Below are 56620 nucleotides of genomic sequence, written 5' to 3' on the forward strand. Positions count from 1 at the left end.
CGCGGCACGTCGTCGCGACGTCGCTCGGCGACCTGGCCGACGGACTGGCCGACGGACTGGAGTCGGCGGTCACGGACGCGGGGCGCGACGTCCAGCGTCACGGCGACCTCGGCGTCGCCGTCACCGGCATCTCGCTCAGCACCGCGCGCACGCAGCCCGGTGACCTGTACGCCGCCCTGCCCGGCGCCCGCGCCCACGGGGCCGACTTCGTGGCAGAGGCGCTGGCGGCGGGTGCCGTCGGTGTGCTGACCGACCCCGCCGGCCTCGACCGGCTGCCCGCCGGCACCCCGGCCCTCGTCGTGCCCGAGCCGCGCCGCGTCCTCGGCCGCCTCGCCGCCACGATCTACGGCGACGCCGCCGAGCGGCTGCGGGTGATCGGGGTGACCGGCACCCAGGGCAAGACGACGACCACCCAGGTCCTCGAGCAGGGCCTCGCGGCGTCGGGCGTGACCGCGGCGGTCATCGGCACCGTCGGCACCCGGATCGCCGGCCAGGACGTCGCGACCGAGCTCACCACCCCGGAGGCGCCGGACCTCCACGGCCTGTTCGCCGTCATGGCGGAGCGCGGCGTGGACACCTGCGCGATGGAGGTCTCCAGCCACGCGCTGGTCCTCGGTCGCGTCGACGGGGTCGTCTTCGACGTGGCGACCTTCCTCAACCTCGGTCGCGACCACCTCGACTTCCACGAGGACGTCGACGACTACTTCGCCGCCAAGGCCAGCCTCTTCACGCCCGAGCGCGCCGCGGCCGGGCTGACCAACGTCGACGACGAGTTCGGCCGCCGGCTGCTCGACGTCGCGACCATCCCGATGTCGACGTACTCCTCACGGGGGGCCGACGCCGACTGGCGGGCCACCGACGTCGACCTGACCCCGACCGGAGCCACGTTCCGGGTGCTGGGGCCGGGGGTCGACGTACGCGCCGGGGTGCGGCTCCCGGGCGAGTTCAACGTGTCCAACGCGCTGGCCGCGATCGCGTCCGCGGCGCTCGCCGGGCTGGACCCGCAGCTCGTCGCCGACGGGATCGCCGGTGTGGGCGGCGTCCCCGGGCGCCTCGAGCCGGTGTCGTGCGGCCAGGACTTCACCGTCGTCGTCGACTACGCCCACAAGCCCGATGCCCTCGAGGCCGTGCTCGCGGCCCTCCGTCCGCTCACGTCCGGCCGGGTGATCGCGGTGATCGGCGCCGGAGGCGACCGCGACACCCTGAAGCGCCCGGTGATGGGCGAGATCGCCGCCCACGCGGCCGACGTGGTCGTGGTGACCGACGACAACCCGCGGTCCGAGGACCCCGCCGCCATCCGCGCAGCGGTGCTCGAGGGGGCCCGCCGCGGGCACGCGGAGGTGGTCGAGGTGGGCGACCGGCGGCTCGCGATCCGTGAGGCCGTACGGCGAGCACGCACCGGCGACGTCGTGCTGGTCGCCGGCAAGGGTCACGAGACCGGCCAGAAGGTCGGCTCGGTCGTGCACCCCTTCGACGACCGCGTGGTCGCCGCTGAGGAGATCCGTGCCGTGATGGGGGCGGCCCGATGATCGAGATGACGCTCGACGAGATCGCCGACGTCGTCGGTGGTGAGGCGCACGGCGAGGCGACGGTCACCGGCGGCGCCTTCCTCGACACCCGCACGCCCGAGGCCGGGGGCCTGTTCGTGGCGCTGGCGGGGGAGCGGGTCGACGGCCACGACTTCGCCGGCGCAGCCGGAGCCGCTGGCGCGGTCGCCGCGCTCGGCACCCGGCCCACCGACCTGCCGACCGTCGTCGTGCCCGACGTGACGGCAGCACTCGGCCGGCTCGCACGGCACGTCCTCGACCGACTGCCCGACACCGTCGTGCTCGCCATGACGGGCTCCCAGGGCAAGACCGGCACCAAGGACTACCTCGCCCACCTGCTCGCCGAGTCGGGCCCCACCGTCGCCACGCGCGGCAACTTCAACAACGAGCTCGGCGTGCCGCTCACCGTCCTGCGCGCCACGCCCGACACCCGCTACCTCGTCGTGGAGATGGGCGCCCGCGGCGTCGGGCACATCGCGCAGCTCTGCCAGATCGCGCCGCCGCACGTCGCGGCCGTCCTCAACGTCGGCACCGCCCACATCGGGGAGTTCGGCAGCCGTGAGGCGATCGCGCAGGCCAAGGGCGAGATCGTCGAGGCGCTCGGCCCCGACGGCACCGCCGTCCTCAACGCCGACGACGACCTGGTGGCCGCGATGGCGTCGCGCACGCGTGGGAGCGTGACGACGTTCGGCGCCCCGCCGGCCGACGTCGCCGTCAGCGACGTGACGGTCGACGAGCTCGGCCGGCAGTCGTTCGACGTCGTGCACCGGGGGTCCGGGGCCACCGTGCACCTCGCGCAGGTCGGCGCCTTCCAGTGGCGCAACGCCGCTGCGGCCGCAGCGATGGCCCTGGCCGCGGGCCTCGACCTCGACACGATCGCCGACTCCCTGGCCGACGCCGGCCCGGCCAGCCGCTGGCGGATGGAGCTCTCCGAGCGCGCCGACGGCCTCGTCGTGATCAACGACGCCTACAACGCCAACCCCGAGTCGGTCCGCGCCGCGCTCGAGACGCTGTCCGGCATCGGAGCCCGCAGCGGGCGTCGTACGGTCGCGGTGCTGGGCGAGATGCTCGAGCTGGGGGAGGGGGGCGCCGCCGCGCACACCGGCGTCGGCGAGTACGCCGTCGAGGTCGGCGTCGACGTCCTCGTGGCTGTCGGGCCCGTCGCCGCGGCGATCGCCCAGGGGTACGAGGCGTCAGGCGCGGAGAAGCCCGGTGTGGCCATCACCACGGCGGGGCGTGCCGAGGCGGCCGACTGGCTGCGGCACAATGTCTCGGCTGCAGATGTCGTCCTGGTGAAGGCATCACGGGGGGCCGCGCTGGAAGCGATCGCCGAAGAGCTCCTCGTCATCGAGGGGGAAGGGAGCAGCACCACATGAGAGCCATCCTGTTCGGAGGCGGACTCTCGTTGCTGATCTCCCTGCTCGGCACCCGCTACGCGATCCGCTTCTTCACCCGGCAGGGCTTCGGCCAGCCGATCCGTGACGACGGACCCACCACGCACCACGTGAAGCGCGGGACCCCGACGATGGGCGGCGCGGTCGTCGTCCTCGCGACCGTGGTGGGCTACTTCGCCGCCAAGCTGATCACCGGCCAGGCCCCCACGGCCTCCGCGCTGCTCCTGATCTTCCTGCTGGTGGGCCTGGGGGTCGTCGGGTTCCTCGACGACTTCCTCAAGGTGAGCCGCCAGCACAGCACCGGCCTGCGCAGCCGCGCCAAGATGATCGGCCAGACCGTCGTCGCCGTGGTCTTCGGCGTGCTGGCGCTGTCGCCGTGGCTGGAGGACGAGCGCGGCTGGCGTCCCGCCTCGGACCACATCTCGTTCATCCGCGACTACGACCGCTTCGCCCTGCCCGCCGTGCTGGCGCTGCTGCTGATCTGGTTCGTCGTCACCGGTTTCAGCAACGCGGTCAACCTCGCCGACGGGCTCGACGGCCTCGCGGCCGGCTCGTCGCTGTTCATCTTCGGCGCCTACACGCTCGTGAACATCTGGCAGAACAGCCAGTCCTGCGCCCTCGAGGCCGGGCCGAAGTGCTACGAGGTCCGCGACCCGCTCGACCTCGCCGTCGTCGCCGCCGCGCTCACCGGCGCGTGCTTCGGCTTCCTGTGGTGGAACGCCTCGCCGGCCCAGATCATCATGGGCGACACCGGCTCGCTCGCCCTGGGCGGCGCGATGGCGGGCCTGGCGATCATGACCCGCACCGAGCTGCTGCTCGTCGTCATCGGCGGCCTGTTCGTGGCGATCACGCTGTCGGTGATGATCCAGGTGTCCGTCTTCAAGCTCAGCCGGGCGAGCGGGCTGTTCCGGAGCATCTTCCGCGTCCAGCCCGGGCACCGCGTCTTCCGGATGACCCCCCTGCACCACCACTTCGAGATGCTCGGCTGGGAGCAGGTCACCATCGTGATCCGGTTCTGGATCGTGACCGGCCTCGCCGTGGCCACCGGCCTGGGCATCTTCTATGCCGAGTGGGTCGCCGGCGTTGGATAGGGATCGCATCGACGACCTCGGTCGCACGAGCGACTGGTCCGGCGTCCGCGTCGTCGTGGCGGGCTTCGGGGTCTCCGGCTACGCCGCCGCCGACAACCTGCTCTTCCTCGGGGCCGAGGTGACCGCGCTCGACGACGCCACCAGCGAGGCGAAGGTGGAGAAGGCCGAGCTGCTCCGGACGCTCGGTGCGACCGTGCGCCTCGAGCCGGGTGCCACCGCCGTGCTCCCGGACGACGTCGACCTCGTGGTCACCTCGCCGGGCTGGAAGCCGACCTCGCCGCTGCTCGCGCAGGCCGTCGAGCGAGGGGTCCCCGTGTGGGGGGAGGTCGAGCTCGCCTGGCGGCTGCGCGACCCGGACAGCCCGGCGCCCTGGCTGTGCGTCACCGGCACCAACGGCAAGACCACGACCGTCCAGATGCTGCAGTCGATCCTCTTGGCGGCCGGCCTGCGTGCCGCCGCGGTCGGCAACGTCGGGCTGCCGATCGTCGAGGCCGTGATGGACCCCGAGCCCTACGACGTCCTGGCCGTGGAGCTGTCCAGCTTCCAGCTCCACTACACCCACTCGATGTCGGCCGAGGCGGCCGCCGTGCTCAACATCGCCGAGGACCACCTCGACTGGTACGACGGACCCGACGGGATGCGCGACTACGCCGCCGACAAGGCCCGCATCTACGAGCGGGTGCAGCGCGCGTGCGTCTACAACCTCGCCGACGCGGCCACCGAGGAGATGGTCCGCGAGGCCGACGTCGTCGAGGGGGCGCGCGCGGTCGGCTTCACCCTCGGCACGCCCGCCAGCGGCGACGTGGGCATCGTCGAGGACCTGCTCGTGGACCGCGCCTTCATCGAGGGCCGCGCGACGAGCGCCGCCGAGCTCTGCACCCTCGACGAGCTCGCCTCGCAGGCCCCCCACTTCGTCGCCAACGCCCTGGCCGCCGCCGCGCTGGCACGCGCCCACGGCGTGAGCCAGCAGGCGGTCCGCGACGGGTTGCGCAGCTTCCGTCCCGACGGGCACCGCATCGCGCTCGTCGCGGAGCACGACGGGATCACGTGGGTCGACGACTCCAAGGCCACGAACCCCCACGCGGCGCAGTCCTCCCTGACGGCGTACGACGACGTGGTGTGGGTCGCCGGCGGGCTGGCGAAGGGCGCGCGCTTCGACGACCTCGTCGCGGCGACCCGCGAGCGGCTCCGCGGGGTCGTGCTGCTCGGCCGCGACCGCCAGGTCATCGCGGACGCTCTTTCGCGACACGCGCCCGATGTGCCCGTCATCGATGTGGGCGCCGACGAGACTGGTGACCCGATGGAGCGGGTGGTCGACGCTGCCGCCGGGCTCGCCAGGTCCGGTGACACGGTGCTGCTGGCACCGGGCTGCGCCTCCATGGACATGTTCGCCAGCTACGCCCACCGCGGCGAGGAGTTCGCGGACGCCGTACGCCGCAGGATCGCCCGCAGCACAGACACCTGAGCCCGACAGCCACCGACGTCCCGAGGGGAGCGCGACCCGTGACCACCGCGAACCCCGAGGACGTCGCGACCGGAGCAGCGGCCGGACCGAGCTGGTGGCGCTCACGGCGTGAGGCGGTGGCCCGGCTCCTGGACCCCTACCTGTCCGGCTGGCGCTCGCTGCGCGGTGCGCTCGACAAGCCGCTCGCCTCCTACTACCTGCTGCTCGGTGCGTCGGCCCTGCTGCTCACCATCGGCGTCATCATGGTGCTGAGCGCGTCGAGCGTGCGGGCCTACCTGACCTACGACGACTCCTACGCCGTGGTGAAGAAGCAGCTGCTGTGGGTGGCCATCGGCCTGCCGTGCGCCTGGGTCGCCTCGCGCCTCCCGATCCGGCACATCCGGCGGCTCGCCTACCCCGGGTTCATCTTCGCGCTGGCGCTGCTCGCCCTCGTCGCGAGGTTCGGCGTCTACGTCAACGGCAACAAGAACTGGCTGGCCGTCGGCCCGTTCACGATGCAGCCGGCCGAGGTCGCCAAGCTCGCGATCATCATCTGGGCCGCCAACATCTACGCCCACAAGGAGCGCCGCCTCCGCGAGCTCCACCACCTGCTGGTGCCCGTGGTGCCCGGCCTGATGGCCGTGATCGGGCTCGTCCTCGTCGGGCGCGACCTCGGTACGGCGATGGTCCTGGGCCTGATCATGCTCGGCATGCTCTGGGTGGTCGGTGCCCCCATGCGACTCTTCGCGCTGAGCCTGTCGGTCCTCGGTGCCGCCGCCGTCGCGCTGGCGGCGATGGACCCCGAGCGGCTCAACCGCATCACGCACTTCTCCGACCCGTTCAAGGACTACACCGACGCGGGCTGGCAGCCGGCCCACGGACTCTTCGCGCTGTCGAGCGGCGGCTGGTTCGGACAGGGGATCGGCGCCTCCCAGCAGAAGTGGGGCGACCTGCCCGAGGCGCACACCGACTTCATCTTCGCGGTGCTGGGCGAGGAGCTCGGCCTGGTCGGCACGTTGCTCGTGATCGGCCTGTTCTTCACGATCGCCTACGCCGCCATCCGCGTCGCGCTGAGCACGAAGGACCCCTTCGTCCGCTACGCCACCTTCGGGGTCATCGTCTGGCTGCTCGGCCAGATGATGATCAACGTCGGGATGGTGCTCGCCGTCCTGCCCGTCATCGGCATCCCGCTGCCCATCGTCTCCTACGGCGGATCGGCGCTGCTGCCGTCGCTCGTGGCCCTCGGGATGATCATCGGTTTCGCGCGCCGCGAGCCGGAGGCCGCGGCCGCACTGGCGGCTCGCCGTCGCAACCGCTCCGCCGGTCTCGCTGCGCACACCCACCACTAACATCGAGCCGATGCGCGTCCTTCTCGCCGGCGGCGGTTCTGCCGGCCACACCTCGCCCCTGCTCGCCACGGCCGACGCCCTGCGCCGGCTCGACCCCACGACCGGGATCACCTGCCTCGGCACGCGCGAGGGCCTCGAGGCGCGGCTCGTCCCGGAGGCCGGCCTTCCCCTCGAGTACATCCCCCGCGTCCCCCTCCCGCGTCGCCCCGGATCCGACCTGCTCCGGGTGCCGACCCGGTTGCGCGCCGCCCGCGCGGCCGCCCTCGAGGTGGTCGACCGTGTGCGTCCCGACGTCGTCGTCGGCTTCGGCGGCTACGTCTCGGTCCCGGCCTACCTCGCCGCCCGCACGCGCAGGGTCCCGATCGTGGTGCACGAGGGCAACGCCATCCCCGGCATCGCCAACAAGCTCGGGGCCCGCATGACGCGCCACGTCGCGACGAGCTTCCCCGACACCGACCTGCCCCACGCCGTCTGGACCGGTCTTCCGATCCGGCGGCTCGTCTCGACCCTCGACCGGGCAGCGCTGCGCGCCGAGGCACTCGCGACGTTCGGCCTGCGCGACGACCGGCCGGTCCTCATGGTGACCGGCGGCTCCCAGGGGGCTGCCCGGATCAACGCGGCCGTCTCGGGTGCCGCCGCCGACCTCGCCACCGCCGGTGTCCAGGTCCTCCACATCGTCGGGCCGAAGCACGAGCTCGTCGTGGACCAGGGCGACACCCCCTACGTGGTCCTGCCCTACGTCGACCGCATGGACCTCGCCTACGCCGCCGCCGACGCCGTGCTCTGCCGCGCCGGCAGCAACACCGTCACCGAGGTCTCCGGTGTCGGCCTGCCGGCGATCTACGTGCCGCTGCCGATCGGCAACGGCGAGCAGGCCCTCAACGCGCGCCCGGTCGTCGACGCCGGCGGCGGGCTGCTCGTGGCCGACGCCGCGCTCACGCCCGAGTGGGTGGCGGCCAGCGTCCCGGGGCTCCTGACCGACGAGGCGCGGCTCGCCGCGATGGGCGCTGCCGCACGGGGCGTGATCGCGCTGGACGCCGACGACAAGCTCGCCCGCATCGTCGTCGACGCCGCGAGGACCGCGTCGTGAAGATCCCCGTCCCCGACGAGGTCCTGCCCGCCGCCGACCTGGGCCGGGTCCACTGCGTCGGCATCGGTGGCGCCGGGATCTCGGCCATCGCCCGCATCATGGCCCGCCGCGGCATCCCCGTGACCGGCAGCGACGACCACGACACCCCGTTCCTGCCCGCGCTCCGCGAGCTCGGCGTGACCTGCCACCTCGGCTACGACGCCGACCACGTCGGCGACGCCGACACCCTGGTCGTCACCACCGCTGCCCGCGACGACAACCCCGAGGTGCTCGAGGCCCGCCGCCGCGGCCTGCGGGTGCTGCCCCGGTCGGCTGGGCTGGCCTCGGTGATGGTGGGGTCGCGGGTGCTGGCCGTCGCCGGGACCCACGGCAAGACGACGACCACCGGGCTGCTGACCTCCGCCCTGCTCGCCGCCGGCACCGATCCGTCGTACGCCGTCGGGGGCGTGCTGACCGCGACCGGTCGCAACGCCGATGCCGGCAGCGACGACCTCTTCGTCGCCGAGGCCGACGAGAGCGACGGCGCCTTCCTGCACTACCGCCCCCACGCGGCGATCGTCACCAACGTCGAGGCCGACCACCTCGACACGTGGGGGACCGAGGAGGCCTACCGGCAGGCCTTCGCCGACTTTGTCGCCACGATCGACCCGGACGGCTTCGTCGTCTGCGTCCTCGACGACCCCGGTGCCGCCGACCTCGCCGAGACGGCGCGGGCGCGAGGGCTCGACGTCGTCACCGTGGGGGAGTCGGACGGAGCCGACCTCCGCATCCACGACCTCGTGCTCGACGGCTCGACGTCGACCTGCCGGATCAGCCGGGCGGGCAGCGACCTCGGCGAGCTGCGGCTGCGGATCCCCGGACGCCACTACGTCCTCGACGCCGTCGCCGCCCTCGCGATGGGCCTGCGGCTCGGGCTCTCCTTCGACGCGCTGGCCGACGGCCTCGCCGGCTTCACCGGCACGGGTCGCCGGATGGAGCTCAAGGGCGAGGCGGCCGGCGTGCGCGTCTACGACTCCTACGCCCACCACCCCGTCGAGATCCGCGGGGACCTCGAGGCCGCGCGCGCGCTCGCCGCTGACGGACGCGTCGTCGCGGCGTTCCAGCCGCACCTGGTCTCGCGCACCCGGATCTTCGGCGAGGCGATGGGCGTCGCGCTCGGTGGCGCCGACGAGGTCGTCGTGCTCGACGTCTACGTCGCCCGCGAGGACCCCGACCCCGAGGTCACCGGCCACCTCGTCGCACGCGCCGTGCCGCTGCCGGCCGAGCACGTGACGTACGTCGACGGGCTCGGCGCCGCGGCCCAGGTGCTGGCCGAGCGCGCCCGCCCGGGCGACCTGGTGATCACCCTCGGCGCGGGCGACATCACGACGGTCGGTCCGCGGGTGCTCGACCTGCTCGAGCCGGGCGGTGCCTGAGTGGATCCGGAGGACCGCGCCGGGCGGCGCACCCGTCGCCGCTTCGCGCGCCGGCAGTGGGCCCGCCGGTGGCTCTCGCTGCGCTACGTGCTCGCGGCGGTGGTGCTCGTCGGACTCGTGGGCACCGCGGTCTGGCTGGTGTTCTTCTCCACCACCCTGCAGGTGAAGCGGGTCGAGGTGGTCGGCAACCAGCTGCTCAGCGACGGCCGGATCCGCGAGGTCGCCGAGGTGCCGCTGGGGGAGCCCCTCGCCCTCGTCGACCTCAGTCGCGCCGACGCGCGCGTGGGGGCGCTCGCCGAGGTGAGGTCGGTCGACGTGACCCGCACCTGGCCCGACGGCGTACGGATCGAGGTCGTCGAGCGCACCCCGGTCGCCGTGGTCGAGCTCGGTGGCCGGCTGCGCGGGCTCGACGCCGACGGCGTGGTGTTCCGCGAGTACCGGAAGGCGCCGCCCGGCATGCCGCGGGTGCGCCCCGGCAGCGCGGCCGGCACCGACGCGCTCAAGGAGGCCGCCACCGTCGTCGCGGCGCTCCCCGAGGACCTGGCCGCCCGCGTCGACCACGTCGAGGTCGAGACCGTCGACCAGATCACCCTCGCGCTGCGCGACGGACGCCAGGTGCTGTGGGGGAGTGCGGAGGAGTCCGCCCTCAAGGCCGAGGTCGTCGACAAGCTGCTCGCTGCGCAGAAGGCGCCGTTCTACGACGTCAGCGTCCCCGGCAACCCGACGTACCGCACCACGCCCTGACCTCGCGCTGCGTCGCCGGCGCACGCGAGCGGTGCGTGAGGCGGCTCTCGAGCCCGGGAAACCCGCCTCACCCACCGCCGGTCCGGCGTGTCGCCGAGAACGGCGACGGTCCGCTGCCTACTGTCGTGACCACGACGAGGTTGACATAACTATAACCCTCAGGCTGACGGTTAAGGTTTCGGCGGCACGGAGGGTGGCACCGGATCTCGTTCCTTCCCCGAACTCCCAGCATTCCTCCACATCTCTTCATCTCTTCACCTCTTCAGACCTGTAGTCCTCTCAAGGAAGGCCCCGTGCCGTGGCAGCAGCGCAGAACTACCTGGCGATCATCAAGGTCGTGGGCATCGGTGGTGGTGGCGTCAACGCCGTCAACCGGATGATCGAGGTCGGCCTCAAGGGCGTCGAGTTCATCGCGATCAACACCGACGCCCAGGCACTCCTCATGAGCGACGCCGACGTCAAGCTCGACATCGGCCGCGAGCTCACCCGCGGCCTCGGTGCCGGCGCCAACCCCGAGGTGGGTGCCAAGGCGGCCGAGGACCACGCGGACGAGATCGAGGAGGTCCTCAAGGGCGCCGACATGGTGTTCGTGACGGCCGGCGAGGGTGGCGGCACCGGCACCGGCGGCGCGCCCGTCGTGGCGCGCATCGCCCGCTCGCTGGGCGCGCTCACCATCGGTGTCGTGACGCGGCCCTTCGCCTTCGAGGGCCGTCGCCGGGCCAACTCCGCGGAGGAGGGCATCAGCCAGCTCCGCGAGGAGGTCGACACCCTCATCGTGATCCCCAACGACCGGCTGCTGTCGATCACCGACCGCAGCGTGTCGATCCTCGACGCCTTCAAGCAGGCCGACCAGGTGCTGCTGCAGGGTGTCTCCGGCATCACGGACCTGATCACCACCCCGGGCCTGATCAACCTCGACTTCGCCGACGTGAAGTCGGTGATGGCCAACGCCGGCTCCGCCCTGATGGGCATCGGCTCGGCGCGGGGCGAGGACCGCGCGGTGGCCGCCGCCGAGATGGCCGTCTCGAGCCCGCTGCTCGAGGCGAGCATCGAGGGCGCGCACGGCGTCCTGCTCTCCATCGCCGGTGGCTCGGACCTCGGCCTGTTCGAGATCAACGAGGCGGCCGCGCTCGTGTCGCAGGCCGCGCACGCCGAGGCCAACATCATCTTCGGCGCGACGATCGACGACGCGCTGGGCGACGAGGTGCGCGTGACGGTGATCGCCGCGGGCTTCGACGGCGGGATGCCCAAGCGCCGCTCCGACGGCAACGTGCTCCGGCAGAGCCAGCCGGCGCAGACCCAGGAGCAGACGCGCGCGGCTGCCCAGCAGATCGCGTCCAAGGCAGCCGCCCCGGCGGCTCCCGCCAAGGCGGCCGACCAGGCACCGGCTCCGACCTTCGCGCCGTCGTCCTCGGACTCCCCGGCCCCGGCGGCCCAGCCGCGGCAGGCCCGGCAGGTGCAGTTCGACGACGACGACCTGGACGTGCCCGACTTCCTGAAGTGATTGCCCCTGACGCGGCGGGCGTCCTGCGCCACCGCGACCGGATCGAAGGCGGCCTCGTGATCGAGGTCGCCTTCACCGACGTCTCGCTCAGCCTCGGCGACGCCGCTGCGGCGGACGAACGCGCCGATGCCCTGGGCCGGGTCAGGCAGGCGACCGGTGCCGTCCCCGTCCTGATGCACCAGGTGCACGGAGCGCACGTCGAAAGGATCGACGATCGGCGCACGAGCGGCCCCGTCGCGGCCGACGCCATGGTCACCGACCAGTCGGGCGTCGCCCTGCTGGCCCGCGCGGCCGACTGCGTGCCCGTCCTGCTGGCCGATCCCACGACGGGGTGGATCGCTGCCGTGCACAGCGGACGACCCGGGCTCGCTGCCGGAGTCGTCCCGGCGGCGGTCGCCGCCGTGCGCGAGCACGGGGGAGACCCGACCGTGGCCTGGATCGGGCCCCACGTCTGCGGTGCCTGCTACGAGGTGCCCGCCGACTTGCAGGACGAGGTCGCCGCCGGCGTGCCGGAGGCGCGCTCGACGACGTCGTGGGGCACGCCCGCCCTCGACCTCGGCGCGGGGGTGCGCGCCCAGCTGGCCTCCGCCGGCGTCACCGACGTCCGGGAGGTCGGTGCGTGCACGCGCGAGGACGAGAGCTGGCCCTCCTACCGCCGCGACGGCGCCGCCGCCACGCGCTTCGCCGGAGTCATCTGGAGCCACCGTGGGTGACGACCGCCGCCGCGACGAGCTCGCCGCCAACCTCGACGCCGTACGACGTCGCATCGCCGACGCCTGCGACGACGCGGGGCGACCGGACGACGTGCACCTGGTCGTCGTCACCAAGTTCTTCCCCGCCTCCGACGTCCGGCTGCTCGCGGACCTCGGCGTGACCGACGTCGGCGAGAACCGTCACCAGGAGGCCGAGGCCAAGGCGGCCGAGTGCGCCGACCTCGGGCTGCGGTGGCACTTCATCGGCGGCCTCCAGTCCAACAAGGCGTCCGCCGTGGCGTCCTACGCCGACGTGGTGGAGTCGGTCGACCGAGCCAAGCTCGTCGGCCCACTCTCGCGCGGCGCGCACGGTCGCGGTCACGAGGTCGACGTCCTGGTCCAGGTCAGCCTGGACCGGCCCGGGGCCGACGGGCGCGCAGGCGCGGACCCCGCCGACCTCGACGACCTCGCGCGACGGGTGCGGGATGCGGGCATGCTGCGGCTGCGCGGCCTGATGGCCGTCGCGCCGCTGGGGGAGGACGCCGACGAGGCCTTCGCCCGGCTCGCGTCCGTGCACGCGGACCTGCTGTCGCAGCACCCCGAGGCGACCGTGCTGTCTGCGGGGATGAGTGGCGACCTGGAGGCGGCCATCAGGCACGGCGCGACACACGTGCGTGTCGGGTCCGCGGTCCTCGGTCCGAGGCCTCAGGTCAAGTAATGTCGACAACGTCTCACCCGGCGCCCGAACACCCGGACGCCCTGTCTAGCGGAGGACAACAGTCATGAGCGGCGCGATGAGGAAGATCGGCGAGTACCTCGGCCTGCTCGAGGACACCGGCCACTACGACGACTACGACGGCGACATGGAGACCTCGACCCACGACGCCGTCGACCAGCGTCCGGTCGCGCGCGACCGACGCCCTGCCCCTGTGTCCGACCTCGCCGAGCGTCGCCGTCCGGCGGCGGTCCAGACAGGAGTCGTGGCCGAGTTGAGCCGCATCACCACCCTGCACCCCCGCAACTACAACGAGGCCCGTCTCGTCGGTGAGAACTACCGCGACGGCACGCCCGTGATCATGAACCTCAGCGAGATGGACGACAACGACGCCAAGCGCCTCGTCGACTTCGCCGCCGGCCTGATCTTCGCGACCCGTGGCTCGATCGAGCGGGTGACCAACAAGGTCTTCCTGCTCTCCCCGCCCCACGTCACGGTGTCGGCCGAGGACAAGGAGCGGATCGCCGAGGACGGGTTCTTCAACCAGAGCTGAGGCAGTCTTTCCCTGTGTACGCCTTCGGCCTGACGCTCTACTACATCCTCTTCTTCTTCATCGCGCTGCTCTGGATCCGCTTCATCGTGGACTGGGTCCAGGTCTTCGCGCGGCGCTGGGAGCCGCACGGCCCGTTGCTCGTCGCGCTCGAAGGGGTCTACACCGCGACCGATCCGCCGATCGTGGCGCTGCGGCGGGTCATCCCGCCGCTGCGCATCGGCTCGGTCGCCCTCGACCTGAGCTTCCTGCTGGTGATGGTGACAGCATGGTTGCTGCTCAACGTCGTCGCCACCGTGTTCCTGTGAACTGACGGGCGGGCGTCGTACGACGTCCCGCCCGAGCACTGCCCGAACCACCCGCCACACGGGTCACTGTGCTGGTCGAGTCGACGGGCGCTATTGTCTCTGAGAGCCAGAGCCACGTGAGATTCGAAGAAAGATTGGTGAGGTCATGCCGCTGACGCCTGAGGACGTGAGCAACAAGCGCTTTACGCCTGTCCGGCTCCGTGAGGGCTACGACATGGGCGAGGTGGACCAGTTCCTCGACGAGGTCGAGGCCGAGCTCGCGCGGCTCACCAAGGACAACGAGGACCTGCGCGCGAAGCTCTCCGCGGCCCAGTCCGGCGGTGGATCGTCCGCACCCGCGCCGGTGTCGTTCGCCGCCCCGGAGCGCGAGCCCGAGCCCGAGCCCGAGCCGGAGCCCGAGCCCGAGCCCGTCGCCGTGGCCCCCGTCGCCGCGGAGCAGCCGCCGGTCCGTACAGTCGCCGACGCGTCCAACGCCGCCGCGCGCCTGCTCGAGATCGCCACCCGCAACGCCGACGAGCTCGTCGAGGACGCCAAGAACGAGGCCGACCGCATCGTCGGCGCCGCGCGCACCAAGGCCGAGCGCCTCGAGGCCGAGTCCAAGTCCAAGGCCGACCGCATGGAGGCGGACGCCCGCCAGCGCTCGCAGATGCTCGACTCGGAGACGGCCGAGCGTCGCCAGCAGATGTTCGGTGACCTGGAGAAGGAGCGCGACAAGCTCAACGGCGACGTGGAGACGCTGCGCCAGTTCGAGCGCGAGTACCGCTCGCGCCTCAAGACCTACTTCACCCAGCAGCTGGAGGCGCTGTCCAACGGCAGCGACAGCCAGGCGCCGGCGGAGACCGGACCGGGCCCCAAGCGCCTGCGCTCGGTGCTCGGCGACGACGAGGGCTGAGGCCTCCCGCACCACCCGCACGTACGCTCGGCACGAGACGGTCACCCATCCGGGTGGCCGTTCTCGCATTTCGGCGAGCCGAGGTTGGCCTGCCCAAGAGCAGCGGATACCCTCCCTGCGACCGTGTGGCTCGAGCCACACCCAGAGTGTGCGGAGGCCCTCGGACATGGCAGGCACCACGCGTAAGTCCCTCGCCGGCTCTGCTGCTGCGGTCGCGAAGCGGGTCATCGGTCGACGCTCGGCTTCGTCGTCCACCTCCACCGACGAGCCCGCTCCCGCGAAGAAGGCTCCTGCGAAGAAGGCTCCTGCGAAGAAGGCTCCTGCGAAGAAGACCCCGGCCACGAAGGCCGCGCCGGCCAAGAAGGCCCCCGCGACGAAGGCCGCGCCGGCCAAGAAGGCGCCGGCGAAGAAGACCCCGGCCACGAAGGCTGCGCCGGCGAAGAAGGCCCCCGCGACTAAGGCCGCGCCGGCCAAGAAGGCGCCGGCGAAGAAGGCCACCGCCACGAAGAAATCCACCCAGACCTCGGCCACGAAGACGTCGGCCACCACCACCGCTCCTGCGAAGAAGGCAACCTCCGTGAACAGCTCGGCACCCGCGAAGAAGGCAGCACCCAAGAAGGCCACGCCGGCCAAGCTCGTCGTGCTCGACGGCGAGGACGCCTGGACCCGCAGCGAGCTCAACGAGGTCGTCAAGGAGCTCAACGAGCACCGCGACCGCCTCACCGCCTCGATCGACCAGGCGGAGGAGGAGCTCTCCCGCCTCATGCGCGACGCCGGCGACGGCGCGGGCCACGACCAGGCCGACGTCGGTGCGACCAGCTTCGAGCGCGACCACGAGCTCACCGTGCTGGCCAAGGAGAAGGAGACGCTCGGCCAGCTCGACACGGCTCTCGCCCACATCGACGACGGCACCTACGGCGTCTGCGACTCCTGCGGCAACCCCATCGGCAAGAATCGGTTGATGGCGGTGCCCCATGCCACACTGTGCATGTCATGCAAGCAGCGCGAGGAGCGTCGCTGAACCCCAGCGACACGGAGGGCCACGGCCCGTCCCGGCGGCGCCTCGACGCACGTCTGGTGTTCGCGGCGGTCGCCGTGCTGGCCTATGTCGCCGACCTCGGGTCGAAGCAGTGGGCCCTGTCGGCGCTGGTCGACGGAGACAAGCCGTTGGTCGGTGACTGGTTCACGCTGCACCTGACCTTCAACCCGGGCGCTGCGTTCAGCACCGGCACCGACTTCACCGTCGTCTTCACCGCACTGGCGATGGTCGCTGTGGTGGTCGTCCTCTGGCTGGGCCGGCGGGTCCGCAGCACCGGTTGGGCGCTGGCGTTCGGTCTGCTGCTCGGAGGCGTGTCGGGCAACCTCACCGACCGCCTCGTGCGCGACCCCGAGCCGTTCCACGGCCACGTCGTGGACTTCCTGATGCTGCCCAACTGGCCGGTGTTCAACATCGCCGACGTCTGCATCAACGTCGCGGCGGGCCTGATCATCCTCCAGACCTTCCGCGGTGTGCGCCTCGACGGCAGCCGCGACTCCGACCACAGCACCGATGCCTCGGGTGCGACACGGGCTTGAGCCGATGACGACGCACACCGAGCAGCGCACGGTCTTCGTGCCCGACGGCCTGGCCGGCGAGCGCGTGGACGCCGCGATGGCGCGGATGTTCGGGTTCTCTCGCACCAAGGCGGCCGACCTGATCTCGCGCGGCCTGGTCCAGGTCGACGGCGCCGACGTCGGCAAGAGCGACCGCGTCCACGGCGGCGCGATGCTCGACGTGACCATCCCCGCCGAGCGCGACCCGCTCGAGGTGAGGGCCGAGGTCGTCGAGGGGATCCGCATCATCCACGACGACGACGCCATCGTCGTGATCGACAAGCCCGTCGGCGTCGCCGTACATCCCTCCCCGGGGTGGCGCGGCCCGACCGTCGTCGGCCACCTCGCCGGCGCGGGCTACCGCATCTCCACGTCCGGTGCGAAGGAGCGCGAGGGGATCGTCCAGCGCCTCGACGTCGGCACGTCCGGCGTGATGGTCATCGCCAAGTCCGAGCACGCCTACTCGGTGCTCAAGAACGCCTTCCGCCACCGCACGGTCGACAAGACCTACCACGCGCTCGTGCAGGGCCACCCCGATCCGCTCTCCGGGACCGTCGACGCACCCATCGGCCGGCACCCCGCGCACGACTACAAGTTCGCGGTGATGGCGGACGGCCGCCACAGCGTCACCCACTACGAGACGCTCGAGGCCCACCGCTTCGCGAGCCTGCTCGAGATCCACCTCGAGACCGGCCGCACGCACCAGATCCGGGTGCACATGAGTGCCCTCAAGCACCCGTGCGTCGGCGACCTCACCTACGGCGCCGACCCCACCCTGGCCAAGCGGGTCGGGCTCGAGCGCCAGTGGCTGCACGCGATGCGCCTCGGCTTCGAGCACCCCGAGTCGGGGGACCACGTGACCTACGAGTCGAGCTACCCCGACGACCTCGCCCACGCGCTCGAGGTGGTCCGGGATGCCCACTGACGGTCCTGCTGTGGCGCTGCGGACAGCCACCAGCGCGGACCTCCCCGTCCTCGCCGAGGTGCACCTCGCCTCACGCGCAGGAGCAGGTGCGGCCTTCCCGCCCGACGTCCACACCGCGGACGAGTGCCGTGCCTGGGTCGCGGGATGGGACCTCACGCAGTACGACGTCAGGGTGGCCGAGCTCGATGGCCGGGTCGTCGGCTACACCCGCACGACCCCGACCTGGCTCGACGACCTCTACGTCGTCCCGGACGCCCAGCGGAGCGGCGTCGGCGCCCGGCTCCTCCGAGCGGTCCTCGCCGACCACCCGGACGGCATCGGCCTCTGGGTCTTCGAGTCCAACCGGCCCGCGCGGGACTTCTACGCCCGCCACGGCTTCGTCGACCTCGAGCGCACCGACGGCTCGGCCAACGAGGAGAAGGCCCCCGACATCAAGATGGTGTGGCCGGGCCGGGACCCCTTGGCGTTCTTCCGCTCGATGATCGACGAGGTCGACCTGGTCCTGGGCGACGTCCTCGCGCGGCGCACGGCGCTCACCCGCGCGGTGCAGTCGGTGAAGCTGTCGGCCGACCGCGACCCGGAGCGCGAGGCGGAGATCACCCGCCGCGTCGCAGCGGTCGTGCCCGAGCTCGGGCACGACCGGGTCTCGCGCATCGTCGACGTGATCATCCGCGAGTCGCTCGACGCCTCCCGCTAGGCGCACGACCGGCCACGTCCTGGTGGACGTGGCCGGTCGCTCAGGGGGACGGGTCAGAACCCGATGAGTCCTCGCTGCCACTCCAGGAGGTCGTTGACCTTCGTGACGAGGGTCCGGTCCTGCAGGCCGTGGGCCTTGCCCCGTGCCTGCTCGAGGATGCTCGCGGCCTTGGCGTGGTCACCAGCATCGGCTGCCGCCTTCGCGGCAGCGAGGTAGTCGGCCACGTCGCCGCTGAGCTTCACCTGGCGGTTGCCACCGGCGCCGGCCGCGGCGTTGATCTTCGCGACCTCGGGCCAGGTGACGCAGTTGCCGCCGCCCTCGACGACGCCCGCGGTCCACTCGATCCCGCCGAGCAGGTGCGCGAGGAACAGCGGGTCGGTGTAGGAGGACTCGACGTGCCCGGCGCCCTCGTACCAGGAGCGACCGCCCTCGAAGTTGTGGCACCACGCGATCGGGTGGTCCGCGCCCATCCGGCCGCTGCCGGGGTTGTACGTCGACTCGTCGAGGGTGAGCAGGACGTGCACGTCCGGGCGCGGGTTGGCGGTGAAGTTGTACCACTCGTCGAAGCGCGACCACGCCTTCGGCAGCATGACCGTGGACGGGTGCGTCGGGCTCTCGACCCGCATCGTGGCCTGCTGCTGGGCGGGGTGGTTGCGGAAGCGGGCCGAGCCGCCGGTGAGCTTGCTGAACCACGGCACGGCGTGCATCTCGTCGGTCGCCGCGTGCAGGCCGACGAAGCCGCCGCCCTGCCGGATGTAGCCCTGGAACGCCGCGAGCTCGGCGTCGTCGAGGGTGCGGGGGAGGGCCGCGTTGCCGCTGTTCGTGCCGTCGACGGGCGAGGCGAACATGATCGTGGCGTACTGCGAGAGCGACTCGGTGCTGGTGAACGGCGTCGAGGTCAGCGACAGCTCCGGCTGGCCGGCTGACTTGCCCGGGATGGGCGGGTCCCACACGTCGACGGTGAAGCCGTGCTCCTGGCCGAGCTCGATCACGGCGTTGGTGGTCTCGTCGATGTGCGAGTGGCGGAAGCCGTAGGTCTTCGCGACGACGAGCACCTTGTAGGGCGCGGCGGCGGACGTGGCCGTGGCACCGGCCGCGGGGTCGGTCTCAGCGCCGGCGGGGGCGAAGGTCGCACCGCCGAGCATGAGGGCACCGGCGCTGAGGCCGGAGGCGAGGAGGGTGAGTGGTCTGTTCACGAGAGCCCTTCCGAGGAATTGTTTGGGACAAGAACAAATTGCGGTGTCACGCACGCTAGGTGACGTACGTCACTGCGGTCAACGGTCTGCGAGGATCGCGGGGTGAGCTCCTCTGCCGGGTCGGGTGACCGCGCGACGCCTGCCGTCCGGCTGGGGAGGACCACGTCGGCGGTGCGCCAGCACAACCTGGCGGCCCTCCTCGAGCGGCTGCACCGCGGTGGACCGGCATCGCGGTCCGAGCTGGGTGCCCGCACCGGGATCAGCCGCTCGACGGTCGCGGACCTCGTCCAGGAGCTGGTGGCCCGAGGACTGGCCACGGAGGCCGGCAGCTCCACCCGCAGCGGTCCGGGTCGCCCGTCACCGGTCGTCTCGGTCCGGCCCGAGGGCGCCGTGGTCCTCGCGGTCGAGCTCGGCGTGGACTCGGCCACCGTCGCCGCGGTCGGGCTCGGTGGGGTCGTGATCGGAGAGTCCCAGGAGGACCTGGCCCCGGTGCGGCCCACGCCTGCGGCGACCCTCGACCTGGTGGCACGGTCTGTGCAGTCGCTTGCCGGCGACCTGCCCGAGGGTGCCGTCGCCGGCGTCGGCGTGGCGGTCCCCGGGCTGGTCCGGAGGTCGGACGGCTTCGTGCACCTCGCTCCCAACCTGGGGTGGCGCGACGTGCCGGTCGGGGCACTGCTGGCTGAGCGGCTGGCCCACCTCGGCCACCCCGGGCTCGACGTCCTCGTCGCCAACGAGGCGGACCTGGGCGCGCTCGGTGAGCACCGGCGTGGAGCGGGCCAGGGGCACGACAACCTGGTCTTCGTCTCCGGCGGCATCGGCATCGGTGCCGGGCTCATCCTGGACGGTCGCCCGATGCTCGGAGCCGCAGGCTACGCCGGGGAGGCCGGCCACATGCTGGTCAACCAGGCGGGTCGGGCCTGTTCGTGCGGCAAGGTCGGCTGCTGGGAGACCGAGGCGGGGGAGGACGCCCTCCTCGGGGGCGCGGGCGGTACGACGGTCGACCCCGCCGCCGCGGTCTGGCTCGGGGTCGGCGTGGGCAACCTCGTCAACCTGCTCAACCCCGACGTCGTCGTGCTGGGTGGCTGCTACGCGCCGGTGTTCGACGAGATCGCCCCCCACGTCGCCGAGGGCATGGCGTCCCGGGCACTCACCCAGAACGGCGCTGCCGCCCACGTCGTACCCAGCGCCCTGGGGCGTGCAGCGCAGCTGCACGGGGCTGCCGAGCTGTGCCTGGCGGACACGCTCGCGAACCCGACGCTGCGGCGCCGGTCGTGATCGCACTCCCGGCGCCCGGCGAGCTGCTGCACTTCAGCGAGGACCCGTCGATCGTGGCTTTCGTGCCGCACGTGGCCGCCACCGCCCAGCAGCCCGAGGCCTACGTCTGGGCGGTCGACGCCCTCAACAGCCCCTGCTACTGGTTCCCCCGACAGTGCCCGCGCGTGTGCTCCTGGGACCCCGCCGGGAGCGGGCCGCGCGTGCACGCCGTCGAGCAGCGGTGGCTGCCCACGATCCGCTCGACCACGCTGTGGTCCTACCGCTTCGCCGCGGACGACTTCGAGCCGTTCGGCGAGCGTCCGCATGCGTACGTCGCCACGCACCCGGTCGAGCCGCTCGGGCCTCCGGACCGGGTCGGCGACCTCGTGGCGCCGCACGAGCAGCACGGCATCGAGCTGCGGGTGCTGGCCGAGCTGGAGCCGTCGTTCACGCAGGTGCGCGAGCGCGGGCTCGAGTTCTCCGGCATCCGGATCGGCAACGCTGGCATCGGGCCCGACGGCCCCTTCCCGACCCGGCGGTGACCGGCAGGCAGGATGGTCGTGTGCTGCTCCATGACGACGTGATCGAGGAGTACCGCGACTTCGCCGCCTACGCGGCCGGCGACTCGCCGTGCTTCGAGGCGTGGGCGCTCGGCGTGACCGAGGACCCGGAGGTGCTCGCCTGGCTGGGCACGCTGCCGCCGATCAAGCGCCAGCCCAACCTGGTCTTCGCCGCCGCCCGCTGGCACGGTGCTCCCGCGCCCGGGTCGTACGACGACCTGCGCCGGGTGCTGCTCGGGCGCGAGGCCGAGGTGCGCGCCACCGTGATGGCGCGGGCGACGCAGACCAACGAGGCGGGCCGGCTCGCCACGCTCGTGCCGGTCCTCGCGCTCGTCGACGGACCGCTCGCCCTGGTCGAGGTGGGGGCCAGCGCCGGGCTGTGCCTCTTCCCGGACCGCTACGACTACGACTGGCCGCCGGCGGGCGAGCTGAGGGCCAGCGGTGGCCCGGTGCTCACCGCCACCGCGACCGGGCCCCTGCCGGTGCCCGCCCGGCACCCCGAGGTCGCGTGGCGCGGAGGTGTCGACCTCAACCCCCTCGACGTCGCGGACCCCGAGGCGATGGCATGGCTGGAGAACCTGGTGTGGCCCGAGCAGGACGAACGGCGCGAGCGCCTGCGCGCCGCGACGGAGGTCGCCCGGCGCGAGCCGCCCCTGCTCCGGCGCGGGGACCTGTTCGAGCACCTCCCGGCCCTGCTGGAGCAGGCCGCCCCCCACGGCACCCCGGTCGTCCTCCACTCGGCCGTCATCGCCTACCTCGACGAGCCCGCCCGCCGCCGGTTCCACACGCTGATGGCGGACCTCGTGGCGGCCGGACGCTGCCGCTGGGTGAGCAACGAGGGGCCGCGGGTGCTGCCCGACGTGACCGGTACCCTCTCCGTCCCGGCCGGCCGGTTCGTGACCGCGCTGGACGGCTCACCGGTGGCGCTCAGCCACGGTCACGGCCACGCGATCGACTGGCTCTGACGGCGTCGTGGACGGGTTGTCGTCGGGCCGGAGGACGCGTCGAGTGTCTTGTCGGTGGGGCCGTGCAGACTGACGTAGGCTGACTGCTCTTCCCCCTCTGTGATCGACCACCGACTGACGAGTCGAGCAGTCAGCAGTCCCCGTCAGCGACCCTTCCTGAAAGGTGCGGAAGTCTCCTCCATGTCGGCCGTTGCCCCTGACAGCTTCGTGCACCTGCACGTCCACACCGAGTACTCCATGCTCGACGGGGCCTCGCTGCTCGACGGCCTGTTCACCCGCACCAGCGACCTGGGCATGCCGGCCATCGCGATGACCGACCACGGCAACCTCCACGGCGCCTACGACTTCTACAGCAAGGCCAGGCGCCACGGCGTCAAGCCGATCATCGGCATCGAGGCCTACATCACCCCCGGCACGCAGCGCGGCGAGCGCCGCCGTGTGCGGTGGGGCCAGGGCGACCTCGCCGAGGAGGGCGGCAACGACGTCGCCGGCGGCGGCGCCTACACCCACATGACGATGTGGGCCGAGACGACCGAGGGCATGCACAACCTGTTCCGGCTCTCGTCGCGCTCCAGCATGGAGGGCTACTTCTACAAGCCCCGCATGGACAAGGAGATCCTCGCCGAGCACAGCACCGGGCTGATCGTCAGCACCGGCTGCCCGAGCGGGGCGATCCAGACCCGGCTGCGCCTCGGCCAGTACGAGGAGGCGGTCCGCGAGGCCGGCGAGCTGCAGGACATCTTCGGCCGCGACAACGTGTTCCTCGAGCTGATGGACCACGGCATCGACATCGAGAAGCGGGTGCGCGACGACCTGCTGCGGCTCGGCCGGGAGATGGGGATCCCGCCCATCGCCACCAACGACTCCCACTACAACAACCCCGAGGACGCGGCCGCGCACGACGCCCTCATCTGCGTCGCGTCCGGCAAGCGGCTCTCCGACACCAACCGCCTCAAGTTCGACGGCGGCGGCTACTACATCAAGTCCGCCGCCGAGATGCGCGCGCTGTGGGCCGACCGCTTCGGCATGCCCGAGGCGTGCGACAACACCCTCGCGATCGCCGAGCGCTGCGACGTGGAGTTCACCGAGTCCACCGGTGGCTACATGGCGCGTGCCGACGTGCCGGCGGGTGAGACCGAGGAGAGCTGGTTCCGCAAGGAGGTCTGGCGCGGCATCGAGGCGCGCTACCCCGGTGAGAAGACGACCGACGAGGTCCGCGAGCGCGTCGAGATGGAGCTCGCGGTCATCTCCCAGAAGGGCTACTGCGGCTACTACCTCGTGGTCGCCGACTTCATCAACTGGTCCAAGGACCACGGGATCCGGGTCGGCCCGGGTCGCGGCTCGGGCGCCGGCTCCATCGCGGCCTACGCCCTGCGGATCACCGACCTGTGCCCCCTCGAGCACGGCCTGTTCTTCGAGCGCTTCCTCAACCCCGAGCGTCCGTCCATGCCCGACTTCGACATCGACTTCGACGACGCCCGCCGCGGCGAGGTCATCGCCTACGTCAGCGAGAAGTACGGCGCCGAGCGCGTCGCCCAGATCGCGACGTTCGGGCGGCTCAAGGCGAAGGCCGCGATCAAGGACGCCGCCCGGGTCCTCGACCACGGCTTCGCGATCGGCGACCGGATCACCAAGGCCTACCCGGCCGACGTGATGGGCAAGGGCGTCGCGCTCAAGGACATCTTCAACACCGAGCACAAGCGCTACAACGACGGCGGCGAGTTCCGCGCGCTGCACAGCCAGGACCCCGACGTCCGCACGATCTACGAGACGGCGGTCGGCCTCGAGGGCCAGATCCGCAACTGGGGCGTGCACGCCGCGGGCGTGATCATGTCCAGCGAGCCGCTGATCGACATCGTCCCCATCATGTCCCGCCCGCAGGACGGGGCGGTGATCACCCAGTTCGACTACCCGATGTGCGAGTCGCTGGGGCTGGTCAAGATGGACTTCCTCGGCCTGTCCAACCTCCGCATCCTCGACGACGCGATCGCCAACATCCAGGTCAACCGTGGCGAGACGGTCGTCCTGGAGGAGCTCGGCTTCGAGGACCGCGCGACCTACGAGCTCATGGGACGCGGCGACACCCTCGGTGTCTTCCAGCTCGATGGTTCGGGCATGCGCTCGCTGCTGCGCTCGCTGCAACCCGACGCCTTCGCCGACATCACCGCCGTCAGCGCGCTCTACCGGCCGGGCCCGATGGGCGCCGACTCGCACAACAAGTACGCCCGCCGCAAGAACGGCCGCGAGCCGATCGAGCCGATCCACCCGGCGCTCGCGGAGGCGCTGGAACCCGTCCTGGGGGAGACCTACGGCCTGATCGTCTACCAGGAGCAGGTCATGGCGATCGCGCAGGTGCTCGCCGGCTTCACGCTCGGCGCCGCCGACAACCTGCGCCGCGCGATGGGCAAGAAGAAGAAGGAGGAGCTCGACAAGCAGTACGCCGGCTTCCAGGCCGGCATGCTCGAGCGCGGGTTCCCCCAGGTCGCCATCGACAAGCTGTGGGAGATCCTGCTCCCGTTCTCCGACTACGCCTTCAACAAGTCGCACTCCGCCGCCTACGGCGTCATCACCTACTGGACCGCCTACCTCAAGGCCAACTACCCGACCGAGTACATGGCGGCGCTCCTCACCTCGGTGAAGGACGACAAGGACAAGATGGCGATCTACCTCAACGAGTGCCGCCGCATGAAGATCCAGGTCCTGCCGCCCGACGTCAACGAGTCCCACGCCGACTTCACGCCGGTCGGCAACGACGTACGGTTCGGGCTCACGGCGGTCCGCAACGTCGGCCACAACGTCGTCGCCGGCATCGTCGCCGCGCGCGAGGAGAAGGGCCGCTACGCCGACTTCAACGACTTCATGGAGAAGGTCCCCGCGCTGGTGTGCAACAAGCGCGTCGTGGAGTCGCTGATCAAGGCGGGCGCCTTCGACGACATGAAGCACAAGAGGCGCGCGCTGGCGGCGGTGCACGAGACCGCGGTCGACCAGTTCGTCGACCTCAAGAAGAACGAGGCCATCGGCCAGGACTCGCTCTTCGGCGGGCTCGGCGACGACGACGCCGGTTTCGGGGTGAGCGTGACCATCCCCGACATCGACGACTGGGACAAGATGACGCTGCTCGGCCACGAGCGCGAGATGCTCGGCCTCTACGTCTCCGACCACCCGCTGCTCGGCCTCGAGCACGTGCTCTCGCAGGGCACCGACTGCACGATCGGCCAGCTGCTCCTCGACGAGGAACGCGCCCACGGCTCGACCCTCACCGTCAGCGGTCTCATCACGTCGGTCCAGCGCAAGATCACCAAGCGCGGCGACCCGTGGGCGACCATCACGCTGGAGGACCTCGACGGTGCCATCGAGGTGCTGCTGTTCCCGAGCGCCTACACCCTCGCCTCGACGCTGCTGGTCGAGGACGCCATCGTGCGCATCAAGGGCCAGCTCTCGCGTGACAAGGACCAGCCCGAGCTGCGCGCGCAGGAGGTCACGGCGCCCGACCTGACGCACGGCCCCACCGGTCCGGTCGTGATCAGCCTGCCGTCCACCCGGTGCACGCCACCGGTCGTGGCCCAGCTGCGCGACGTCCTCGGCACGCACCCCGGCATGACCGAGGTCCAGCTGCGGCTGCTGACCCGCAGCTCCACCAAGGTGCTGCGGCTCGACGACAACCTCCGGGTCACGCCCAGCCCCGCCCTCTTCGCCGACCTGAAGCAGCTGCTGGGGCCGGGATGCCTGACCGGATGAGCGTGCGGCACCTCGCGACGATCGTGGTCGGCTTCCTGGTGGCCGGCGCCGGCGGAGGCCTGCTCTGGGAGCGCCTGTCCGACCCGACCGCGGGGCTGACCTACCAGGACCAGTGGTACGTCGAGCCCGCCGGGCCCGACGTCGCCTTCCAGTCGGTGGCGATGTTCGTGCTCGTCGCGTTCCCGATCGGGTTGGTCCTCGCCGTGCTGGCCGGGCTGTGGCGCGACGGCGAGACCGCGACCGTCGTCACCGTGCTCGTCGCCGCGACTGCCGCGGGCCTGGTGATGTACGCCGTCGGCAGCTCTCTCGGACCGCCCGACCCGCAGGCGCTCGCCGCCGGCAGCCCCGACTACACCCCTCTCCCGGGCCACCTCGGTCTGACCGCCCCGGACCGCGGGCGGACGCCCTGGATGTCGACCGCGCTGGTGGCCTTCCCGGCCGGCGCGATGACTGGTCTGGTCGGGATGTACCTCTTCGGCGCGGAGGGGTTGGCGCGGCGCTCGCGTGGGTAGGCTGCTCGCGACCGATCCACGATCCAGCTGGCCGTCCCGAGCCGTTCGGGACACGCACGACGGGGGAGCACCACTGCCATGACCACGACACCGGGGAGCCCGGAGTACCTCGACGGGCCCCACGACGGGCAGGGCGGCTGGTCCGGCTCCCCCCACGCGGGCGACCACGACCCCGGCAACGACAACCGCAAGCGCCTGATCGCCGTCGGCGCGCTCCTGGTGGGCGGCGCCGTCGTGGCCGGTGGCGCCTGGGCGGCGACCAGCTTCTTCGCGACCGGCGCCCAGCCGGCCGAGGCCCTGCCCGACTCGACGATCGCCTACTTCGGCGTGGACCTCGACCCCAGCGGTGGCCAGAAGATCGAGGCCATCAAGATGCTGCGCAAGTTCCCGGCGTTCATCGACAAGGTCGACCTCCAGACCGACGACGACCTCCGCGAGCGGCTGTTCGAGGAGATCACCTCCTCCGGCGAGTGCGAGGGGCTCGACTACGCCGCCGACGTGAAGCCGTGGCTCGGCTCGCGGGCCGCGATGGCCGCCGTCGACCTCGGCGAGGACCAGCCGACCCCGGTCGGGGTCGTCCAGGTGACCGACTCCGGCAAGGCCGAGGACGGGATGACGAAGCTCGTCGAGACGTGCGGTGGCTCCGGCGACGGCGCCGACGGCGCGAGTGACGCCGGCGGCTGGGTCGTCGACGGCGACTGGATGGTGATCGCCGAGACCGAGGAGATCGCGCAGCAGGTCGTCGATGCCGGCGACGACGGCACGCTCGCCGGCAGCTCGGACTTCGACCGGTGGACCGGCGAGGCCGGCGACGACGGCTTCATGACGATGTACGTCGCCAAGGCGGCCGCGCAGTACCTCGACGAGGCGGCCGGCATGGGCTCGATGCTGGGCGGCATGCCGATGGACGGCTCCGGGATGACGGGCGACGAGCAGGTGCCCCCGGAGCTGCAGGAGCTCATCGACAAGTTCGACGGTGCGGCCGCGACGGTCCGCTTCGACGACGGCGGTGTCGAGGTCGAGTACGCCATGTCCAACTGGCAGGAGGACATGACCCAGTACATGGAGACCGACGCCGGCGCCGACATGATCGGCGACCTGCCCGCGGACACGATCGCCGCGTTCGGCTTCGGCCTGAAGGAGGGCTGGGCCGACGCCCTGCTCGACTACCTCAAGACGAGCATGCCCGACGAGGCCGACACCATCGACGAGCAGCTCGCCCAGTTCGAGAGCGAGACCGGCCTCGCGTTCCCGGAGGACGTCGAGACCCTGCTCGGCGAGGGCGTGACGATCTCGCTGGGCAGCGGCGTCGACCCGGACGCGATCACCAACGGCGGCCCCGGCGAGCTCCCAGCCGGCATCCGGATCAAGGGTGACCCTGACGAGATCCGGTCGGTGCTCGACAAGATCTCCGACCTGGCCGGCCCGGAGGCCGCGGAGTTCCTGAAGGTGTCGGAGGGCGACGGGTACGCGGTCATCGCCCTCTCGGACGACTACCGCAGCACGCTCGAGAGCGGCGGCGACCTCGCCGGCAGCGACGACTACTCGGAGGTCGTCGAGGGCGACGAGGCCCAGACGGTCATGTACGTCAACTTCGACAGCGACGACGACTGGCTCGTCCGTCTCGTCGGCGAGGTCGGGGGCGAGACCGAGGTGGCCGACAACCTCGAGCCCCTCTCGGCCTTCGGCATCAGCGGCTGGGTCGACGGCGACGTCGTCCACGGCGTGGTCGAGCTGACGACCGACTGACCGGCGATCAGCGACCGATGGTGGCGGTCACCGCGCCGGTGATCGCCACCAGGTCGGCGGGGGCGAGCTCGAGGTCGAAGCCCCGCCGCCCGCCCGACACCAGGATGGTCGCGTGGTCCAGGGCGCTCGCGTCGAGCACGGTGGGGTGGGCGCGCTTCTGGCCGACCGGGGAGATGCCGCCGGCGACGTAGCCGGTGGCCCGCTCGGCGGCCGCCACCTCGGCCATCACCGCCTTGCTGCCTCCCAGCGCGCGGGCGAGGGCCTTGAGGTCGAGCTGGCCGGTCACCGGCACGATCCCGACGACGAGCTTGCCGTCGAGCGAGGCGAGCAGGGTCTTGAACACCCGCGACGGGTTGACACCGAGCGCCACGGCGGCCTCGGTGCCGTACCCTTCGTGACGGGCGCTGGGCGCCCTCCTCAGGGACCGATCGGTCACGAGGGCGTCGTGCTCGTAGGCGCGCACCTCGTAGGAGATGCCGGCGGCCGCGAGCGCGACCGTGGCCGGCGTCCCGCCCGCCGCGCGGGACTTCTTCGCCACGTCGACCCCGGCCGACGTCAGTTGGGGGACCAGGCCGTGCGGGCGACCTGGGTGGCGGGCAGTGACGGGATGACGTTGATCGCGCGGAGCTCCTCGGTGAGCAGCCGGGTGACCAGCTCGAGCCGCTCGGTCGCGTCGTCCGCCTCGAGCAGCGACTGGCGCTCGGCCATCGGCAGCGGGGTCAGCGCCGACAGCGTCCACGCCAGGTAGTCGGGGTCGCGGGGGAGGGTGCCGCTGAAGGGATCGCCCTGCAGCTCGGTCATCGCGGCCCGGAAGGCGGTGAAGGTCGCCCGTGCCTTGTCGAGCACCTCGTCCGGCACGTCCACCTGCGGCTCGGGGAGCACGGCGACGACGCCCTGTGGGAACTCGGACCCGCGCTGCATCTCCTCCAGCATCAACCGCTCGCGCGCGACGGCGACGATGTCGAAGGTGCCATCGTCGTTGCGGTCGACCTCGGTCAGCTGCAGCACGCACCCGACGCGGTAGACGGACTGCGCGCCGTGCTCGCCCACCTCGTAGCCCTCGCGGATGGCCACCGTCCCGAAGATCCGCTCGGCCGGGTCGTCGACCTCCATCAGGTGTCGCACGAGCATCCGGTAGCGGTCCTCGAAGACGTGGAGCGGCACGCTCATCCCCGGGAACACCACGGTGCTCAGCGGGAACATCGGCAGCTGGTCGCTCACGTGACCTACCTAACCACCCGCGTCCACGAGGCACGCGCGAGTTCGGGCCGACCCGCCGACGAACCTAGAATCGGGCCATGTCCCTGATCCGTCGCATCGACCTGCGGGGCGCCGATCCGGCGTCCGTCGACTACCGCGCGAGCGTGCCTCGCGCCGAGTTCGACGTCGAGGCGGCGACGCATCAGGTGCAGCCGATCATCGACGCCGTACGGACCCGCGGGGTCGAGGCGATCGTCGAGCTGTCGGCCCGGTTCGACGGGGTGGACCGCGAGGACATCACGGTCCCGCCCGAGGCGCTGCAGAAGGCCCTCGCCGAGCTCGACCCCGACGTGCGTGCCGCGCTGGAGGAGTCCGTGCGCCGCCTGCGCGCCACGTGCGAGGCCGAGCTCGAGCACGACGTGACGAGCGAGGTCGCGCCCGGCGCCACGGTGACGCACCGCAAGGTGCCGATCGACCGCGTCGGCCTCTACGTGCCCGGTGGCCTCGCCCCGCTGGTGAGCAGCGTCGTGATGAACGTCGTCCCGGCGCAGGTCGCGGGCGTCCGCTCGATCGCGCTCGCCAGCCCGCCCCAGAAGAACCGCGAGGGCCTGCCCGAGCCGACGATCATGGCCGCGTGCGCCCTGCTCGGCGTCGACGAGGTCTACGCCGTCGGCGGCGCACAGGCGATCGCGATGTTCGCCCACGGAGCGGGGCCGTGCCGGCCGGTCGACCTCGTCACCGGCCCGGGCAACATCTACGTGGCCGCCGCGAAGCGGCTGGTGCGCGGCACGGTCGGCATCGACTCCGAGGCGGGCACGACGGAGATCGCGGTCCTCGCGGACGACAGCGCGGACCCCGCCTTCGTCGCCGCCGACCTGATCAGCCAGGCCGAGCACGACCCGATGGCGGCCTCGGTGCTGGTGACCGACTCGCTCGCCCTCGCCGACGCGGTCGACGTCGAGCTCGACAAGCAGGTCTTCGCGACCCGCCACACCGAGCGGATCCGTACGGCGCTGGGCGGACCGCAGTCCGCCATCGTCCTGGTCGACGACGTCGACCAGGGCGTGCAGGTCGTCGACGCCTACGCCGCGGAGCACCTGGAGATCCAGACCCGCGACGCCGCCGCGGTCGCTGCCCGTGTGCGCAACGCAGGTGCGATCTTCGTCGGGCCGTGGGCACCCGTGTCGCTGGGCGACTACGCCGCGGGCTCCAACCACGTGCTGCCGACCGCCGGCTGCGCCTGCCACTCGAGCGGGCTGTCGGTGCGCGCCTTCACCCGGTCGATGCACGTCGTCGACTACTCGCAGGCGGCGCTCTCGGAGGTGGCGGGCCACGTCGTGACGCTGGCCGAGGCCGAGGACCTGCCGGGCCACGGCCAGGCCGTGTCGGTCCGGTTCGGACAGTGAGCGCGTCGTTCCCCCCGCTGCGTGACGAGCTGCGGGGGATCGAGCCCTACGGTGCGCCGCAGATGGCGCACGACCGGGTGCCGGTGCAGCTCAACGTCAACGAGAACCCCTACGCGCCTTCCGCCGAGCTCGCCGCCTCGCTGGCCAATGCGGTCTCGACCGTCGCCCTGGAGCTCAACCGCTACCCCGACCGCGAGTTCGTCGCGCTGCGCGAGCAGCTCGCCGGCTACCTCAACGCGTCCGGGGGCAGCGACATCACGCCCGACATGGTCTGGGCGGCCAACGGCTCCAACGAGGTCATGCAGCAGCTGCTGCAGGCCTTCGGCGGCCCGGGGCGGCTCGCGCTCAGCTTCGCGCCGACGTACTCCATGTATCCGGAGTACGCCCGCAACACGCTGACCGAGTGGGCCGTCGGCCACCGCGAGGAGGACTTCGGCCTCGACCTCGACCGCGCGCGTGCCCTCGTCGAGGAGCGACGCCCGAGCATCGTGCTGCTGCCCAGCCCCAACAACCCGACCGGTACGGCCCTGCCGCCGGAGGCGGTGTCCGTGCTGTGCGAGGCCGTCGGGGACGACGGGCTGCTGGTCGTCGACGAGGCCTACGGCGAGTTCCGCCGCACCGGCACACCGAGCGCGCTCGAGCTGCTGCCGCGCCACCGCAACCTCGTCGTCACCCGCACGATGAGCAAGGCCTTCGCGCTCGCCGGCGCGCGGCTCGGCTACCTGGCCGCCGACCCGGCGATCTGCGACGCGCTGCGGATCGTGCGACTGCCCTACCACCTCTCCGCGACCACGCAGGCGACGGCGAGCGTCGCGCTGTCGTACGTCGACGAGCTGCTGGCGCACGTCGACGACCTGCGCGTCGAGCGTGACGCCACGGTGTCGTGGCTGCGTGGGCAGGGCCTGGACGTGGCCGACTCGGATGCGAACTTCGTCCTGTTCGGCCGGTTCGCCGACCGGCACGCCGTCTGGCAGGGTCTCGTCGACCGGGGTGTGCTGATCCGCGAGACCGGGCCCGCGGGCTGGCTGCGGGTCTCGATCGGCACGGCGGATGAGATGACGTCGTTCCGGACGGCGCTCACTGAGACGATGGAGTCCCGGCAGGAGCGGATGGAGGAGCAGCGATGAGTCGCGTGGCGAAGATCGAGCGCACGACCAAGGAGTCGCAGGTCAGGGTCGAGGTCGACCTCGACGGCACCGGGCGCTCCGACGTGTCCACGGGCGTCGGGTTCTACGACCACATGCTCGACGCCTTCGCCCGCCACTCCCTGGTGGACCTCGTCGTGCACACCGAGGGCGACACGCACATCGACGCCCACCACTCCGTCGAGGACACCGCGATCGTGCTGGGCCAGGCGCTGCGGGAGGCACTGGGCGACAAGTCGGGCATCCGACGCTTCGGCGACGCCACCGTGCCGCTCGACGAGGCGCTGGTCCAGGCCGTCGTCGACGTGTCCGGACGTCCCTACTGCGTGCACACCGGCGAGCCCGAGGGCCAGGTCTACGCGGCCATCGGCGGCTCCGGCGTGCTCTACGCCGGCTCGCTGACCCAGCACGTCTTCGAGTCGATCGGCCAGCACGGCCACTTCGGGCTGCACGTCCGGGTGCTCGCCGGTCGCGACCCGCACCACATCGTCGAGGCGCAGTTCAAGGCGTTCGCCCGGGCGCTGCGCGACGCCGTCGCCATCGACCCGCGCGAGACCGGCGTGCCCTCCACCAAGGGAAGCCTGTGACCCCTGACGTCGTCGTCCTCGACTACGGCTCGGGCAACGTCCGCTCCGTCGTACGCGCGGTCGAGCGGGCCGGCGCGTCGGTCACCCTGACGTCGGACTTCGACACCGCGCTCGCGGCCGACGGCCTGGTCGTGCCCGGCGTGGGGGCGTACGCCGCCTGCATGCAGGGCCTTCGCGCGATCAAGGGCGAGCGGATCATCGGTCGCCGGCTCGCGGGCGGGCGGCCGGTGCTCGGCATCTGCGTGGGCATGCAGATCCTCTTCGCGGGTGGCGTCGAGCACGGCGTCGAGACCGACGGGTGCGACGAGTGGCCGGGGCTGGTGACCCGGCTCGAGGCCGACGTGGTGCCGCACATGGGGTGGAACACCGTGGAGGTGCCCGACGGCACGCAGCTCTTCGCCGGCATCGAGGACGAGCGCTTCTACTTCGTGCACTCCTACGCCGCCCGCACCTGGGACCTCGTGACCAACAACCGCACCCGCGCGCCGCTCGTCACGTGGGCACAGCACGGAGGCGACCGTTTCGTCGCGGCTGTCGAGAACGGGCCGCTGACGGCGACCCAGTTCCACCCGGAGAAGTCCGGCGACGCTGGTGCAGACCTGTTGCGCAACTGGGTCGCCACCCTGCCGCGCTGACGGCTACCGTCCCCGCATGACGGGGACCCTGAGCATGAACGGCATCATCCACGCGGCCGTGCGCCGCGACGTCGCGCGGACGGAGACGGCACTGCAAGGCTTCCGCGACGGGGACGGCGAGAGGGCGCGGCAGCTGCAGACCGCGTGGCGCAACCTGGTGCGCGAGCTGACACACCACCACGAGGCCGAGGACGAGCACATGTGGCCGTTCCTCCAGACGCGCGGGTTCGACCCCGCGCTCCTCGAGCAGATGGAGGCCGAGCACGTCGCGATGAAGGCGGCCCTCGCCGCGGTCAGTGCGCGCATCGACAGCCTCGTCGCCGCTCCCACCGCCGCCAACGCAGCCGCGGCGGCGGACGAGACGTCGCGCGCCGAGGTGGTCATCAACGACCACCTCGCCCACGAGGAGGGGGACGTCGAGGCGCTCATGGGCGACCTCGAGGAGGACGAGGAGTTCAAGGAGCTGACCAAGAGGCTGCGCCCCGCCAGCATCGTCGACGCGGCCAACGCGCTGGCCTGGATGCAGGACGGCGCGGGGGAGCGGGAGCGGACCGCGCTCCGCGCCACCATCCCGGGCCCGGTGGTCACGCTGCTCACCGCCCTGCTCGCCCGGCGCTACAAGCGCGAGGTCGCCCCGGTCTGGCGCTGATCGCCCTCGGCCAGCCGCTTGAGGGTGAGCAGCTGCTTGCGGGCCATCACGAGGTCGCCGACGGACACCGCGGGTGCCAGCCAGCGACTGCCCGCCATCACCACCTTGAGGAGCAGCCGCGTCGCCTCGCCCTGCGGGAGGACGACGTACGACATGTGGGCCCCCATGATCCGCGCGGTCAGCTCGCGGCCCGGGTCCACCGCCACCACCCGCCCCTGGTCGCGACCGAGCGCCCGCGTGAACGGATCGCCCACCACCGGCTCCGGCACGTGCCGCAGCTCACGCGGCGAGCGCCGCCCGAGGTTGTCGACCAGGTCGTAGGAGTACGGCGCCAACCGCACCTGCCGCACCCGCGCCCACACGTGGGCCGCGTCGGCGTGCACGGTGACGCCCCGCCACGCCTCGAGCGTCGGGTGCGGTCCGAGGTCGTCGCACCCGTAGCGCCGCGCGACCTCCTCGTCGCTGACTCCCCACCGGTCGCCGATCACGCCCCGATCCTTGCACCCACACCGTTGGTCGAGCAGCCGCGCGAGGAACGAGTTCTGTCCTCGGTGGTTGAGGTGCGAGCGCAGCGAGCCTCGAAACCAGCTCTGTTATTGGTGGTTGAGGTGCGAGCGCAGCGAGCCTCGAAACCAGCTCTGTAATTGGTGGTTGAGGTGCGAGCGCAGCGAGCCTCGAAACCAGCTCTGTCCTCGGTGGTTGAGGTGCGAGCGCAGCGAGCCTCGAAACCACCCCGCGCATCCCTCTGTGGAGTACGACCCGAATGTCGGTGCGCTCATCTAGAATCGAACACATGATCGATGCGCTGGAAGGACCCGGAGCAGGTGAGGCAGACGCCCTCACTGCCTCCGACCTGCTCGACTCGATCCGCACGGAACGCGTCGCTGAGAACGCGGCTGCCGGCCGTCAGCTCGACCTCGCCGCACGGTGGGCCGACCTCCACCCACCCGAGTCCATCCACACCGCAGCGGCGTTTGAGGTCCGCGGGTCGGAGCACGAGGAACCCATCGCCGGTGACGGCTGTCCATTGGTGGCGGAGTTCTGTGTCGCGGAGCTCGGCACCGTCCTCGGGATCTCGACGACGGCGGCGAAGAAGCTCATCGGTCACGCCCTCGAGCTCCGCCACCGCCTTCCCCGCCTGTGGGCACAGGTCCACGCCGGTGTGGTGCCGGCGTGGCGGGCCCGGCTCGTCGCCGAGACCACCATCCACACCACACCCGCCCTGACCCGTGAAGCAGCCGCCCACGTCGACGCCCAGGTCGCCGCCGTCGCCGGCAGGATCGGTGCCGCGCAGCTCGACAGGCTGGTCGCCGAGACGATCAAGAGGTTCGACCTCGCCCAGCCCGACCCCGCCGCGGATCCCGTGGACGGCTACCTCCATGTTGATCCACGTCATGTGACGTTGCATGACGAGGACGTGCACTTCGCGGGCACCATGCGGTGGGAGGCCGAGCTCGGTATCGCGGACTCCCTCGACCTCGATGCGGCCGTCGCCCACGGGGCCGAGCTCCGCAAGGCCATGGGGTCGACCGCCTCGTTGGACGTCCGGCGTGCCGAGGCCCTCGGGGACCTCGCCCGCACCCAGACCGCGTTGGACCTCGCGGTGGGCACGGGCATGGGCTTGGCTGGTGGTTTCGAGGCTCGCTCCGCTCGCACCTCAACCACCGAAGGAACTGACCTCCCGGCCGCTCGAGAACTAGTTTTTCATGTCCACTTCAACGCCTCGACCGTCGGCGAGCGGACCGTGTTCGGTCCCACCGGCCGCATGGAGGGACGCCAGCGCCTGCTGCTGCTCGACCAGCTGAAGACCTGGTGCGGCGACTCCCGCACGAAGATCACGGTCAAACCGGTCGTCGACCTCAACGCCCAGCTGTCCGCACCCGGGTACGACATCCCCGACCGGATCCGCGAACCAGTCATCCTGCGCGACCAGACGTGCGTGTTCCCGTGGTGCACGAGACGCGCGCGGCGCTGCGACCTCGACCACGTCATCCCGTTCGACCACGACGCTGAAGCTGAAGGCCGACCGCAACCCGGCCCCACGACGACCTGGAACCTCGCGCCGCTGTGCCGGCACCACCACCGACTCAAGACCCATACGGCCTGGCGTTACGACATGACCGCCAACGGGGTCTTCGAGTGGACCAGCCCCCACGGCCACCGCTACCGACGCGACCACACCGGCACCATCCCGATCCACCCCGGCGAGTCAGTCGGCGACCCAGCGGAATCGACCGGCGAGCTCGGCGACGGACCCGGCCACGTCCCGCCCGCCATCCCGCCGCCCCGCCGACGATGACCCCGCCCCACAACCCGCCGCAGCACGACACGGCGGGGGCATCGGCCTGCCGGTGCGACACAGGTCGCGGCGGACACGGAAGGTAGGCGCCGGGCGTGGCGGGCGCGATCCGCGTCAGACAGCCCTGAGGTAGCGATTCGTCACCAGGGACTGGATGCGGCGGCCGACCGGGCCGGTGAGGCGTGCGACCAAGGTGGCTGGTCGGGAGAAGGCCGTGATGGTGAAGGTGACGCTGCCGTCTGCCTGGAGCTCGACCACAAACGCTTCCTCCCCACGTTCGGGGTGCCCCGGAAGGGTGCCGTACGCGAATCCCTGGCGCCGCGGCTCGTCGACGAGGTAGACCACCCGAACCGGCGCGTCCAGTCCCAGGGGACCGGGGCCCAGCCGGACGACGGCGACCGTGCCCAGAGCGACCGGATCGTTCGACGGTCGTACGGTCAGCCCGGCTCGGCGATGCATGTCCCACCGCAGCACGGCCTGCGAGGCACGTTCGAATCGCTCGGGCCCGGAGCCGACGACGACGCTCCGCAGCAGGACCCCGTATCCGTCCGGCATCGCGCCGGTGCGCGTGGAACCGACGTCGCTGTAGGTGAAGGGAGCTCCGCGAAGTCGCTCGACCTCAGCGTCGGAGAGCGGCCGACCGGTCATGGGCAGATGCTGCCACGCCGGTCGGCCGCGTCCGCTCGCCGGCAGATCCCGTCGACGGAGCAGCCGTTCCACCTCCGCGGCACGAGAGCCAGCGCCTCGGCTCAGCCGAGCACCACGAGCTCGCCGAGGTCGTCGTCCGGCAGGTCGCCGTCGACGACGGCGGTGACCTCGGAGCGGTCGAGGCGGACGTCGCCGCGGACGGTGGCGAGGAAGGCGGTGTCGGCAGCGTCGCGGCCGGTCGCGATCCGCACGAGCGACGACCGAGGGGCGAGGGCGGTCGCGTCGACGACGTGCCAGCCGCCGTCGACATGGGCCTCCACGACGGCGTGGAAGTCCATCGGGTCGCACCCCGGGGCGTAGACGGCCACGAGCCGGGCGGGCACGCCGACACCCCGCAGCAGGGCCAGGACGAGGTGGGCGTAGTCGCGGCACACCCCGGCACCGCCGAGCAACGTGTCGACCGCGCCGTCGAGGGGACCGCTGGCGCCGGGGACGTAGCTGAGCCGGGTGCCGACCCAGGACGACACGGCGTCGAGCAGGTCGTTCGGTGCCACACCCGCGAACTCCGCCGACGCGAACGGCGCAATCGCGTCGGACTGGGCGTACCGGCTGGGCCGGCGGTGCACCGCCAGGTCGGCGAGGTCCACGGCCGGCGGTTCGGCGCGCCCGCTCACCCGCGCCCGGTATGAGATGGACGACGGGCCCGCAGGCAGCGTCACGGTGTGCAGCCGGCCATAGTGGTCCGTCTCCACCTCGGTCACCTCGAGAGCACTCCCGTGGTGGATGACCTCGAGCCGCTCCTCGACGACCAGGCCCGGCGCCCGTGCGACGGCGACCTGCAGCTCGACGACGGACTCGACCGGCGCAGTCACCTCGAGCTCGGCACCCACGGTCCGCTCCATCGCACGATCCTCCCACGGCTCGCGGTGCGGTCCCGGCTCGTCTCGCCCCGCCACCAGCGGTCCGGTCCCCGACCGCCCGCTCCTAGGATCGGGGCATGCCCAGCACCCCCGAGCAGCCCTACCTCGAGCTCCTGCCCGCCGTCGACATCAAGGGCGGTCAGGCCGTCCAGCTGGTGCAGGGCGTGGACGGGTCGGAGAAGCGCTTCGGAGACCCGATCGAGGCGGCGCTGCGGTGGCAGGACGCGGGGGCGGAGTGGATCCACCTCGTCGACCTCGACGCCGCCTTCGGGCACGGGCACAACCGCGAGCTGCAGGCGAGAATCGTCGGCGCCCTCGACATCCAGGTCGAGATGAGCGGCGGGATCCGTGATGACGAGTCGCTCGAGGCGGCGATGGCGACCGGCTGCCGCCGGGTCAACATCGGCACCGCCGCCCTCGAGCAGCCCGAGTGGTGCGCCCGCGCCATCGCGACGTACGGCGACCGCGTGGCGGTGGGCCTCGACGTGCGGGGCACGACGCTGGCCGCACGCGGCTGGACCCGCGAGGGCGGCGACCTCTACGAGACCCTCGCGCGCCTCGACTCCGAGGGCTGCGCCCGCTACGTCGTCACCGACGTCAACAAGGACGGCATGCTCCAGGGCCCCAACCTCCAGCTGCTCCGCGACGTCTGCGCCGCGACGGACAAGCCGGTCGTCGCCAGCGGCGGCGTCACCACCCTCGACGACATCCGGGCTCTGATGGGCCTCGTCGGCGAGGGCGTGGAAGGCGCCATCGCCGGGACGGCGCTCTACGAGGGCCGGTTCACGCTCGAGGACGCACTGGAGCTGACGAAGCCGTGAGCGAGGCCGTGCCGATGGAGTTCACCGAGTACCACACCCGGCTGGCGGCGTACGTCCTCATCGTCGACGACCAGGACCGCGTCCTCCTCGCCTGGTGGAACGGCGAGGGGCACAGCGAGCCCGAGTGGTCGCTGCCCGGCGGCGGGATCGACTTCGACGAGTCGATCATGGCCGGCGTCGTCCGCGAGGTGTTCGAGGAGACCGGCTACGACGTCGAGCCGGGCGCGCTGCTGACCGAGCACCACTTCACCGCACGCGGTCGCACCTTCGACGGGTGGTTCCGCTCGCAGCGCTTCGTCTTCGAGGCGACCATCACCGGCGGCGAGCTGGGCACCACCGAGGTCGGCGGGTCGACGGACCACGCCCAGTGGGTGCCGCTGTCCGAGCTGGACGGCCAGCCGCGGTCCGAGATCGTCGACATCGCGCTGGCGGCCCGCGAGCGGAAGCCGGCGAGCCGATGAGCCTCGCGATCCGCGTCATCCCGTGCCTCGACGTCGACGGCGGTCGCGTCGTCAAGGGCGTCAACTTCCAGGAGCTCCGTGACGCCGGCGACCCGGTCGAGCTCGCCCGGCTCTACGACGCCGAGGGTGCCGACGAGCTCACCTTCCTCGACATCTCCGCCTCCCACGAGGGCCGCGCGACGACCATGGAGGTCGTCAGCCGCTGTGCGGAGGAGGTCTTCATCCCGCTCACGGTGGGTGGGGGCGTGAGCAGCGTCGACGACGTCGACCGGCTGCTGCGTGCCGGGGCCGACAAGGTGGCGGTCAACACCGCGGCCATCCACCGCCCCGAGCTGGTCGGCGAGATCGCCGACCGGTTCGGGAACCAGGTACTGGTGCTGAGCGTCGACGCACGTCGTGCGGACGGGACGGCCAGCGGCTTCGAGGTCACCACCCACGGCGGCCGCAAGAGCGCGGGGCTCGACGCCGTCGAGTGGGCCGCGCGTGCCGCCGAGCTCGGGGCGGGCGAGATCCTCCTCAACGCGATGGACGCCGACGGCACGACCGACGGGTTCGACCTCGAGCTGATCCGTGCCGTACGCCGCGAGGTGAGCGTCCCGGTCATCGCGAGCGGGGGAGCGGGCGCCGTCGAGCACTTCCCCCCGGCCGTCGACGCAGGCGCCGACGCCGTGCTCGCAGCCACGGTCTTCCACTTCGGCACGCTGAGCATCGCCGACGTCAAGACCGGTCTGTCCACGGCGGGCCATCCCGTCCGCTGAAGTCGAGTGGAGTCGTAGGATTCGGCCATGCTGAAGACCTCCCGGCGCCCCGCCGCGCGCCACCTCGCCGTTGCTGCTCTCGCGACCACCACCCTCGCCCTCACCGCGTGCGCCCCGACGGACGAGGCCGACAGCGGGGACGACGCGAGCGGCACGTCGTCGGAGACGACCTCGGAGTCGCCGGCGGCCGACGCGTGCACGCCCGACACGATGCAGACCGTCGCCGACGGCACGCTCACCATCGCCACCGACGACCCGGCCTACGAGCCGTGGTTCGTCGACAACGACCCGACCAACGGCAAGGGCTACGAGTCCGCGGTGGCGTACGCCGTCGCCGAGCAGCTCGGCTACACCCAGGACCAGGTCAGCTGGGTCAAGGTCCCGTTCAACAAGGTCGTCCAGCCCGGACCCAAGGACTTCGACTTCGACGTCAACCAGGTCTCGATCACCGAGGCCCGCCGCAAGGCCGTCGACTTCTCGTCCGGCTACTACGACGTCGTGCAGACCGTCGTGACCAACAAGGGCAGCGCGATCGACGGCGTCACCTCGATCGCCGACCTCGCCGACGCCAAGCTGGGTGCGCAGGTCGGCACCACGAGCTACACCGCGATCACCGACCAGATCCAGCCGTCGCAGGAGCCGGCGGTCTTCGACACCAACGACCAGGCCGTGCAGGCGCTCAAGAACGGCCAGATCGACGGCATCGTCGTCGACCTGCCGACCGCCTACTACATGGCAGCCGTCCAGCTCGACGACGGCGTCATCGTCGGCCAGCTGCCCCTGCCCGACGGTGAGCCGGAGCAGTTCGGCGCCGTGCTCGCCAAGGACAGCCCGCTGACCGAGTGCGTCTCCGGCGCCGTCGACGCGCTGCGCGAGGACGGCATCCTCGACCAGATCAACCAGGAGTGGCTGGCCCAGCAGGGCGCTCCCGAGCTGTCCTGATGACCGACCGGGTGGCCGCCGAGCCGCAGGAGGCCTGGCGGCCCTCGTCGGTCCAGCTCGAGCGGGACGAGTGGCGGCGGCGCCGCACGATCCGCAGCGCGGCGATCGCCGCCGGCAGCACGCTGTTCCTGCTCGGCGCGATCGGCGGCGCGGTGGTCAGCTCGCCGGGGTGGGACCGGGTCAGGGAGACCTACTTCAGCTGGGACAAGGCGGTCTCGTCGTTCCCGGCCGTGCTCGACGGGCTCTGGCTCAACATCCGCGTGATGGTGGTCTGCTGGATCCTCATCCTGCTGCTCAGCCTCACCGTGGCCGTGGTCCGCACGCTGCGCGGCCCGGTCGCGTTCCCGCTGCGCCTGCTCGGCACGGCGTACGTCGACGTCTTCCGCGGGCTGCCCCTCCTGCTGGTGATCTTCCTGCTCGGCTTCGGTGGCCCGGCGTTGAGCCTGCAGGGGCTGCCGACCTCGCCCCTGTTCTGGGGTGGGGCCGCGCTGGTGCTGTCCTACTCGGCCTACGTCGCCGAGGTGTTCCGCGCCGGCATCGAGTCCGTGCACCCCAGCCAGCGGCTCGCCGGCCGCTCGCTCGGGCTGTCCTACGGCCAGACGCTGCGCCACGTCGTGCTGCCCCAGGCCTGGCGTCGCGTGATCCCACCCCTGATGAACGACCTCGTATCGCTGCAGAAGGACTCCGGCCTCATCGCGGTCCTCGGGGTGACCGACGCGATCCGCAAGGCGCAGATCGAGACCGCCCTCGACTTCAACTACACGCCGTACGTCGTCGCGGGCGTGCTGTTCTGCTGCCTCACGATCCCGATGGCGCGGCTCACCGACCGCTACGCCCGCAAGAAGGGCTACCACGGAGCCGGAGGACACCTGTGATGAGCACCCCACGACATTCTCCTCCTCCGCTGCGCTCCCCCGAACAACGCCGCGGGGACCCCGCTACCTCCGAGCTTCTGTCCTTGAAGAGCGTTCGCAAGTGCTTCGGCGACAACGTGGTGCTGCGCGACGTCGACCTCACCGTCGAGCCCGGCCAGTGCGTCGTGCTCATCGGTGCCTCCGGCTCCGGCAAGTCCACGCTGCTGCGCTGCGTCAACCTCCTCGAGGTGGTCGACGACGGCGTGATCACCTTCGACGGTCGCGACATCACGGACCCGCGCGTCGACGGCGACGACGTCCGGTCGCGGATGGGGATGGTCTTCCAGGCCTACAACCTCTTCCCGCACCTCGACGTCATCGGCAACGTCACCCTGGCGCTGCGGCTCGTGCACGACGTACCGGCCGACGAGGCCCGCGCCCGCGGCCTCGCGATGCTCGAGCGGGTCGGGCTCGCCGAGAAGGCGAAGGCTCGTCCCGACGACCTCTCCGGCGGCCAGCAGCAGCGCGTCGCCATCGCCCGGGCCCTGGTCGCCAACCCGCGGCTCATGCTGCTCGACGAGGTCACCAGCGCGCTCGACCCCGAGCTCGTCGGCGAGGTCCTCGACCTGCTCACCGAGCTGAAGGGCGAGGGCGTCACGATGCTGCTCAACACCCACGAGATGGGCTTCGCCCGCGACGTCGCCGACCGCGTCTGCTTCCTCCACGACGGCCACATCCACGAGCAGGGAAGCCCGGAGCAGGTGCTCGGCGACCCCCAGCAGGAGCGCACGCGCACCTTCCTGTCCCGCATCCGCGCCTCCTGACCGACAGGGCGGCTTGCGATTCGTCGCCTGTCGGTGGCGAGGAATAGCCTGACCTGGCTCGTTGGTTGCGCTGAGCAACTGGCACGAGCACGACGTGGGTAGGACGAGGAGGCGGGCGACACCGGTGGCTGAGGACGCGGAGCTGCGAGGCACGACGACGCTCGACGGGTTCCGGGTCCTGTGGGTCGGCATCAAGCGTGAGCCCATCGTCTTCACCGTCGCCACGCTCGGTGCGGTCCTGTTCGGCGTCCTCACGGTCGCGGACGCGTGGGTGCTCGGCTGGTCGACCCAGCACGTCCTGATCCCCGCCTTCGAGACGGGCGAGATCGGCACCGACCTGCTGGTCTGGGTGTTCGTGCTGTTCATGAGCGTCGCGATCCTGCGCGCGATCGGCATCGTGGCGCGCCGGCTCGGCGGCGGGATCATGTACTACCGGATGCAGTCCCACACCCGGCGCGGCGTCACCCGGCAGTACCTCTCGCTGCCGATGGAGTGGCACCAGCGCCACCCGACCGGGCAGCTGCTGTCCAACGCCTACTCCGACGTCGAGGCGGCCTGGTCGCCGATCATGCCGCTGCCGATGGCCCTCGGCACGATCGTGATGATGGTCATCGCCGTCGTCCAGATGTTCGTCGCCGACCTCGTGATGGCCGTCGTCGGCCTTCTGGTCTTCCCGGCCGTCGTGGTCGCCAACCTGCTCTACCAGCGCTACGCCTCGCCGCTCATGACCCGTGCGCAGGGCCTGCGCGCCGAGGTCAGCGAGATTGCCCACGAGTCCTTCGACGGCGCCATGGTCGTCAAGACCCTCGGCCGCGAGGTCGAGGAGACCGACCGCTTCCGCGCCAAGGCCCACGAGCTGCGCGACGTCAACATCCGCGCCGGCCGGATCCGCGCGATCTTCGACCCGGCGCTCGCCAGCCTGCCCAGCCTCGGCGTCCTCGTCGTCCTCGCCGTCGGCGTCTCCCGGGTGTCCAGCGGCTCCACCAGCGCCGGCGACGTCGTCACGGTCGCCTACCTCCTCACGATCGTCTCCTTCCCGATCCGGGCGATCGGCTGGCTGCTCGGTGAGTTCCCGCGCTCGGTCGTCGGCTACCGCCGCGCCAAGGCGGTCCTCGACGCGACCGGTGCCATGCCCTACGGCGCCGACGAGCTGCCCCGCACCGACGGCGGCGCCCTCGTCCAGGTCGACGGCCTCCACTACGCCTACGACGCCTCGACCCCCTTGCTGCAGGGCATCGACCTCGAGGTGCAGCCGGGACAGACGGTCGCGCTGGTCGGCGCGACCGCCTCCGGCAAGAGCACGCTCACCAGCCTGCTGACGCGCCTCGTCGACCCCGACGACGGCCGCGTCCGGATCGACGGCCACGACCTCCGCACGCTGCGCAAGGGCGAGCTGCCGCGCGACGTCGCGCTGGTGCCGCAGACCGCCTTCATGTTCGACGACACCGTCCGTGGCAACGTCACCCTGGGTGCCGACGTCCCCGACGAAGAGGTCTGGGGCGCCCTGCGCACGGCACAGGCCGACGGGTTCGTCGCGGCCCTGCCCGAGGGCCTCGACACCCGGCTCGGGGAGCGCGGAACCTCGCTGTCCGGCGGACAGCGGCAGCGGCTCTCGCTCGCCCGCGCCCTCGTCCGACGCCCGCGCCTGCTGATCCTCGACGACGCCACCTCGGCGGTCGACCCCGAGGTCGAGGCCCGCATCCTCGCCTCGCTGCGCGACGACGTGCACGGCTCGGCGGCCTCGCTCCTCGTCGTGGCCTACCGCAAGGCCACGATCTCGCTGGCCGACGAGGTGGCCCACCTCGAGGGCGGGCGCATCGTCGGCCGCGGCACGCACGCCGAGCTGCTGGAGACGAGCCCGGCCTACGCCCACCTCGTCAACGCCTACGAGACCGAGGGGCCGGCCGAGGTCGGCTCCGACACCGGACGCACCGGAGGTGAGCGATGAGCGCCACGACGACCGACCCGCGGGCGGCCTCCGCCGGCACCAAGATGGACAGCGGCGAGGAGATCAGCCCCCTCGCCACCATCCGCCTCGGCATGAAGTACTCACCCGAGCTGCGTGAGGGCCTCGGCCTGACGCTCGTGCTGGCGATCATCGCCTCGTGCGGCCAGGTCGTCGTCCCGATCGCGGTCCAGCAGACCCTCGACCGCGGGCTCAACGCGCCCGGCGGCCCACGGTTCGGCTACGTCGTCTGGCTGGGCGTCCTCGCGGCCGTCGCGATCGTCGTCACCGGCTGGGCGTCCTACAAGATGACCAGCCGGCTCTTCACCACCTCCGAGCGCGGGCTCGCGACGCTGCGCACCCGGGCGTTCCGGCACGTCCACGACCTGCCGCTGCTCACCCAGAACACCGAGCGCCGTGGGGCGCTGGTCTCGCGCGTCACCACCGACGTCGACCAGGTCAGCCAGTTCCTGGTCTTCGGCGGCCTCATCTTCGTCGTGAGCGTCGGCCAGATGCTGGTCGCCACGGTCCTGATGGTGATCTACAGCTGGGAGCTCGCGCTCGTCGTGTGGCTCGCGTTCGCCCCGCTGTTCCTGTCGATCCGTTGGTTCCAGAAGAAGCTCTCGGCCGCCTACACCGTCGTACGCCACCAGGTGGGCGTGCTGCTCGGCGCCATCTCCGAGCCCGTCGTCGGCGCAGCCGTCGTCCGGTCCTACGGCGTCGAGGATCGCACGCAGGCGCGCATCGACACCGCCATCCAGGACTGGCAGGACGCCTACACCCACGCCCAGACCTACACGGTCACCTCGTTCTCGCTCGGCGGTCTCTCCGCGGGCCTGGCCAACGCCGGCGTGATCGTCATCGGTGTGCTGCTCGGCTTCACGGGCGACATGACCCCGGGACGGGTGCTCGCGTTCGCGTTCCTCGTCACGCTGTTCGTCGGCCCGGTCCAGATGGGCACCCAGATCCTCACCGACGCCCAGAACGCCATCTCCAGCTGGCGTCGCGTCATCGGCATCCTGGAGACGCCCGCAGACCTCGTCGACCCCGGCCCCGACGGCGAGACGCTGCCGCGCGGCCCGATCGACGTCCGGTTCGCCGACGTCACCTTCGCCTACCCCGGCGGCCCGCCCGTGCTGCGTGAGGTCGACCTCGCGATCGAGGCCGGTACCCGCGTCGCGATCGTCGGCGAGACGGGCTCCGGAAAGTCGACCTTCGCCAAGCTGCTGACCCGCCTGATGGACCCGGTCGACGGGGCCGTGCTCCTCGACGGCGTCGACGTCCGCCGCATCGACGCAGCGTCACTGCGCCGCAGCGTGGTGCTGGTGCCGCAGGAGGGGTTCCTCTTCGACGACACGATCGCCGCCAACGTGCGCTACGGCCGGCTCGGTGCGAGCGAGGACGAGATCCGCGCGTCGGCGGTCGAGCTGGGCATCGACGAGTGGCTCGCCGGCCTGCCGCGCGGCCTGCACACGCAGGTCGGGCAGCGCGGCGAGTCGCTGTCGGCCGGGGAGCGGCAGCTCGTCGCGCTCCTGCGGGCGCACCTGGCCGACCCCGACCTCCTGGTCCTGGACGAGGCGACCAGCGCGGTCGACCCCGCGCTCGAGATGCAGATCGGCCGCGCGCTCGAACGGCTGATGCAGTCGCGGACGTCGGTCACGATCGCCCACAGGCTGTCCACGGCGGAGGGTGCCGACGAGGTCATCGTCGTCGACAAGGGGCGTGTCGTGCAGCGCGGGCCGCACTCGGTCCTGGTGACCCAGGACGGCAGCGTCTACGCCGGCCTGCACGCGAGCTGGGTCGCCCAGCACTCGCAGGTGTAGCGGTCGGCCAGGTCGGCCGGGTGGGCCTCGGTCGGCCTGGGGTGCCTCAGGAGGCCAGGACCTGCGTGATGAGCATGTCCACGTCGAAGTAGTCGGACTCGGTGCCCGGGGCGACGACCGCCGCGGAGCGAGCGAGGAAGTCCTGGACGTCCGCCGCAGGCGCGTGCAGCACGAGGTGGCCGTCCGGCGAGCTGAGCTCGATGCTGACCATGGCGCGGCCGGTGAGGCTGAGGGCGGGGGAGACGTGCACGTCGCCGTCGCCCGCCGGGGCGGCGATGCCGCGGATGAGGAGGTCACGCCCGAAGGTCCACACGAGGTCACCGTCCGGGGTCACGAACGTCATCGCGACGGCGAAGGGGTCGGAGCTGCGGTAGCCGAGCACCGTCGCGATCTCGTGGCGGATCCCGCGCTCGTCCGTGGACTCGACCGTGATGTCGCACGTCACATCGGCCAGCGTGTGACCGCCACCAGACATGTTCATCGATGCTCCTCGAAGACTGGGCCCGAACGGGGGTTCCGGACTCGCGTGCTCATGAGACGGCATCCAGAGCCCGCCGTGATGCGAAACCATCAAAAATGACCCTAACCGGTCTATACCTGTTCTTGATGCTCGCTCATGACTAACTTCAGGAAACGTTCGTGTTTCCTTGGAGCGCTGCGGGCTGGTGCGGCCCGGTAGGTTCTCCTCATGACTGGGGCGGCGAAACGCATCGGCCTCGAGGTCGCGGGTTGGGCGCTCCTCGTCATCGGCATCATCGCCATCCCACTCCCGGGGCCGGGGCTGCTGGGGGTGTTCGCCGGCCTGCTGCTGCTCTCCCAGCAGTACGAGTGGGCCGAGAAGCGGGTGGAGCCCGTGAAGATGAAGGCGCTCCTCGGTGCCGCCCAGGGTGTCGAGAGCTGGCCCAAGATCATCGTCTCCGTGATCGCCGCGCTCCTCCTGGCCGGCGCCGGTGTCGTCTGGATCCTCGGCCCCGCGCAGCCCTCGTGGTGGCCGCTGCCGGAGTGGTCCTGGCTCCCGGGCGGCATGTGGACCGGGATCACGCAGATCGCTTCGGCGATCTTCGCCCTCGGCTTCATCATCTACAGCTACCGCCGCTACCACGGCAACGAGGAAGAGATCCAGGAGCTCAGGGACCGGGTCGAGGAGCTCAGCAGCAAGGACTGACCCGATTGCCGTCGCGGGAGTGCGATGGGATATCGTTCCCGCGTCCCGGGCGATTGGCGCAGTGGTAGCGCGCTTCGTTCACACCGAAGAGGTCACTGGTTCGAACCCAGTATCGCCCACCCAGGAATCGACGCAGCGAGGAGCCCGGCGCCTCAGCGCCGGGCTCCTCCTCGTAAGGGCGTCAGCCCTCGCAGGCGGTGCAGTCGGCGCCGTTCTCGATCGAGCAGATCTCGGCGGCGGTCCAGTCGTCCCAGACCAGGTTGTCGATGTCTGCGGTGGCAGTGTCGTCCATGAGCTTTTCCCTTTCGTGGTGGAGTGGTAGGTCCGGCTACTTCTGCTTGCTGGCCTGGATGCCGGCGCGCGAGCGGAGGTAGTAGAGGCTCTTGATGTTCGGGTCGAGCAGAGCCTTCTTGTGGACCTTGCTGATGTACTGCGGGGAAGCATCTGCCTGGAAGAAGAGGTTCAGCGACTGCGACTGGTCGATGAAGACCTGCCGGTCCGCGGCACGGTCGAGCAGGACCTCCTGGTCGATCTCGTAGCCGGTCCTGAACACGTCCTTCTCCAGGTCGTCGAGCCAGTCGACGTGCTGGACCGAGCCGGCGTGGTCGACGATGTCGTCGATGTGCTCCCGGTCGTACACGCCTCGTTCCTTCATCAGCTCGACGAGGTTCTGGTTGGCGCGAGGCATCTCGCCGGCCGACGTGGTCTGGTTCCACACGTTGGCGACGTAGGGCTCGATGCCCTGGCTCGTGCCGCCCACGATCACCGCCGTGCTCATGGTGGGCGCGATCGCCATGAGGTGGGAGTTGCGCCTGCCCGCACACCACTCGGGGATGCCGGCCCGCTCGCCCATCCACCGCGACGCCGCATCGGCGCGCGAGCTGATGCGCTCGAAGACGTCCTTGTTGAGCGCGGCGGCCTTGTCGGACTCGAACGCGACCCGCTGCTTCTGCAGGTAGTCGTGGTACCCCATGACGCCCAGCCCCAGGCTGCGGGCCTTCTCGGTGTAGCGCACCGCACGTTCCAGCCCGCGGATCGTGCGTGCCTTCCGCAGGAACGCCTCGGCGACGGCGTCGAGGAACACGGTGGCGACGAACGCGGTGTCGCGGTCCTGCCACTCGTCGTACGTCGACAGGTTCAGCGAGGAGAGCACGCAGGTGTAGGAGTGGTCCTCGTCGCTGAAGAGGGTGATCTCGGAGCAGAGGTTGGACGCCTTGTTGGCCAGCCCGTGGGCGCGGTAGGACTCGGTCTGCAGCGCGTTGACCGTGTCGACCTTCCAGATGTACCCCTTGCCCAGCACGACGCGGATCTTCAGCACCCGCTGGTAGCGCTCCAGGGCGTCCCTGTCCCCGGCGAGCATGCGGTCGATGAACTCCTGGGTGAAGATCCACCCGACGTTCTTGTTGGCCGGCTCGCGGAAGATCAGGTCCGCGAGCTCGAAGAAGTCAGGGTGGTCCACGGGCAGGTAGCCGGCCCAGGAGCCACGCCGGGTGGCGCCCTGGCTGATCTGGTTGGTCATCTCGACGAAGTTGCAGAAGACCGGCACCACCCCGTTGGCCTTGCCGTTGTCGGAGAAGGTGGCGCCCCGGGGACGGATGTCGCCGAGGTACGCCGAGGTGCCGAACCCGTTCTGCGAGAGGATCGCCGCCTCCTTCAGGGTGTCGTAGAACCCCCAGACCGAGTCCTCCACGTAGGAGCCCTCGCAGGAGACCGGGAGGCCGCGATCGGTGCCCAGGTTGGCCAGCACCGGCGTCGAGGGGGAGAGCCAGCCGTTCCAGATCGCCTCGAGGAACAGGTGCCTCCACGGCACGCCGTCGTCGCGGGGGTACAACTCGTCGGCCAGGTCGCCGGCCGTCGCGGCGATGGTCTCGTAGCGCTGCCTGACCGATTGGCCTGCCACCGTGTACTTGGCCGTGAACATCGCGTAGCCCGCGGTGGTCATGAACTGCGGCACCGTTCCCTCGGCCTGGAGGGCCTTGCGCTCGGCGGAGAGCGTCTCCCAGCTGCTGGTCGCCATCAGAACTCGAACTCCGTCTCACCGATGCTGCGGTTGTACTCGTTGCCGGTGACCTGGAAGAAGTCGTGGAACTGGGTCCCGTTGATGCCGCTGTAGAACCAGTCGGCGATGGGGTTGTCCTCGACGTCGAAGAGCGGGTCCATGCCCATGTTGGTCAGCGTCATGTCCACGCGGGACTGCACGAAGCTCTCGAGGTCGCGCTGCTCGATGCCGGGGATCGGGCCGTGCGCGAAGAGCATCTCCACGATGCGCTGCTCGTGGGCGTAGACGTACTCGGCCACGGCGCGGACCCGAGCGGTGAGGGCGTGGCGCTCGGACTCGTAGGTCTCGGGCAGGACCGTGCCCTTGTACTCGTCCAGCAAGGTGTTGAACAGCCAGGCCCCGCCGGTCGCGTGCAGGTTCTCGTCGCGGGCGGAGAAGTTGATCCCGCTGACGACGTTCTGGAGCAGGTTCTTCCCACCGGACTGGAAGTGCTTGAGGAACGCGAAGCTGGAGTAGAGGACGCAGTTCTCCATCAGCGTGAACACGCTGAGCGCGTAGAGCAGGTCGTCGTCCGCGACCGCGTCCCACACGAACTGGATGCGCTCGGCCAGCACGGGATCGTTCTTGTAGGAGTCGTAGAACTCCTCCGTGTCGATCATCAGCGCCTTGTTGAGCTTGGCGTAGAACGGCGCGTGCATGTTGAGCTCGGCGAACGAGAACGCGTTCGTCATCATCTGCACCTCCGGGCGCGGGAACGCGTGGAAGAGCCGGTCGCCCCACACCTCCCCGCCGAGGATCAGCTCGTAGATGGTGAACAGCTTGAGGGTCGTCTTGACGGCCGCCTGCTCGGCGGGCGTCATGGTGACGAGGAAGTCCTGCTTGTCGTTCTCGACCGGGATCTCCTCGGCGGTCCAGAAGATGCTGCGCTGCTTCTTCGCCAGCTCCTCGGCCAGCGGGTAGTCGAAGACGTACGCCGACCTCGCGGTGCGGACCGGCAGGCCCGTGGTGTCGATCATGTGTGGTGTCCTTCGTCCGCGGGCCGGCTCGGCCGACCCGGTCAGATGTGTGGTCTGGGGAAGCAGTGCTTCCACGGACGAGGTGCGGAGAGGACATCGGCACCGACCCCAGGCGGCGCCAGGGCGACCAGGGCAGTGCTCGCGATCCCCTGACCTTCCCTCGAGGTCGCGGAACCCACCGGTGGCGGTGAGCACTGGCAGGTCTTCGGACTCATGGGCGGGGGAGTCGTGATGGTGCTCGGCTCCGGTCCTACTGTCCGTCGCTTCCCAGGACCGTGATCGGTGGTCCCAGTGCTTCCTGTCGATCCAGGAGACGGAGGTCGTTCCCACTTACCGCTGCGGGGCAGTCCCGGAGTTCCACCGGGTTCCCTCTTGCGACGACGACTCTGGCGGAGCCGCCGAACCAGTTGCTGTGACCACCATATACGGGAATCACGCCGTTGTAACTACCCACATGTTGTGTCGTGGGCGGGCGAGCGCGTCCCGCACCGCGGACGCCGCCTGGGGGCGGGTTGGCACGCCGAGCAAGACTGGATGTCCGCCTCCACCCACAGCCCAGGAGAGATCGTGTCCCTCACCCAGGTTCCCCTCCGCCTCGCCACCGGCGCCTTCATCCTCAACGCAGGCATCGGCAAGCTCGGTGCCGACGAGGGCACGGCGCAGTTCCTCCACGGCTCGGCCGCGTCCACCTATCCCGCGCTCTTCAAGGACATGGAGCCGACGAAGTTCGCCCGGCTGCTCGCGGTGAGCGAGATCGGCGTCGGTGCCGCCCTGCTCGCGCCGATGGTGCCGGCGACCGTGGCCGGAGCGGCGCTGACCGGGTTCGGCGCCAGCCTGATCGGCATGTACCTCAAGACCCCGTCCATGACGCTCGACGACGGGATCCGCCCGAGCCAGGAGGGGACCGCGGTCGCCAAGGACATCTGGCTGGTGGGCGCCGGACTCACCCTGCTCACCCAGGGCCTCGCCTCCGCGGCGAAGTCCGGTGTCAAGAGCTCGAAGAAGGCCCTGCGCAACGCCTCGCCGCTCAGCAGCTGAGCGGTCCCGTAGGGGCCTCAGGCCTCGCGACGCTGTGCGGGCACGAGCCGTGCCCGCACGGCGTCGTCGCTGAGGTACGCCGCGTGGGGGCGGTGGCAGCGACCGTCCGGGTGCGGGCAGTCGGGGCTGCACGCGAGGTCGTACGTCGCAGTGCGCGTGCCGGGCAGGACGGTGACGGTGCCCGGGACGTAGGTCTCCGGGTCGTGACCGAAGGACGCGATCAGCTCGCGTGCGGTGGCGTTGGCCTCGGGCGTCGTCCTGTCGTTCGCGTCGGTGCGGCGCACTGCGGAGGTCTCCTCGTCGTGGGTGTGTCGGTGGGTGCCGACCCGAGCCAGCCCTCACCTGTTACCCCACTCGTTGACGAGTAAACATCTGTGCACCCGGATGGGCGGGATGGCCGGCGCCGGGGTGGGTACGGGTCGTCATGGACGATCGCGAGCGCCCCACGACCAACCAGCCGCTCAACGCCCCCGGACCTCGGCCGAAGGTGACTCCTATCCTGGCCGTCGTCGCGGTGATCGCACTGATCGCCCTGATCTTCGTGGTGATCTCCCTGCTGCGCTACAACACCTGACGAACCCGGCCTCGGCTAGTGGTCCGGAGAGGCGTCCTCGCGATCGGGTACTCCGGCGAGCCGGCGTGTGGTGACGAACTCCTGAGCAACCACGCCGACGCGGACGTTGCTCTGGGAGCTGACACGCGCGAGCACCTTGAAGGCGGCGGAGTCGCCGATGTCGAACCGTTCCATCAGGATGCCGCAGGCCTGGCCGATGACGGTCCGCGTGTCCAGGGCCCGCGCGAGGTTCGCAAGCTCCTGGGACTCGGCGAGGGCGATGGCGACCAGCGCGGCCAGTGCGTAGGCCTCCTCGTGGTCGGTCGCCTCGAACGAGCCGGGAGCGCTGGCGTAGAGGTTGAGCGCGCCGATGGTCCGCGCCTCGGTGAAGAGTCGCAGGCAGAGCATGCTGCGGGCGTGATGGTCGCGCGCCACCCGCGGGGCCCATGCCGGCCACCGTGCGTCGTAGAGCAGGTCGGGGGAGTGGACGACCGGCTCGTCCCAGGTGGCGTCGAGGCACGGGCCCTCGCGCAGCTCGTACTGCAAGAGGTCGCACGCGAGCACGTTGTCGTCGGAGTACGCCGGGGTGGAGAGCCGCGAGCCGCGTCCGACCAGCGTGATGCCGGCAGCATCGCAGCCGTCGATGGTGGTGACAGCGAGCTGGACGGCCATCTCCATCGTCGACTGCGGGTCCGGCTCGGCCTCCAGCGATCGCGCCGACGAGGCCACCTGCTCGGCGAGCTTTCCATCGGAGTCCATCTGTCGACGCTAGTGGTCCGACGTGCCCCCGGCTAGTCGGTTCGTACGGTCAGGCGGCCGCAGCCGGGTTCCAGCGCACCACGAGAAGCGCCACGTCGTCCTCCCGCTGCTCGCCGATCATGCGCTCCAGCAACCGGTCGCACAGGACGTCGAGGTCCTGTGTGTCGGGCGCGAGCTCGTGGAGCAGGGCCTCGAGGTCGCCGATCCCACGCTCCACGTCACGACCCCGGCTCTCCACGAGACCGTCGGTGTAGAAGAGCAGCGTCGAGCCGGGCTCGAGGAAGGCGGCGCGCTCGGCTCGCTCGGTGTCGGGGTCGAGGCCGAGCAGCAGGTCGTTGTCCTCGACGTCGGCCAGGCGGGTGATCGAGCCGTCCGGCCCCATGAGCATCGCGGGCGGATGGCCCGCGTGTGCCCAGCGCAGGACGACCTCCTCGCCCGCGGCGGCGCCCGGGCGGGGGTGATGCTCGAGACGCGCGACGACGGCGGTCGCGGTCGTCTCGAGGTGCAGCGACTCCATCACGTGGTCGACCCCGGAGAGCACGGCGGCGGGGGAGTAGCCGCTGTGCACCGCGATCCCCCGCAGCAGGCCGCGAACCTGGCCCATGGCGGCCGCGGCCTCGACGTCGTGCCCGACGACGTCACCGACCACGACGACGACGTCGTTGTTGCCGGGTCCGCGGTTCTGCTGGAGGAAGGCGTCGTACCAGTCGCCACCGATGCGGGCGGCGTCGCTGGCGGGCGAGTAGCGGGTGACGACCTCCAGGTGGGGCGTCAGCGGCGGGTCGGTGAGCATGCTGCGCTGCAGCGCCTCGGCCACGTCGCGCTGCTCCTCGTAGAGTCGCGCGTTGTCGAGGGCCAGGCCGGCCCGGGACGCGATGTCCTCGAGCAGGGCCGCGTCGGACTCGGTGAAGGGCCGGCGCTCAGCGCCGCGGAAGACCGTGACGACGCCGACCGTGCGCCCGCGAGCGCGCAGCGGCACGGCCACGGCTGACTCGGGACCGAGCTCGCGCATGCGGTCCTTGGCAGGTCCGTCCCGGAGGACCGCCGCGATCTTCTCCGTCGCATCGGACTCCATGAGGACGGTGGTCATGTCGCGGATCGTCCGGGCGAGGTAGGACTCGTCGGTCATCGCGCGCAGGCGCAGCGAGGCGTACTCCTCGACGGTGCCCTGCATCTCCGGGTCGGCGTGGGTCCAGCCCGCGTCCTTGAGCCCGCGCCGCCAGTCGGCGGCGTGCGGGTCGTCGACCAGGGTGACCAGGCACCAGTCGGCCAGCGCAGGGACGAGGAGCGTCGAGAGCACGCTCACGCCCTCGTTGGCGTCGAGGGTCCCGGTGAGGCCCTCGGAGACCGACGCCAGCAATGAGAGCCGCTCCGCCGATCGGGCGAGCGCGTCCTGCGCCCGACGGCGGTCGGTGATGTCCACGAAGTAGACCGCGAGGCCCTCGGGCGACGGCCAGGCCCGGACCTCGTACCACCCGTCGAGGGGCGGGGGGTAGTAGGCCTCGAACGACACCGGTCGTCCGGACTCGACGGCCGTGCGGTAGTTGACCTCGAAGTCGCTGCCCACGGCGGCGGGGAACTCCTCCCACACCGATCGCCCGACGAGGTGGGCGCGGCCGGCCCCGAGGAGCCGCTCGGCCTCGGAGTTGACGTAGGTGAAGCGCCACTCGTCGTCGAGCTGGTAGAACGCCGACGACATCGACTCCAGCACCCGCCCGACACGTGCCTCGCCCTCGCGGACCTCGGTCGTGTCGTACGCCGCCCCGACCAGGCGGACTGCGGGCCCGTCCTCGGTCTCGGCGAAGGCACGGCCGCGCGCGGCGATCCACCGCACGTCGCCCTCGGGCAGGAGGACGCGGTACTCGGCGTCGTACTCGCCGCACGTCGCGATGGCGTGCTCGAGCGCTGCGCTCACGCGGGGCAGGTCGGTGGGGTGCACCCGCTCGTTGAACGCCTCGATCGTGCCGCCGAAGGTCGTCAGGTCGAGGCCGAAGAGCTCGAGGAGGCGCAGGTCCCAGCGGAGCCGCCCGGTGTCGAGGTCCCAGACGAAGGCGCCGACGCCGGCGGCGTCGATGGCCAGGCGCAGCGCGACCCGGTCGCTCTCCTCGTCCAGCGCCTCGGTCATGTGCACGGGCTCCCTCTGCGCAGGCACGCTGACACGGGCCGAGTCGATGATGGACACGTGTGCTCCTCCGCACTGACCCGGGCTGTCCGTGGTCTCCAGACGAGCCCGTGGGCGAAGCGTGTCACACGTCGGCGCCTGATGCTCGCGGAACCCGTAAAGGTCCAGTCAGGTTGTCCACCCCTGGGGGCGTGCGGCCGGCGGGAGGTCGGCGAACCGGCCCTCGGGGGCGCCCAGAGGGTCCTCCGGGAGCTGGGCCACCTGCTCGCGGCACCACACCGACACGCTGCGGCTGCCGTCGAGCACGGACGCCCGGAAGTCCGGCCAGGACACCCACTCGACGGACTCGACCTCGGAGGGGTCCGGCTCGACCGGGTCGCGTACGAGACCGGTGTAGACGGGGCACATCTCGTTCTCGACGATGCCGTCCTGCTCCGCGCGGTAGCGGAACCCGGGCAGCACCAGCCGGAGGTCGTGGACCTCCACCCCGAGCTCCTGGCGGACCCGGCGGCGCGCCGCCTCGGCGTGCTCCTCGCCCGGGGCGGGGTGGCCGCAGCAGCTGTTGGTCCAGACGCCCGGAAAGGTCTTCTTCGTGAGCGCGCGCCGCGTCAGCAGCAGGCGGCCGTCGTCGTCGAAGAGGTAGGTCGAGAACGCCAGGTGCAGCGGCGTCCCGGCGTGGTGGACGCCCGCCTTGTCGGCCGTGCCGACCGCGCGGCCGTCCTCGTCGAGGAGGACGACGAGCTCGCGGGCTGCGGTGGCAGGACTGCTCTGAGTCATGTGGGGAGAAGTCATGCGGCACCTCCGGCCGGTCGGGCGAGCTGGTTGACGGCGGCGCCGAAGACGCCGGGAAGGCGCGTCGCAGCCGGGACGAGACCACGCCGGACGACAGGGACGGCCGTGGCGCTGAGCAGGGCGTGGGTGAGCAGCTCGTGGCGCAGGCTCAGCCGCCTCGCCCGCCGGGAGTAGAGGTCGGGACGCTCGGCGCAGACGCATGCCACGGCCGCGCGCGCCTGCGCCAGTCCCAGGGCGATGCCCTCCCCGGTGAGGGCGTCGACGTAGCCGGCTGCGTCGCCGACGAGCAGCACCCGCCCGGCCGCGCGTGCGCGGGCGCGCTGGCGCAGCGGTCCGGCTCCCATCACCTTGGTGCGGGGACCGGTGAGCCGGTCGGCGAGCACGGGGAAGTCGGCGAGCAGGTCGTCGAAGCGGGCGCCGGCGTCGGCGAGGACGGCGACCCCGACGAGGTCGTCGTCGACCGGGGTCACGTAGGCCTCGGCGCGTCGCGACCAGTGCACCTCGACGTACGACGACCAGGGCGCCTGCGCCACGTGGAGGCGCTGCCCGAAGCGCCGCCGCGACGTGTCCTTGGCCGGCACGTCGAGACCGACCAGCCGGCGCACGGGCGAGTGCAGCCCGTCGGCCGCGAGCAGGTAGCGCGCGGCCTCGCCGTCGACCAGCACGTGGTCGCCCGCGTCGCGGACGTCCGTGACGGGCCGCTGCTCGACGGGGATGCCGGCGTCCGCCACAGCGGTGGCGAGGGCCTCGTGCAGGACCGTACGGCGAACGCCGCGGCCCGGACCGGCCGCGAACCGCGCGGTCGCACCGTCGCCCGAGCCGTCGGCGGCCAGGTAGTGGATCCCCTCCAGCGCGCGCCCGTGCGGGTGCACGCCGAGCGAGGCCAGCTCGGCCACGGCACCGGGCATCAGCCCCTCGCCGCACGCCTTGTCGATGGTGCCCGCGCGGGGCTCGCGGACGACGACGGTCAGGCCCGCCCGGTGCGCGTGCAGCGCGGTGGCGAGCCCGACGGGGCCGCCGCCCGCGACGACCACGTCACGCATCGGCCGGAACCCCCGACGGGGGCGGCAGCGTCGCGAGCGCCGCGTCCTCGGTGCGGATGCGCACGGCCAGCAGCCCCGCGTTGAGCACGGTGAAGACGACGGCGGTGATCCAGGCGGCGTGGACGAGCGGCAGCGCCACACCCTCGACGACGACGGCGACGTAGTTGGGGTGCGTGAGGAACCGGTAGGGCCCCGACGTGACCGGCGGAAGCCCGGGCACGACGATGACACGGGTGTTCCATCGGCGCCCGAGGGTCGCGATGCACCACCACCGCAGCGCCTGGGACGCCAC

Annotated in this window: 56 protein-coding genes, 1 tRNA gene and 1 riboswitch (2 of these 58 cut by a window edge); of the genes, 42 read left to right on the forward strand and 15 right to left on the reverse strand. The window is 71.6% G+C overall.

The genetic code is table 11. The annotated features are described in order from the left end of the window. From L2K70_RS06915 to L2K70_RS07000, 18 genes are all read left to right on the forward strand, one after another. Positions 1-1529, forward strand: partial view of a UDP-N-acetylmuramoyl-L-alanyl-D-glutamate--2,6-diaminopimelate ligase gene (locus L2K70_RS06915; RefSeq protein WP_308195747.1) — the 3' portion only. It extends 34 nt beyond the left edge of the window; the window shows 1529 of its 1563 coding nt (coding positions 35-1563); the start codon falls outside the window, past its left edge; the stop codon is at positions 1527-1529. Further along, a complete protein-coding gene (locus tag L2K70_RS06920; protein ID WP_236400691.1) occupies positions 1526-2923 on the forward strand; it encodes a UDP-N-acetylmuramoyl-tripeptide--D-alanyl-D-alanine ligase in 1398 nt (465 codons plus the stop codon). The genes L2K70_RS06915 and L2K70_RS06920 overlap by 4 nt, the downstream gene beginning before the upstream one ends. Further along, on the forward strand, positions 2920-4032 hold the full coding sequence (gene mraY / locus L2K70_RS06925; protein WP_236400693.1) for a phospho-N-acetylmuramoyl-pentapeptide-transferase: 1113 nt from the start codon (positions 2920-2922) through the stop codon (positions 4030-4032). Before L2K70_RS06920 ends, mraY begins: the two co-directional genes overlap by 4 nt. Further along, on the forward strand, positions 4025-5497 hold the full coding sequence (gene murD / locus L2K70_RS06930; protein WP_236400694.1) for a UDP-N-acetylmuramoyl-L-alanine--D-glutamate ligase: 1473 nt from the start codon (positions 4025-4027) through the stop codon (positions 5495-5497). Before mraY ends, murD begins: the two co-directional genes overlap by 8 nt. A 38-nt stretch (positions 5498-5535) precedes the next feature. Next, positions 5536-6825: a putative lipid II flippase FtsW gene (gene ftsW, locus L2K70_RS06935; RefSeq protein ID WP_236400696.1), complete on the forward strand. Its 1290-nt coding sequence runs from the start codon at positions 5536-5538 to the stop codon at positions 6823-6825. Positions 6826-6835: 10 nt separating this feature from the next. Then, the gene (gene murG / locus L2K70_RS06940) at positions 6836-7915 is read left to right on the forward strand and encodes an undecaprenyldiphospho-muramoylpentapeptide beta-N-acetylglucosaminyltransferase (RefSeq protein ID WP_236400698.1); all 1080 of its coding nucleotides are present in this window, start codon (positions 6836-6838) and stop codon (positions 7913-7915) included. Continuing rightward, positions 7912-9330, forward strand: coding sequence for a UDP-N-acetylmuramate--L-alanine ligase (gene murC / locus L2K70_RS06945; protein WP_236400700.1), 1419 nt, complete (start codon positions 7912-7914; stop codon positions 9328-9330). Before murG ends, murC begins: the two co-directional genes overlap by 4 nt. Continuing rightward, on the forward strand, positions 9331-10074 hold the full coding sequence (locus tag L2K70_RS06950; RefSeq protein ID WP_236400702.1) for a cell division protein FtsQ/DivIB: 744 nt from the start codon (positions 9331-9333) through the stop codon (positions 10072-10074). It begins immediately after the preceding gene. Between the two features lie 298 nt (positions 10075-10372). Next, a complete protein-coding gene (gene ftsZ / locus L2K70_RS06955) occupies positions 10373-11578 on the forward strand; it encodes a cell division protein FtsZ (RefSeq protein ID WP_236400705.1) in 1206 nt (401 codons plus the stop codon). Beyond that, positions 11575-12291, forward strand: a complete 717-nt coding sequence (locus L2K70_RS06960; RefSeq protein ID WP_236400707.1) for a purine nucleoside phosphorylase YfiH/LACC1 family protein — start codon at positions 11575-11577, stop codon at positions 12289-12291. The genes ftsZ and L2K70_RS06960 overlap by 4 nt, the downstream gene beginning before the upstream one ends. Continuing rightward, positions 12284-12988 carry a YggS family pyridoxal phosphate-dependent enzyme gene (locus L2K70_RS06965; protein ID WP_236400709.1) on the forward strand — a complete coding sequence of 235 codons (705 nt, stop codon included), beginning with the start codon at positions 12284-12286 and terminating at the stop codon, positions 12986-12988. Before L2K70_RS06960 ends, L2K70_RS06965 begins: the two co-directional genes overlap by 8 nt. Positions 12989-13052: 64 nt before the next feature. Then, complete coding sequence (locus L2K70_RS06970; protein ID WP_236400711.1) at positions 13053-13538, forward strand: cell division protein SepF; 486 nt, start codon at positions 13053-13055, stop codon at positions 13536-13538. A 14-nt stretch (positions 13539-13552) separates the two neighbouring features. Beyond that, positions 13553-13843, forward strand: a complete 291-nt coding sequence (locus tag L2K70_RS06975) for a YggT family protein (RefSeq protein WP_236400714.1) — start codon at positions 13553-13555, stop codon at positions 13841-13843. A gap of 145 nt (positions 13844-13988) precedes the next feature. Next, positions 13989-14735, forward strand: coding sequence for a DivIVA domain-containing protein (locus tag L2K70_RS06980; protein ID WP_236400716.1), 747 nt, complete (start codon positions 13989-13991; stop codon positions 14733-14735). Positions 14736-14901: 166 nt separating this feature from the next. Next, positions 14902-15756, forward strand: a complete 855-nt coding sequence (locus L2K70_RS21035) for a TraR/DksA family transcriptional regulator (RefSeq protein WP_268930184.1) — start codon at positions 14902-14904, stop codon at positions 15754-15756. Then, the gene (gene lspA, locus L2K70_RS06990; protein WP_236400718.1) at positions 15729-16310 is read left to right on the forward strand and encodes a signal peptidase II; all 582 of its coding nucleotides are present in this window, start codon (positions 15729-15731) and stop codon (positions 16308-16310) included. The genes L2K70_RS21035 and lspA overlap by 28 nt, the downstream gene beginning before the upstream one ends. A gap of 4 nt (positions 16311-16314) precedes the next feature. After that, positions 16315-17253 carry an RluA family pseudouridine synthase gene (locus tag L2K70_RS06995; RefSeq protein ID WP_236400719.1) on the forward strand — a complete coding sequence of 313 codons (939 nt, stop codon included), beginning with the start codon at positions 16315-16317 and terminating at the stop codon, positions 17251-17253. A 10-nt stretch (positions 17254-17263) separates the two neighbouring features. Then, the gene (locus L2K70_RS07000) at positions 17264-17950 is read left to right on the forward strand and encodes a GNAT family N-acetyltransferase (RefSeq protein ID WP_236400721.1); all 687 of its coding nucleotides are present in this window, start codon (positions 17264-17266) and stop codon (positions 17948-17950) included. A gap of 53 nt (positions 17951-18003) precedes the next feature. Here the strand turns inward: L2K70_RS07000 and L2K70_RS07005 are convergent, their stop codons facing one another. After that, positions 18004-19146, reverse strand: a complete 1143-nt coding sequence (locus L2K70_RS07005; RefSeq protein ID WP_236400723.1) for a ThuA domain-containing protein — start codon at positions 19144-19146, stop codon at positions 18004-18006. Between the two features lie 102 nt (positions 19147-19248). Here L2K70_RS07005 and L2K70_RS07010 point away from each other — a divergent pair, with 102 nt between their 5' ends. The 6 genes from L2K70_RS07010 to L2K70_RS07035 all read left to right on the forward strand — a co-directional run bounded on the left by L2K70_RS07010 (position 19249) and on the right by L2K70_RS07035 (position 27924). Then, positions 19249-20421: an ROK family transcriptional regulator gene (locus L2K70_RS07010; RefSeq protein WP_236400725.1), complete on the forward strand. Its 1173-nt coding sequence runs from the start codon at positions 19249-19251 to the stop codon at positions 20419-20421. Then, a complete protein-coding gene (locus L2K70_RS07015) occupies positions 20418-20942 on the forward strand; it encodes a DUF6886 family protein (RefSeq protein ID WP_236400727.1) in 525 nt (174 codons plus the stop codon). The genes L2K70_RS07010 and L2K70_RS07015 overlap by 4 nt, the downstream gene beginning before the upstream one ends. 20 nt (positions 20943-20962) lie before the next feature. Beyond that, positions 20963-21925, forward strand: coding sequence for a DUF2332 domain-containing protein (locus L2K70_RS07020; protein WP_236400729.1), 963 nt, complete (start codon positions 20963-20965; stop codon positions 21923-21925). 180 nt (positions 21926-22105) lie between these two features. Further along, complete coding sequence (gene dnaE / locus L2K70_RS07025; protein WP_236400731.1) at positions 22106-25663, forward strand: DNA polymerase III subunit alpha; 3558 nt, start codon at positions 22106-22108, stop codon at positions 25661-25663. Next, positions 25660-26175 carry a hypothetical protein gene (locus L2K70_RS07030; RefSeq protein WP_236400733.1) on the forward strand — a complete coding sequence of 172 codons (516 nt, stop codon included), beginning with the start codon at positions 25660-25662 and terminating at the stop codon, positions 26173-26175. The genes dnaE and L2K70_RS07030 overlap by 4 nt, the downstream gene beginning before the upstream one ends. 78 nt (positions 26176-26253) lie before the next feature. After that, complete coding sequence (locus tag L2K70_RS07035) at positions 26254-27924, forward strand: DUF3352 domain-containing protein (protein WP_236400735.1); 1671 nt, start codon at positions 26254-26256, stop codon at positions 27922-27924. A gap of 7 nt (positions 27925-27931) precedes the next feature. Here L2K70_RS07035 and L2K70_RS07040 read toward each other — a convergent pair whose 3' ends face one another. Both L2K70_RS07040 and L2K70_RS07045 read right to left on the reverse strand, forming a co-directional pair. Beyond that, positions 27932-28462: an aminoacyl-tRNA deacylase gene (locus tag L2K70_RS07040; protein WP_236400736.1), complete on the reverse strand. Its 531-nt coding sequence runs from the start codon at positions 28460-28462 to the stop codon at positions 27932-27934. 17 nt (positions 28463-28479) lie between these two features. Further along, positions 28480-29145, reverse strand: a complete 666-nt coding sequence (locus L2K70_RS07045; protein ID WP_236400739.1) for an LON peptidase substrate-binding domain-containing protein — start codon at positions 29143-29145, stop codon at positions 28480-28482. An 83-nt stretch (positions 29146-29228) separates the two neighbouring features. Between L2K70_RS07045 and hisD the strand changes: the two genes are divergently transcribed. From hisD to L2K70_RS07070, 5 genes are read left to right on the forward strand one after another with little or no spacing between them, the layout of a single operon-like run. Continuing rightward, a complete protein-coding gene (gene hisD, locus L2K70_RS07050; RefSeq protein ID WP_303645856.1) occupies positions 29229-30530 on the forward strand; it encodes a histidinol dehydrogenase in 1302 nt (433 codons plus the stop codon). After that, complete coding sequence (locus tag L2K70_RS07055) at positions 30527-31657, forward strand: histidinol-phosphate transaminase (RefSeq protein WP_236400742.1); 1131 nt, start codon at positions 30527-30529, stop codon at positions 31655-31657. The genes hisD and L2K70_RS07055 overlap by 4 nt, the downstream gene beginning before the upstream one ends. Continuing rightward, positions 31654-32262: an imidazoleglycerol-phosphate dehydratase HisB gene (gene hisB, locus L2K70_RS07060; RefSeq protein ID WP_236400744.1), complete on the forward strand. Its 609-nt coding sequence runs from the start codon at positions 31654-31656 to the stop codon at positions 32260-32262. The genes L2K70_RS07055 and hisB overlap by 4 nt, the downstream gene beginning before the upstream one ends. After that, on the forward strand, positions 32259-32897 hold the full coding sequence (hisH, locus tag L2K70_RS07065; RefSeq protein ID WP_236400746.1) for an imidazole glycerol phosphate synthase subunit HisH: 639 nt from the start codon (positions 32259-32261) through the stop codon (positions 32895-32897). The genes hisB and hisH overlap by 4 nt, the downstream gene beginning before the upstream one ends. Before the next feature lie 16 nt (positions 32898-32913). After that, on the forward strand, positions 32914-33546 hold the full coding sequence (locus L2K70_RS07070) for a hemerythrin domain-containing protein (protein ID WP_236400749.1): 633 nt from the start codon (positions 32914-32916) through the stop codon (positions 33544-33546). Here the strand turns inward: L2K70_RS07070 and L2K70_RS07075 are convergent. Next, a complete protein-coding gene (locus L2K70_RS07075; protein ID WP_236400751.1) occupies positions 33513-34034 on the reverse strand; it encodes a hypothetical protein in 522 nt (173 codons plus the stop codon). The genes L2K70_RS07070 and L2K70_RS07075 overlap by 34 nt on opposite strands. Positions 34035-34339: 305 nt before the next feature. Here L2K70_RS07075 and L2K70_RS07080 point away from each other — a divergent pair, with 305 nt between their 5' ends. Further along, complete coding sequence (locus L2K70_RS07080; protein ID WP_236400752.1) at positions 34340-35845, forward strand: HNH endonuclease signature motif containing protein; 1506 nt, start codon at positions 34340-34342, stop codon at positions 35843-35845. Positions 35846-35959: 114 nt separating this feature from the next. Here L2K70_RS07080 and L2K70_RS07085 read toward each other — a convergent pair whose 3' ends face one another. Together L2K70_RS07085 and L2K70_RS07090 are read right to left on the reverse strand one after the other, a co-directional pair. Beyond that, complete coding sequence (locus L2K70_RS07085; RefSeq protein ID WP_236400754.1) at positions 35960-36493, reverse strand: DUF1990 domain-containing protein; 534 nt, start codon at positions 36491-36493, stop codon at positions 35960-35962. A gap of 101 nt (positions 36494-36594) precedes the next feature. Beyond that, positions 36595-37395, reverse strand: coding sequence for a transglutaminase-like domain-containing protein (locus L2K70_RS07090; protein ID WP_236400756.1), 801 nt, complete (start codon positions 37393-37395; stop codon positions 36595-36597). A 95-nt stretch (positions 37396-37490) separates the two neighbouring features. Between L2K70_RS07090 and priA the strand changes: the two genes are divergently transcribed. The 8 genes from priA to L2K70_RS07130 all read left to right on the forward strand — a co-directional run bounded on the left by priA (position 37491) and on the right by L2K70_RS07130 (position 45841). Continuing rightward, a complete protein-coding gene (priA, locus tag L2K70_RS07095) occupies positions 37491-38234 on the forward strand; it encodes a bifunctional 1-(5-phosphoribosyl)-5-((5-phosphoribosylamino)methylideneamino)imidazole-4-carboxamide isomerase/phosphoribosylanthranilate isomerase PriA (RefSeq protein ID WP_236400758.1) in 744 nt (247 codons plus the stop codon). Then, positions 38231-38695, forward strand: coding sequence for an NUDIX hydrolase (locus tag L2K70_RS07100; protein ID WP_236400760.1), 465 nt, complete (start codon positions 38231-38233; stop codon positions 38693-38695). Before priA ends, L2K70_RS07100 begins: the two co-directional genes overlap by 4 nt. Next, positions 38692-39453 carry an imidazole glycerol phosphate synthase subunit HisF gene (gene hisF, locus L2K70_RS07105; protein WP_236400761.1) on the forward strand — a complete coding sequence of 254 codons (762 nt, stop codon included), beginning with the start codon at positions 38692-38694 and terminating at the stop codon, positions 39451-39453. Before L2K70_RS07100 ends, hisF begins: the two co-directional genes overlap by 4 nt. Before the next feature lie 27 nt (positions 39454-39480). Then, positions 39481-40395 carry an ABC transporter substrate-binding protein gene (locus L2K70_RS07110; RefSeq protein ID WP_236400763.1) on the forward strand — a complete coding sequence of 305 codons (915 nt, stop codon included), beginning with the start codon at positions 39481-39483 and terminating at the stop codon, positions 40393-40395. After that, entirely contained in the window at positions 40395-41270 is an 876-nt protein-coding gene (locus L2K70_RS07115; protein ID WP_236400765.1) for an amino acid ABC transporter permease, read from the forward strand. Before L2K70_RS07110 ends, L2K70_RS07115 begins: the two co-directional genes overlap by 1 nt. 83 nt (positions 41271-41353) lie before the next feature. Then, positions 41354-42073 carry an amino acid ABC transporter ATP-binding protein gene (locus L2K70_RS07120; RefSeq protein WP_236400766.1) on the forward strand — a complete coding sequence of 240 codons (720 nt, stop codon included), beginning with the start codon at positions 41354-41356 and terminating at the stop codon, positions 42071-42073. A gap of 124 nt (positions 42074-42197) precedes the next feature. Beyond that, a complete protein-coding gene (locus tag L2K70_RS07125) occupies positions 42198-44021 on the forward strand; it encodes an ABC transporter ATP-binding protein (protein ID WP_236400768.1) in 1824 nt (607 codons plus the stop codon). After that, entirely contained in the window at positions 44018-45841 is a 1824-nt protein-coding gene (locus tag L2K70_RS07130) for an ABC transporter ATP-binding protein (protein ID WP_236400770.1), read from the forward strand. The genes L2K70_RS07125 and L2K70_RS07130 overlap by 4 nt, the downstream gene beginning before the upstream one ends. Before the next feature lie 46 nt (positions 45842-45887). Here the strand turns inward: L2K70_RS07130 and L2K70_RS07135 are convergent, their stop codons facing one another. Further along, complete coding sequence (locus L2K70_RS07135) at positions 45888-46322, reverse strand: SsgA family sporulation/cell division regulator (protein ID WP_236400772.1); 435 nt, start codon at positions 46320-46322, stop codon at positions 45888-45890. 207 nt (positions 46323-46529) lie between these two features. On the opposite strand from L2K70_RS07135, the gene L2K70_RS07140 reads away from it, so the two are divergent. Both L2K70_RS07140 and L2K70_RS07145 read left to right on the forward strand, forming a co-directional pair. Further along, positions 46530-47006, forward strand: a complete 477-nt coding sequence (locus tag L2K70_RS07140; RefSeq protein ID WP_236400774.1) for a PGPGW domain-containing protein — start codon at positions 46530-46532, stop codon at positions 47004-47006. A gap of 47 nt (positions 47007-47053) precedes the next feature. After that, a tRNA-Val gene (locus tag L2K70_RS07145) sits at positions 47054-47125 on the forward strand. A gap of 209 nt (positions 47126-47334) precedes the next feature. On the opposite strand, the gene L2K70_RS07150 is transcribed toward L2K70_RS07145, so the two are convergent. Together L2K70_RS07150 and L2K70_RS07155 are read right to left on the reverse strand one after the other, a co-directional pair. Further along, the gene (locus tag L2K70_RS07150; RefSeq protein ID WP_236400776.1) at positions 47335-49023 is read right to left on the reverse strand and encodes a ribonucleotide reductase barrel domain-containing protein; all 1689 of its coding nucleotides are present in this window, start codon (positions 49021-49023) and stop codon (positions 47335-47337) included. Continuing rightward, positions 49023-50021, reverse strand: a complete 999-nt coding sequence (locus L2K70_RS07155) for a ribonucleotide-diphosphate reductase subunit beta (protein WP_236400778.1) — start codon at positions 50019-50021, stop codon at positions 49023-49025. The genes L2K70_RS07150 and L2K70_RS07155 overlap by 1 nt, the downstream gene beginning before the upstream one ends. 179 nt (positions 50022-50200) lie before the next feature. Beyond that, positions 50201-50445: riboswitch (cobalamin riboswitch) on the reverse strand. A gap of 143 nt (positions 50446-50588) precedes the next feature. On the opposite strand from L2K70_RS07155, the gene L2K70_RS07160 reads away from it, so the two are divergent. Beyond that, on the forward strand, positions 50589-51059 hold the full coding sequence (locus L2K70_RS07160) for a hypothetical protein (protein ID WP_236400780.1): 471 nt from the start codon (positions 50589-50591) through the stop codon (positions 51057-51059). A gap of 17 nt (positions 51060-51076) precedes the next feature. Here L2K70_RS07160 and L2K70_RS07165 read toward each other — a convergent pair whose 3' ends face one another. Continuing rightward, positions 51077-51343, reverse strand: coding sequence for a hypothetical protein (locus L2K70_RS07165; RefSeq protein ID WP_236400782.1), 267 nt, complete (start codon positions 51341-51343; stop codon positions 51077-51079). Between the two features lie 140 nt (positions 51344-51483). On the opposite strand from L2K70_RS07165, the gene L2K70_RS07170 reads away from it, so the two are divergent. Beyond that, positions 51484-51633, forward strand: a complete 150-nt coding sequence (locus tag L2K70_RS07170; protein WP_236400785.1) for a hypothetical protein — start codon at positions 51484-51486, stop codon at positions 51631-51633. A gap of 15 nt (positions 51634-51648) precedes the next feature. Here the strand turns inward: L2K70_RS07170 and L2K70_RS07175 are convergent, their stop codons facing one another. The 5 genes from L2K70_RS07175 to L2K70_RS07195 all read right to left on the reverse strand — a co-directional run. Continuing rightward, positions 51649-52371 carry a GAF and ANTAR domain-containing protein gene (locus tag L2K70_RS07175; protein ID WP_236400787.1) on the reverse strand — a complete coding sequence of 241 codons (723 nt, stop codon included), beginning with the start codon at positions 52369-52371 and terminating at the stop codon, positions 51649-51651. 49 nt (positions 52372-52420) lie between these two features. Further along, positions 52421-54553 carry a SpoIIE family protein phosphatase gene (locus tag L2K70_RS07180; RefSeq protein ID WP_236400789.1) on the reverse strand — a complete coding sequence of 711 codons (2133 nt, stop codon included), beginning with the start codon at positions 54551-54553 and terminating at the stop codon, positions 52421-52423. 108 nt (positions 54554-54661) lie between these two features. Then, the gene (gene idi, locus L2K70_RS07185; RefSeq protein ID WP_236400791.1) at positions 54662-55285 is read right to left on the reverse strand and encodes an isopentenyl-diphosphate Delta-isomerase; all 624 of its coding nucleotides are present in this window, start codon (positions 55283-55285) and stop codon (positions 54662-54664) included. After that, complete coding sequence (locus L2K70_RS07190; protein ID WP_236400793.1) at positions 55282-56328, reverse strand: NAD(P)/FAD-dependent oxidoreductase; 1047 nt, start codon at positions 56326-56328, stop codon at positions 55282-55284. The genes idi and L2K70_RS07190 overlap by 4 nt, the downstream gene beginning before the upstream one ends. Further along, positions 56321-56620, reverse strand: the 3' portion of a protein-coding gene (locus L2K70_RS07195; protein ID WP_236400795.1) for an isoprenylcysteine carboxyl methyltransferase family protein. The gene runs 246 nt beyond the window's last position; only the last 300 of its 546 coding nucleotides appear in the window; its start codon lies beyond the right edge, outside the window; its stop codon occupies positions 56321-56323. The genes L2K70_RS07190 and L2K70_RS07195 overlap by 8 nt, the downstream gene beginning before the upstream one ends.

This window comes from Nocardioides potassii (assembly GCF_021648885.1).
GTDB lineage: Bacteria > Actinomycetota > Actinomycetes > Propionibacteriales > Nocardioidaceae > Nocardioides > Nocardioides potassii.

Excerpts from the sequence above, each read along its gene's own strand:
- L2K70_RS06920 (WP_236400691.1), top strand. The coding sequence starts at position 1,526 with ATGATCGAGATGACGCTCGACGAGATCGCCGACGTCGTCGGTGGTGAG.
- mraY (WP_236400693.1), top strand. The coding sequence starts at position 2,920 with ATGAGAGCCATCCTGTTCGGAGGCGGACTCTCGTTGCTGATCTCCCTG.
- murG (WP_236400698.1), top strand. The coding sequence starts at position 6,836 with ATGCGCGTCCTTCTCGCCGGCGGCGGTTCTGCCGGCCACACCTCGCCC.
- L2K70_RS06970 (WP_236400711.1), top strand. The coding sequence starts at position 13,053 with ATGAGCGGCGCGATGAGGAAGATCGGCGAGTACCTCGGCCTGCTCGAG.
- L2K70_RS06980 (WP_236400716.1), top strand. The coding sequence starts at position 13,989 with ATGCCGCTGACGCCTGAGGACGTGAGCAACAAGCGCTTTACGCCTGTC.
- L2K70_RS21035 (WP_268930184.1), top strand. The coding sequence starts at position 14,902 with ATGGCAGGCACCACGCGTAAGTCCCTCGCCGGCTCTGCTGCTGCGGTC.
- lspA (WP_236400718.1), top strand. The coding sequence starts at position 15,729 with ATGCAAGCAGCGCGAGGAGCGTCGCTGAACCCCAGCGACACGGAGGGC.
- L2K70_RS06995 (WP_236400719.1), top strand. The coding sequence starts at position 16,315 with ATGACGACGCACACCGAGCAGCGCACGGTCTTCGTGCCCGACGGCCTG.
- dnaE (WP_236400731.1), top strand. The coding sequence starts at position 22,106 with ATGTCGGCCGTTGCCCCTGACAGCTTCGTGCACCTGCACGTCCACACC.
- L2K70_RS07030 (WP_236400733.1), top strand. The coding sequence starts at position 25,660 with ATGAGCGTGCGGCACCTCGCGACGATCGTGGTCGGCTTCCTGGTGGCC.
- L2K70_RS07035 (WP_236400735.1), top strand. The coding sequence starts at position 26,254 with ATGACCACGACACCGGGGAGCCCGGAGTACCTCGACGGGCCCCACGAC.
- hisB (WP_236400744.1), top strand. The coding sequence starts at position 31,654 with ATGAGTCGCGTGGCGAAGATCGAGCGCACGACCAAGGAGTCGCAGGTC.
- L2K70_RS07070 (WP_236400749.1), top strand. The coding sequence starts at position 32,914 with ATGACGGGGACCCTGAGCATGAACGGCATCATCCACGCGGCCGTGCGC.
- L2K70_RS07080 (WP_236400752.1), top strand. The coding sequence starts at position 34,340 with ATGATCGATGCGCTGGAAGGACCCGGAGCAGGTGAGGCAGACGCCCTC.
- L2K70_RS07085 (WP_236400754.1), bottom strand. The coding sequence starts at position 36,493 with ATGACCGGTCGGCCGCTCTCCGACGCTGAGGTCGAGCGACTTCGCGGA.
- L2K70_RS07090 (WP_236400756.1), bottom strand. The coding sequence starts at position 37,395 with ATGGAGCGGACCGTGGGTGCCGAGCTCGAGGTGACTGCGCCGGTCGAG.
- priA (WP_236400758.1), top strand. The coding sequence starts at position 37,491 with ATGCCCAGCACCCCCGAGCAGCCCTACCTCGAGCTCCTGCCCGCCGTC.
- hisF (WP_236400761.1), top strand. The coding sequence starts at position 38,692 with ATGAGCCTCGCGATCCGCGTCATCCCGTGCCTCGACGTCGACGGCGGT.
- L2K70_RS07110 (WP_236400763.1), top strand. The coding sequence starts at position 39,481 with ATGCTGAAGACCTCCCGGCGCCCCGCCGCGCGCCACCTCGCCGTTGCT.
- L2K70_RS07115 (WP_236400765.1), top strand. The coding sequence starts at position 40,395 with ATGACCGACCGGGTGGCCGCCGAGCCGCAGGAGGCCTGGCGGCCCTCG.
- L2K70_RS07130 (WP_236400770.1), top strand. The coding sequence starts at position 44,018 with ATGAGCGCCACGACGACCGACCCGCGGGCGGCCTCCGCCGGCACCAAG.
- L2K70_RS07135 (WP_236400772.1), bottom strand. The coding sequence starts at position 46,322 with ATGAACATGTCTGGTGGCGGTCACACGCTGGCCGATGTGACGTGCGAC.
- L2K70_RS07140 (WP_236400774.1), top strand. The coding sequence starts at position 46,530 with ATGACTGGGGCGGCGAAACGCATCGGCCTCGAGGTCGCGGGTTGGGCG.
- L2K70_RS07150 (WP_236400776.1), bottom strand. The coding sequence starts at position 49,023 with ATGGCGACCAGCAGCTGGGAGACGCTCTCCGCCGAGCGCAAGGCCCTC.
- L2K70_RS07155 (WP_236400778.1), bottom strand. The coding sequence starts at position 50,021 with ATGATCGACACCACGGGCCTGCCGGTCCGCACCGCGAGGTCGGCGTAC.
- L2K70_RS07170 (WP_236400785.1), top strand. The coding sequence starts at position 51,484 with ATGGACGATCGCGAGCGCCCCACGACCAACCAGCCGCTCAACGCCCCC.
- L2K70_RS07175 (WP_236400787.1), bottom strand. The coding sequence starts at position 52,371 with ATGGACTCCGATGGAAAGCTCGCCGAGCAGGTGGCCTCGTCGGCGCGA.
- idi (WP_236400791.1), bottom strand. The coding sequence starts at position 55,285 with ATGACTTCTCCCCACATGACTCAGAGCAGTCCTGCCACCGCAGCCCGC.
- L2K70_RS07190 (WP_236400793.1), bottom strand. The coding sequence starts at position 56,328 with ATGCGTGACGTGGTCGTCGCGGGCGGCGGCCCCGTCGGGCTCGCCACC.